The 46,455-nt window shown below is 70.9% G+C and carries 28 protein-coding genes and 6 pseudogenes (1 of these 34 running past the window's edge); 21 read left to right on the plus strand and 13 right to left on the minus strand.

Annotated features, from left to right (window positions below; translation table 11 throughout):
• Positions 1-912, plus strand: the 3' portion of a protein-coding gene (locus ACWD1U_RS23380; protein WP_451110157.1) for an IS256 family transposase. 381 nt of this gene lie to the left of the window's left edge; 912 of the gene's 1,293 nt are visible here — the last part of the coding sequence; its start codon lies beyond the left edge, outside the window; its stop codon occupies positions 910-912.
• Between the two features lie 43 nt (positions 913-955).
• On the opposite strand, the pseudogene ACWD1U_RS23385 reads toward ACWD1U_RS23380, so the two are convergent.
• Positions 956-1,825, minus strand: a pseudogene (locus ACWD1U_RS23385) (IS5 family transposase).
• A 6,284-nt stretch (positions 1,826-8,109) separates the two neighbouring features.
• Here ACWD1U_RS23385 and ACWD1U_RS23390 point away from each other — a divergent pair.
• Together ACWD1U_RS23390 and ACWD1U_RS23395 are read left to right on the plus strand one after the other, a co-directional pair.
• Positions 8,110-8,862 carry a hypothetical protein gene (locus tag ACWD1U_RS23390; RefSeq protein ID WP_451110159.1) on the plus strand — a complete coding sequence of 251 codons (753 nt, stop codon included), beginning with the start codon at positions 8,110-8,112 and terminating at the stop codon, positions 8,860-8,862.
• 1,625 nt (positions 8,863-10,487) lie between these two features.
• Positions 10,488-11,054 (plus strand): hypothetical protein, encoded by a 567-nt coding sequence (locus ACWD1U_RS23395; RefSeq protein ID WP_451110160.1) that lies wholly within the window; start codon positions 10,488-10,490, stop codon positions 11,052-11,054.
• 2,304 nt (positions 11,055-13,358) lie between these two features.
• Here the strand turns inward: ACWD1U_RS23395 and ACWD1U_RS23400 are convergent.
• Positions 13,359-13,529 (minus strand): annotated as a pseudogene (locus ACWD1U_RS23400) (pirin family protein); the annotation flags it as partial.
• A 238-nt stretch (positions 13,530-13,767) separates the two neighbouring features.
• Between ACWD1U_RS23400 and ACWD1U_RS23405 the strand changes: the two are divergent.
• The 4 genes from ACWD1U_RS23405 to ACWD1U_RS23420 all read left to right on the plus strand — a co-directional run bounded on the left by ACWD1U_RS23405 (position 13,768) and on the right by ACWD1U_RS23420 (position 21,051).
• Positions 13,768-14,540 (plus strand): IS5 family transposase gene (locus ACWD1U_RS23405; RefSeq protein WP_451110162.1). Its coding sequence is split into 2 segments (ribosomal slippage): positions 13,768-14,089 and positions 14,089-14,540, totalling 774 coding nucleotides; the frame shifts between segments, so codons are not numbered across the junction.
• A gap of 220 nt (positions 14,541-14,760) precedes the next feature.
• Positions 14,761-15,951: a hypothetical protein gene (locus ACWD1U_RS23410; protein WP_451110164.1), complete on the plus strand. Its 1,191-nt coding sequence runs from the start codon at positions 14,761-14,763 to the stop codon at positions 15,949-15,951.
• Between the two features lie 136 nt (positions 15,952-16,087).
• A complete protein-coding gene (locus ACWD1U_RS23415; protein WP_451110165.1) occupies positions 16,088-17,125 on the plus strand; it encodes a caspase family protein in 1,038 nt (345 codons plus the stop codon).
• Between the two features lie 1,976 nt (positions 17,126-19,101).
• The gene (locus ACWD1U_RS23420; protein ID WP_451110227.1) at positions 19,102-21,051 is read left to right on the plus strand and encodes a glycosyltransferase family 2 protein; all 1,950 of its coding nucleotides are present in this window, start codon (positions 19,102-19,104) and stop codon (positions 21,049-21,051) included.
• 864 nt (positions 21,052-21,915) lie between these two features.
• Here the strand turns inward: ACWD1U_RS23420 and ACWD1U_RS23425 are convergent.
• Positions 21,916-22,521, minus strand: a complete 606-nt coding sequence (locus tag ACWD1U_RS23425) for a dihydrofolate reductase family protein (RefSeq protein ID WP_451110167.1) — start codon at positions 22,519-22,521, stop codon at positions 21,916-21,918.
• 176 nt (positions 22,522-22,697) lie between these two features.
• Here ACWD1U_RS23425 and ACWD1U_RS23430 point away from each other — a divergent pair, with 176 nt between their 5' ends.
• From ACWD1U_RS23430 to ACWD1U_RS23445, 4 genes are all read left to right on the plus strand, one after another.
• Positions 22,698-22,991 (plus strand): hypothetical protein, encoded by a 294-nt coding sequence (locus ACWD1U_RS23430; protein WP_451110168.1) that lies wholly within the window; start codon positions 22,698-22,700, stop codon positions 22,989-22,991.
• A gap of 1,077 nt (positions 22,992-24,068) precedes the next feature.
• Positions 24,069-25,061 carry a dihydroxyacetone kinase subunit DhaK gene (dhaK, locus tag ACWD1U_RS23435; protein ID WP_451110170.1) on the plus strand — a complete coding sequence of 331 codons (993 nt, stop codon included), beginning with the start codon at positions 24,069-24,071 and terminating at the stop codon, positions 25,059-25,061.
• Positions 25,062-25,110: 49 nt separating this feature from the next.
• A complete protein-coding gene (gene dhaL / locus ACWD1U_RS23440; protein ID WP_451110172.1) occupies positions 25,111-25,710 on the plus strand; it encodes a dihydroxyacetone kinase subunit DhaL in 600 nt (199 codons plus the stop codon).
• Complete coding sequence (locus tag ACWD1U_RS23445) at positions 25,703-26,113, plus strand: PTS sugar transporter subunit IIA domain-containing protein (protein WP_451110174.1); 411 nt, start codon at positions 25,703-25,705, stop codon at positions 26,111-26,113. The genes dhaL and ACWD1U_RS23445 overlap by 8 nt, the downstream gene beginning before the upstream one ends.
• Before the next feature lie 76 nt (positions 26,114-26,189).
• Here ACWD1U_RS23445 and ACWD1U_RS23450 read toward each other — a convergent pair whose 3' ends face one another.
• On the minus strand, positions 26,190-27,065 hold the full coding sequence (locus ACWD1U_RS23450) for a glycoside hydrolase family 75 protein (RefSeq protein WP_451110176.1): 876 nt from the start codon (positions 27,063-27,065) through the stop codon (positions 26,190-26,192).
• Positions 27,066-27,869: 804 nt separating this feature from the next.
• Between ACWD1U_RS23450 and ACWD1U_RS23455 the strand changes: the two genes are divergently transcribed.
• Positions 27,870-28,406 carry a hypothetical protein gene (locus ACWD1U_RS23455; RefSeq protein WP_451110178.1) on the plus strand — a complete coding sequence of 179 codons (537 nt, stop codon included), beginning with the start codon at positions 27,870-27,872 and terminating at the stop codon, positions 28,404-28,406.
• A gap of 55 nt (positions 28,407-28,461) precedes the next feature.
• Here ACWD1U_RS23455 and ACWD1U_RS23460 read toward each other — a convergent pair whose 3' ends face one another.
• Together ACWD1U_RS23460 and ACWD1U_RS23465 are read right to left on the minus strand one after the other, a co-directional pair.
• On the minus strand, positions 28,462-29,031 hold the full coding sequence (locus tag ACWD1U_RS23460) for a PadR family transcriptional regulator (RefSeq protein WP_451110180.1): 570 nt from the start codon (positions 29,029-29,031) through the stop codon (positions 28,462-28,464).
• A 28-nt stretch (positions 29,032-29,059) separates the two neighbouring features.
• The gene (locus ACWD1U_RS23465) at positions 29,060-31,075 is read right to left on the minus strand and encodes an FAD-dependent oxidoreductase (RefSeq protein WP_451110182.1); all 2,016 of its coding nucleotides are present in this window, start codon (positions 31,073-31,075) and stop codon (positions 29,060-29,062) included.
• A 186-nt stretch (positions 31,076-31,261) separates the two neighbouring features.
• Here ACWD1U_RS23465 and ACWD1U_RS23470 point away from each other — a divergent pair, with 186 nt between their 5' ends.
• Complete coding sequence (locus ACWD1U_RS23470; protein WP_451110183.1) at positions 31,262-31,576, plus strand: peptidase dimerization domain-containing protein; 315 nt, start codon at positions 31,262-31,264, stop codon at positions 31,574-31,576.
• Positions 31,577-31,583: 7 nt separating this feature from the next.
• Here the strand turns inward: ACWD1U_RS23470 and ACWD1U_RS23475 are convergent, their stop codons facing one another.
• Positions 31,584-31,952 (minus strand): hypothetical protein, encoded by a 369-nt coding sequence (locus ACWD1U_RS23475; RefSeq protein WP_451110185.1) that lies wholly within the window; start codon positions 31,950-31,952, stop codon positions 31,584-31,586.
• 242 nt (positions 31,953-32,194) lie between these two features.
• Between ACWD1U_RS23475 and ACWD1U_RS23480 the strand changes: the two genes are divergently transcribed.
• Positions 32,195-34,273 (plus strand): SpoIIE family protein phosphatase, encoded by a 2,079-nt coding sequence (locus ACWD1U_RS23480; RefSeq protein WP_451110187.1) that lies wholly within the window; start codon positions 32,195-32,197, stop codon positions 34,271-34,273.
• A 42-nt stretch (positions 34,274-34,315) separates the two neighbouring features.
• On the opposite strand, the gene ACWD1U_RS23485 is transcribed toward ACWD1U_RS23480, so the two are convergent.
• Positions 34,316-35,119 (minus strand): putative protein N(5)-glutamine methyltransferase, encoded by an 804-nt coding sequence (locus ACWD1U_RS23485; protein WP_451110189.1) that lies wholly within the window; start codon positions 35,117-35,119, stop codon positions 34,316-34,318.
• 487 nt (positions 35,120-35,606) lie between these two features.
• Between ACWD1U_RS23485 and ACWD1U_RS23490 the strand changes: the two genes are divergently transcribed.
• From ACWD1U_RS23490 to ACWD1U_RS23505, 4 genes are all read left to right on the plus strand, one after another.
• Entirely contained in the window at positions 35,607-36,212 is a 606-nt protein-coding gene (locus tag ACWD1U_RS23490) for a sulfite oxidase-like oxidoreductase (RefSeq protein ID WP_451110191.1), read from the plus strand.
• Positions 36,205-36,960 (plus strand): ferredoxin reductase, encoded by a 756-nt coding sequence (locus ACWD1U_RS23495; RefSeq protein WP_451110192.1) that lies wholly within the window; start codon positions 36,205-36,207, stop codon positions 36,958-36,960. The genes ACWD1U_RS23490 and ACWD1U_RS23495 overlap by 8 nt, the downstream gene beginning before the upstream one ends.
• Before the next feature lie 342 nt (positions 36,961-37,302).
• Positions 37,303-37,884 carry an Rv1733c family protein gene (locus ACWD1U_RS23500; protein WP_451110194.1) on the plus strand — a complete coding sequence of 194 codons (582 nt, stop codon included), beginning with the start codon at positions 37,303-37,305 and terminating at the stop codon, positions 37,882-37,884.
• A 235-nt stretch (positions 37,885-38,119) separates the two neighbouring features.
• Positions 38,120-39,088 carry an acetylxylan esterase gene (locus tag ACWD1U_RS23505; RefSeq protein ID WP_451110196.1) on the plus strand — a complete coding sequence of 323 codons (969 nt, stop codon included), beginning with the start codon at positions 38,120-38,122 and terminating at the stop codon, positions 39,086-39,088.
• A 197-nt stretch (positions 39,089-39,285) separates the two neighbouring features.
• On the opposite strand, the gene ACWD1U_RS23510 is transcribed toward ACWD1U_RS23505, so the two are convergent.
• Entirely contained in the window at positions 39,286-40,011 is a 726-nt protein-coding gene (locus tag ACWD1U_RS23510) for a class I SAM-dependent methyltransferase (RefSeq protein WP_451110198.1), read from the minus strand.
• 298 nt (positions 40,012-40,309) lie between these two features.
• Between ACWD1U_RS23510 and ACWD1U_RS23515 the strand changes: the two are divergent.
• From ACWD1U_RS23515 to ACWD1U_RS23525, 3 pseudogenes are all read left to right on the plus strand, one after another.
• A pseudogene (locus ACWD1U_RS23515) lies at positions 40,310-40,705 on the plus strand (class I SAM-dependent methyltransferase); the annotation flags it as partial.
• Positions 40,702-41,349, plus strand: a pseudogene (locus ACWD1U_RS23520) (transcription termination factor Rho); the annotation flags it as partial. The pseudogenes ACWD1U_RS23515 and ACWD1U_RS23520, both read left to right, overlap by 4 nt.
• Positions 41,350-41,518: 169 nt before the next feature.
• A pseudogene (locus ACWD1U_RS23525) lies at positions 41,519-42,283 on the plus strand (D-alanyl-D-alanine carboxypeptidase family protein); the annotation flags it as partial.
• A 59-nt stretch (positions 42,284-42,342) separates the two neighbouring features.
• On the opposite strand, the gene ACWD1U_RS23530 reads toward ACWD1U_RS23525, so the two are convergent.
• The 4 genes and pseudogenes from ACWD1U_RS23530 to ACWD1U_RS23545 all read right to left on the minus strand — a co-directional run.
• Positions 42,343-43,728 (minus strand): glycosyltransferase 87 family protein, encoded by a 1,386-nt coding sequence (locus ACWD1U_RS23530; RefSeq protein ID WP_451110200.1) that lies wholly within the window; start codon positions 43,726-43,728, stop codon positions 42,343-42,345.
• Positions 43,725-45,119: a polyprenol phosphomannose-dependent alpha 1,6 mannosyltransferase MptB gene (mptB, locus tag ACWD1U_RS23535; protein ID WP_451110202.1), complete on the minus strand. Its 1,395-nt coding sequence runs from the start codon at positions 45,117-45,119 to the stop codon at positions 43,725-43,727. Before mptB ends, ACWD1U_RS23530 begins: the two co-directional genes overlap by 4 nt.
• 248 nt (positions 45,120-45,367) lie before the next feature.
• Positions 45,368-46,291: a glutaminase gene (locus tag ACWD1U_RS23540; RefSeq protein ID WP_451110204.1), complete on the minus strand. Its 924-nt coding sequence runs from the start codon at positions 46,289-46,291 to the stop codon at positions 45,368-45,370.
• A gap of 42 nt (positions 46,292-46,333) precedes the next feature.
• A pseudogene (locus tag ACWD1U_RS23545) lies at positions 46,334-46,455 on the minus strand (aspartate ammonia-lyase); the annotation flags it as partial.

Genomic DNA, 46,455 nt, shown 5'->3' on the forward strand with positions numbered 1-46,455 from the left:
GACGAGATGGTCATCTCACTCGCCGCGAAGGGCCTGACCACCGGCGAGGTTCAGGCCCACCTGGCCGAGGTCTATGGAGCCGAGGTCTCCCGCCAGACCATCTCCACCATCACCGACAAGGTGCTCGAGGGCATGGCCGAATGGCAGGGCCGCCCGCTCGACGCCGTCTATCCGGTGGTCTTCATCGACGCCATCCACGTGAAGATCCGCGACGGTGCGGTCGCCAACCGGCCCATCTATGTCGCCCTGGCCGTCACCGCCGAGGGCCGACGGGAGGTCCTGGGGTTGTGGGCCGGCGACGGCGGCGAGGGCGCCAAGCACTGGCTGCACATCCTCACGGAGATCAAGAACCGCGGCGTCAGCGACGTGCTCATGCTGGTCTGCGACGGGCTCAAGGGCCTGCCCGAGGCGGTGGAGACCGTCTGGCCCCGGACGATCGTGCAGACCTGTGTCGTGCATCTGCTGCGGAACTCCTTCCGCTATGCCGCCCGCCAGGACTGGGACAAGATCGCCAAGCTTCTCAAGCCCGTCTACACCGCTCCCACCGAAGAGGCCGCCCTGGACCGGTTCGCCGAGTTCGCCGATGCCTGGGGCCGAAAGTATCCGGCGATCGTGAAACTGTGGGAGAACGCCTGGGAGGAGTTCACCCCATTCCTGCGGTTCGACACCGAGATCCGCCGCATCGTCTGCACGACGAACGCGATCGAGTCGGTGAATGCCCGTATCCGCCGGGCGGTCAAGGCCCGCGGACACTTCCCCAACGAGCAGGCCGCCCTGAAATGCGTCTACATGGCGATCATGTCCCTCGACCCCACCGGCAAGGGACAGGCCCGCTGGACCATGCGCTGGAAGACCGCACTCAACGCCTTCGACATCACCTTCGACGGCCGCCTCTCCGCAGCCCGTCAGTAACTCCAACAACCCCAGTTACACCGCTCGTTTGACAGACCCTGGATCAGCGGGCGGACCAGAGGAAGATGCCCGCGATGTGAAGTCCGGCGAGGGAGATGGTCGCGGTCTTCTCGTAGCGGGTGGGCGATGCCGCGCCACTGCTTCAGGCGGTTGGTGCACCGCTCGACGGTGTTGCGCTGCTTGTATGCCTCACGGTCGAAGGCCGGCGGTCTGCCGCCCGCCTGTCCGCGCTGCCGCCGGTTGGCCTGCTGGTCGGCGCGTTCCGGAATCACCGCGCGGATGTCACGTCTGCGCAGGTGGTCGCGGATCGCGCGGGAGTACGCCTTGTCGCCCAGGACCAGGTCCGGCCTGGTGCGGGGCCGTCCAAAGGGGCGGGGAACGGGCAGGCGGGACATGACGTCCGTGAAAGCGGGTGCGTCGCCGGCCTGGCCGGCGGTGAGGACGAACGCCAGTGGTCGGCACCGGCCGTCGGCCGCGAGGTGGATCTTCGTGGTCAGTCCGCCGCGGGACCGGCCGATGGCGTGATCGTCCGGCTCGCCGGCCGGGGCCCCTTTTTGCGGGCTCCGGCCGCGCGCTGGTGTGCGCGCACGATGGTCGAGTCGACCGAGACGGCCCAGTCGAGGTCTTCGTCGGCGTCTGCCTGAGCGACCAGCGCGGTGAACACCCGCTCCCAGGTGCCGTCGACGGCCCACATTCGCAGCCGGTTGTAGACGCCCCGCCAGTTGCCGTACTTCTCCGGCAGGTGCACCCACTGAGTACCGGTCTGGAACTTGAAGGCGATCGCGTCGATCACCTCACGATGATCCCGCCAGCGGCCACCCCGCTTCGGCGTCCGGTCCGGGAGTAACGGCTCGATCCGCGCCCACTGCGCATCAGTCAACGGCACACCCGGACCAACGACCGTCTGATCCAAACGAAATGGCCTAGTGTGCAAACGCTCCTGCTAGCCGAACACATCCTGCGCAACCGGGTTACGCCGCAAGACGAGACGCCCGGCTACAAGCAGCCGATGCCGACTCCGCGCGAGCGGAGGTGACCCCGCCCTCGCTGCTGCGCTGGACGGCACGCGTCGCCTCGACCGTGTCGACGTATGAGGGCCTGGGCGTGCAGCAGGGCCCCAACAGCACGCTCGTGTCCTCCTTCAACACGCTGGCCAGGGGGCCCGCCCCGCCAATACTTGCCCTCCCCGCCGACACAGGGGTGCTCCGTCTGGCAAGCCTGGAAGCATCAACCCCGGCCCCCGCATCCGGCCGACCACCACTTCAACCGCCTCTTGCATCGGATGCGGCCGCTCCTCCCGAGGAAACAACGCCCGAAACCCCGCCTCTCGTGGCGGCCGCCACGCCAACCGCTAAATCTTGTGCAGCTCATCCCGGCGCGCCTGCCGACCCTCTCAGCCTCCCACGGACAACAACTGGCCCTCCGGCCATAGCCCAAGACGGCGCAGCCCACCGATAAAGTCACAACCAGCGAGCCCGCATCGCACGCACCTTGACACCACAACATGAAAAGCGCGCCGCCCTGCTCCCTCCCAGCCGCCGTAGAAGCGCTCCGGTCAGACGAGAGCTATGGATCTGGTTCGTTGGGCCCTTCCCACTGACGCGGTGCTCCGTCATCGAGCCAGTGGATGACGTAGACGCCGTCGTCTTCCCTGCCTACGTGGGGGGTGCTCCGACGCTAGAGATGTCCATGGGCGCCATGGAGCTGTCCTCTCCGCCGACGCGGGGGTGATCCGACGATCCCGTCGTGCAGGTACGTGCTCATGAGGTCCTCCCCGTCGACACGGGGGTGCTCCGTGGTCCGCCATGGTCGTTCGCTCCGTCTGCCAGTCCTCCCCCCGCCGACGCGGGGGTGCTCCGCCGGCCGCGCCATCCTGGTCGATTGTGGCGACGTCCTCCCCGCCGACGTGGGGCCCTCCGCGGACCGCCCGCCGACATAAGGAGCGGCTCGCGTTCTCCCCGCCGACGCGGGGGTGCTCCGTTCCGCCCGGCCGACGTTCCCCAGGGAGAGGGGTCCTCCCCGCCGACGCGGGGTGCTCCCCGACCACCGACCGCGAAGCGGCTCGGCCTGGCGGCCCCCTTGTCCCCGTCGACGCGGAGGTGTTCCGTCGGTCAGCAGCTTCCTGTGGAGTGAGTTCTGGTCCTCCCTGCCGACGCGGGGGTGTTCCGGTCACCGACCCCAAGGGCCTGGACCAGGTCCAGGCCTCCCCCCCCCGTCGCGGGGGCGTTCCGGCGACGGCGGAGGCGGCGAGGTCTCAGGTCGCGTCCTCCCTGCCGAAGCGGGGATGATCCGCTCGCCCCGAACAAGTCCGACACGGACGACGAGTCATGCCGCCGACGCGAGGGTGATCCGGTGCTCGGTAAGGCCGTGGGCCTGGTGGGCCGGTCCTCCCCGCCGGTGCGGGGGTGCTCCGTAGTCGCGGTCCGGCATGGCCGCGGTCAGCGGGTCTTCCCCACCGCCGCGGGGGTATTCCGGCCAGGGTGATTCAGGCACACGTGCTGCACGCGTCCTCCCCGCCGATGCGGGCGTGCTCCGCGACCGCCAAGCGGCTCGTCCTGGCGGCCCGCGTTCTCCACGCCGACGCGGGGGTGCTCCGTTCGGCCACGGCTTCCAGTAGCCCGTGAAGGGGTCCTCCTCCCCACCGACGCGGGGTGCTCCGGTGGACCTCGCCCTTCTGGACCTGGCGCCCCACTCCTCCCCGCCAACGCGGGGGTACTCCGTACGAGGGGGTGGCCTGCGCCTTGTTCGCCTCATCCTCCCCGTCGACTCGGGGGTGCTCCGCCCCTACCCCGGCCGAGCCCGTGGAGGCGTCTGTCCTCCCCGCCGACACGGGCTTATTCCGCAGCTCAAAGGCATTCGCGCCGTGGCCGAGGCGTTCTCCCTGCCGACGCGGGGGTGTTCCGAGGCACTCGTTGGCGAGGGTCTGGCCCGAAACGTCCTCCCCGCCGACGCGGGGGTGTTCCGACGGGCATGGAGTGGCTGGAGCGGTACAACGCGTCCTCCCCGCCGACGCGGGGGGTGTTCCAAGCCCCGGCGAGTGGCCGCTGCACCGGCAGCAGTCCTCCCCGCCGACGCGGGGGTGTTCCGCCCCGCCGGCCTTCCGCTGGCGGGGCTTCTTCGTCCTCCCCGCCGACGCGGGGGATGTTCCGGCCCCGCTGCAGGGGCGGGGCCTTGGTGTCTGGTCCTCCCCACCGACGCGGGGGTGTTCCGCTTGGCCTGCGCGGCGAGACACCGGACGACCTGTCCTCCCCGCCGACGCGGAGGTGTTTCGACGTCCGCGCAGATCCAGTGCGCCTCGGGCACGTCCTCCCCGCCGACGCGGGAGTGTTCCGCTGTCCAGTGTGTAGAGGTGGAGCTCCTCGGCGTCCTCCCCGCCGACGTGGGGGCGTTCCGGTTTGCCCACGCCACCAGTCGCCAGCCTTGTCATCCTCCCCGCCGACGCGGGGGTGTTCCGATCTACTGGTGGGTGACCACCGCTGGGGCAACGTCCTCCCCGCCGAAGCGGGGGTGTTCCGGGGCGGCCCGACAGCATGGCGCGGCACGTCCAGTCCGACGCGGGGGTGTTCCGGTGGCAGTGATGACGAGCGGCGCGAAAGTGACGTCCTCCTCTCCCCCCGCCGACGCGCGGGTGCTCCGCCCGTCGGCAGGCCCAGGCCGACCTGCGGCGCGTCCTCCCCGCCGACGCGGGGGTGCTCCGAAGTACGGCTTCACCGTTGTCGCGTGACCTCCGTCCTCCCGGCCAACGCGGGGGTGCTTCGGTTCCCGGGCGCTGGCTCGTCGATCTGTCTGGGTCCTCCCCCCGACGCGGGGGTGTTCCGATCGAGCAGGGTGACACGCAGCCCTCGCCGCAGTCCTCCCCGCTGACGCGGGGGTGTTCCGGTGTCCACCGGCTGGGGGCCTACCCGCTCGGCGTCCTCCCCGCCGACGCGGGGGTGATCCGCCGTCAGAGGTCACTTTGGACAACTTCCTTCGGTCCTCCCCGCCGACGCGGGGGTCTTCCGGTCGGCGCGGCCAACGGCGTGGCTGGCCTGGGGGCATGCCCGCCGACGCGGGGGTGTTCCGATCTCCTCATGCCGGATCTCGTCCGCCTCGGGGTCCTCCCCGCCGACGCGGGGGTGTTCCGGTCAGGCGCTTGATGTTGGGGATCTGGTCGGGGTCCTCCCCGCCGACGCGGGGGTGCTCCGCGCCAGGGCGTGGCGTACCGGGCGGCGTAGGAGTCCTCTCCGCCGACGCGGAGGTGTTCCGAACCGCAGCGCCCGGTCCACACCGTCGTCCTTGTCCTCCCCGCCGACGCGGAGGTGTTCCGAACCGCAGCGCCCGGTCCACACCGTCGTCCTTGTCCTCCCCGGCGACGCGGGGGTGTTCCGCTCTACGACGACCTCGAGCGGCACTTCGAGTCGTCCTCCCCGCCGACGCGAGGGTGTTCCGACGACCAGCCCGACGCAGCACGCGGTCATCATGTCCTCCCCGCCGACGCGGGGGTGTTCCGGTGCGCAGGAACGCGGACCCGATCGCGCAGACGTCCTCCCCGCCGACGCGGGGGTGTTCCGAACGGCTGGAACTATCGCACCGGCCCTTCCACGTTCTCCCCGCCGACGCGGGGGTATTCCGAACGCCGGCCCCGCGCTGAAGGCGGGCCTCGAGTCCTACGCCGATGCGGGACGTTCCGTAGCCGGTCCAGGAGCGGGCGTCGCGGACGGTGACCTCCCCGCCGACGCCGGGGGTGTTCCGTAGACGGCGCGCGGGGTGCCGGTGCGGATGAGGTCCTCCCCGCCGACGTGGGGGTCTGCCGGCCCCGGTCATCGACTCGGGGCGTGGGGTCCTACCCGCCGACGCGGGGTGTTCCGAACGCGGCGCCGAGGGCCACGAGCGCCAGGACGTCCTCCTTGCCGACGCGAGGGTGTTCCCAAGGCCGCGAATCGCCTCTGTCTTGTGACAGTGTCCTCCCGGCTGACGCGGGGGTGATCCGTTCCAGGACCACTTTTTCAACGGTGACACGGCGTCCTCCCCGTCGACGCGGGATTGTTCCGGTGCTGCCGTTCGACGCCTTCGAGCTGGTGCGGTCTTCCCCGCCGACGCGGGGGTGTTCCGTACGGTTGTTGGGGGCAGCGCCGTACATAGAGGTCCCCCCGCCGACGGGGGGTGTTCCGCTTGAGCCGGCCCGTGACCGGCGGACGGTCCTGTCCTCCCCGCCGACGCGGGGGTGTTCCGATCGGCGCCCTGAACGCGGTGGTGCTCGCCGGGTCCTCCCCGCCCGCGCGGGGGTGTTCCGTGGCCGGGCCCGAAGTCGCGATGCGACCTGCGCGTCCTCCCCGCCGACGCGGGGTGTTCCGTCATCACGGGCGCCACCATGCGGACATCGAGCGTCCTCCCCGCAGACGCGGGGGTGTTCCGCGGGCATCCTGCACCGGGCGCGTAGGGGCGTCATTCTCCCCGCCGTCGTGGGGGTGTTCCGACGATCGCCTCGCTACTGGCGTTTGTGATCGCCGTCCTCCCCGCCGCCGGGGGGTCCGGCAGACCGGTGCGCGCCGTCGTCGCGGGGGTGTTCCGTTCCTGGTCATGAGGCGGAACGAGCTGGGCGCGTCCTCCCCGCCGACACGGGGGCGTTCCGAAGTCGGTGACGCTGAATCGGAATGGGCGCTGTCCTCCCCGCCCACGCGGGGGTGCTCCGCACTGCACCCGGCTGCGCCGTCGGCCGCTCTCGTCCTCCCCGCCGATGCGGGGGTGCTCCAATGGTCGGCTGGGGCAAGCCCTACGCGAAGATGTCCTCCCGCCGACTCGGGGGTGTTCCGGACTGGACGCGGTTGTAGGTCGCGCCGCCGGAGTCCTCCCCGCCTATGCGGGGGTGTTCCGCCGTCCCACTGGCGTGTGAAGGTCACCATCCCGTCCTCCCCGCCGACGCGGGGGTGTTCCGTTGTCGCCGTCGAGGACGACGAACCAGAAGGCGTCCTCCCTGCCGACGCGGGGGTGATCCGGTCGAGGGCATTCTGCCCTTCCGTGCCTACGGGTCCTCCTCGCCGACACGGGGTGCTCCGTCAGGCTGTGGCGGCGTAGGTTCGTTCATGGTGTTCACCCGCCGACGCGGGGCTGTTCCGTTCACGGTGCACAAGACCACGAAGGGCGCGACGTCCTCCCCGCCGACGCGGGGGTGTTCCGTGCCAGCACCCGACGCACCGGTACGGGCTGGGGCCCTCCCCGCCATCACGGGGGTGTTCCGGTCATTCGGCCCGAACAGCTCATCGTGGCGCAGTCCTCCCCGCCGACGCGGGGGTGTTCCGTAGTCCTCGCCCTGTCCGTGTCGCTTCACCTCGTCTTCCCCGCCGACGCGGGGGTGATCCGGCGGCGGCCTGGTGGAGTTCGCGGGTTCCATCGGCCTCCCCGCCGAAGCGGGGGTGTTCCGTGGATGTTGTCGACGCGGCAGGCGACCGCACTGTCCTTCCCGCCGCGCGGGGTGTTCCGGGCTCCAGGTCGCCGCCGCCCTCCCCGCCGATGCGGGGGTGTTCCGTTGCGTCCGGTGGCGTCGGGGTCGAGCACCCAGTCCTCCCCGATGCGGGGTGTTCCGCGGTCCTACTACGCCGGGTCCTCGCTGATCTGGTCCTCCCCGCCGATGCGGGGGTGCTCCGTGGGAGGACGCGGGAGTGTTCCGATGGAGCTGCAGCCGGAGTCGGCGCACAGGCGTACTCCCCGCCGACGCGGGAGTGCTCCGCCGCGGACGGTGTTGACGCGGCCGACCTCGACGTCCTCCCCGCCGACGCGGGGGTGGTCCGATCCCCTGCCCGGACCCGGTGGAGGTGCGCTGGTCCTCCCCGCCGAAGTGGGGGTGTTCCGACGTTGACGTTGTGGTTGCTGCGGCCGGGTGGGTCCTCCCCGCCGTCGCGGGGATGTTCCGGCCATCGAGACCGCCGGCGCCGTGGCGACGGCGTCCTCCCCGCTGACGTGGGCGTGCTCCGATCGGATGCGGAAAGCTGAACATCTGCGGGTCGTCCTCCCCGCTGATGTGGGGGTATCCCGTCGACGTCGAAGCCACAGCCACGGCCGGCCTCGCCCTCCCCGTCGACGCGGGGTGTTCTGGCCCGGCTCTTGGGGCGTGACGGGAGTGGACGTCCTCCCCGCCGCCACTCGGTGCTGGAGCACACGCTATGCCCGAGCGCGTGGGACGTTGCCCCGCTGTCCGGGTGGTGTGGCAGGGTGCTCGACATGTCGAGCACCCTGCCAGAGCTCTCCGAGGAAGACCTGGCCCGCCTGCGTGAAGCCATCAGCCGGGCGGCGAACCCGCACATCCCCCGTCTTCAGGAAGCCATGGCCCGTATACAGGCCGATCAGCAAGCGCAACTGCGCCTGGCGGCTGCCCCCGTGACACGCATGCAGGAGCAGATACAGCGGCTCATGCGGGAGGTCATGGCGCCAGCCGAGGAGGCGCGGCGGGAAATGGTCCGTCAGGCGATGGCCCAGTGGAGCCACGGCTGGCGTCGTGCCTGGGAGGCGCATCTTCAGCAGAACCTCGCCACAGCGCGGCTCGCCGCCCAGGCAGCTGTTCTGGACACAAGCCCGCTGAGTCGGGTGCTTCGGGACATGGAGGCGTGGCGGCGGCTAACCGAGCAGCAGCGGGCCGAAGCCGTCGCCGCGGTCGAGGAAGCCTACGAGGGCACGTCGGCCGACGAGGTCCCCGCCGGGATGGTTCAGGAGCTTGAGGACGCGGTCCGTGACTATGCGGCGTCCGAAGCTGTGTACCTGCCGATCGAGGTCCGCCGTGAGTCCTTCGCCCTGTTCATCGCCACCATCGTGCTGAGTACGCTGATGACGCTGGCGTTTACCAGTGACACCGCGGATGGTGTGCTGACCAAGGCCGTGGAGCTCAGTGTCCTGGCCGGGGTGTCGATGGTCGCGGCCGGGAAGGCGTGGGACCGCTACAGCGGTATTGAGCAGGCCGACGGGGACGAGGGGAGCTAGGCGCCACACATAACAGACCTCCGCGGCTACCCCGGGCAATACCAGGCTATGAGGGGAACCGCCGTCGCGCACATGCAAGGGCCCGCAGCCGCACTCCGCTGGGCGTCTGGCTCGCCACCGACGCTTCTTCGCGCGCTGGCGCCGCAGTCGTCCCCGCCAGCGCGGGGGTGCTCCGGAGTCCGACAGGATCGCCTCGACCGCGGCGATGCCCTCCTCGCCGACGCGGGGGTGTTCCGTCCTCGAACCAGGCGGAGCCCATCCTCACGTTGGGGGTGTTCCGCTGGGCGAGCACATCGTCCGCCTGGAGCGGGAGTCCTCCCTGCCGACGCGGGAGTGCTCCGTTCGCGGTTGATCTGACGACCGGAGACACGACGTCCTCCCCACCGATGTGGGGGTGTTCCGTCGGGTTTGCTCTGGCCCCGCCGCAGCGTGATGTCCTCCCCGCCGACGTGGGGTGTTCCGCAGTACGCGGACAACCTACGGGCCGGCATCGCGTCCTCCCCGCCGACGCGGGGGTGCCCCGTTGATGATGTCCGTCTCGGAGGTCACCGCGCCGTCCTCCCCGCCGACGCGGGGATGTTCCGTTCCCCATCAATCACCGCCTGAAGGCCGCCGCGTCCTCCCCGCTGACGCGGGGTTGCTCCGATAGGCGCCAGGATGTAGGCGACCTGCCACGGGTCCTCTCCGCGGACGCGGGGTTCCGGCTCTTGGTGGTGTTCTGCCTGGCTACACGCCGTCCTCCCCACCGACGTGGGGGTGTTCCGTCGGGTTTGCTGCACCCCGTCCGAGCGTGGAAGTCCTCCCCGCCGACGCGGGGGCGTTCCGGAGGAGGGCGTCCGGCCGATGGAGTGGTACCGGTCCTCCCCGCCGACGCGGGGGTGATCCGAAGCCCGGGTTGGGGCCGATCGACGTGGCGCGGTCCTTCCCGCCGACGCGGGGGTGTTCCGTAGCACCCCTCGACCAGGATGTTTCGGCTCGGGTCCTCCCCGCCGACGCGGAGGTGTTCCGACGTTCAGCTCCAGGTCGAAGCCCTGGAACGTGTCCTCCCCGCCGACGCGGGGGTGTTCCGGCCCATCAGCAGATGCGCGAGGAGATCCGGCGGTCCTCCCCGCCGACGCGGGGGTGGTTCGATGCGCCGGATGCCCGAGGCCAGCTTGCGTTCACCCTTCCCGCCGACGCGGGGGTGTTCCGTAGCTGTGCGGCATGCGGTACTCCCGGCACAGGTCCTCCCCGCCGACGCGGGGGTACTCCGATGGAGTCGACGTCGCTGGCGTACTTGTTTTGATCCTCCCCGCCTAGGCGGGGGTGTTCCGTTGATGTTGTCGACGCGGCAGGCGACCGCACCGTCCTCCCCGCCGATGCGGGGGGGGGATCCGTGGGCGAAACGCATCCGGTGGGACCAGGTGGGGTCCTCCCCGCCGACGCGGGGTTGATCCGGTACGGGCGGACCTCGTCGGGTATGGGTTGCGGTCCTCCCGGCCGACGCGGGGGTGTTCCGGAGGATCAGGGCAGCATCGACCTCGAGGCTGCGGCGGGGCTGGGCTGGACTTGCCGGGAACGCAAGGGGCACTCCTATGAGCGGGGGCTATCCTCGGTCGACGGACGCAGCAGGGAGAATGTCTGCCATGACAGAGGGATGGGGGGCGGTTGCTGCTGCCCTGATTGCGGGCGTCGTCGCAGTCGCAGGTAGCTTCATCGGTATCTACGTCGGGCGACGCCAAGTCCAGGACGAAGCACACATTGAGCATGAGCAGTGGCTTCGAGACCAACGGCAAGAGGCGTATGCCGCGTTCCTGGCTAGGTGGGATGCGGCCTACACCGGCATGAAGCAGGAAGCTGCACGCCTCAATGAGCAATGGGAGGCGATGGAAGAGCACGGGCTGGACATCAGTGTTGACGAGGACGACTTGGAGCGTGCTCAAGAGACCGCAGAACATCTCATGCAGCCGATAAGAGCAGTTCAGGAACGCGTACTGCTTCTTGGCCCGGACGTCGTCGACCATGCTGTCGAACGTATGGCGCGGGCGTTGGAAACGCTTCGAGCTGCCTTTGTTGACCACCTCGCCCCGATCGTCCGTCCGCGGCCAGCAGTGCGCTGGAACAGAGCCGTACAGGCCATGGAAGAGGCTCGGGCGGAGATGACTACCGTGATGAGGGCAGAGGTGCGGTCGGCTCCCACTGTCGGCCGCTGAACGGGTCCTCCTCGCCGACGCGGGGGTGTTTCGCCGTCTAGGCCGTACCAGACGGCGTACAGGTCGTCCTCCCCGCCGACGCGGGGGTGTTTCGGAGCAAGTATGCGTCTGACCCCCGCAGAAGACGTCCTCCCCGCCGACGCGGGGGTGTCCCGGACGGCACCATCTACCTCGTCGGGTACGGTCGGTCCTCCCAGCCGACGCGGGGGTGATCCGAAATTCGTCCAGTCCGAGATGGACCGCCTCGGGTCCTCCTCGCCGACGCGGGGGTGTTCCGAGGATCAAGGACAGCGCCACGGACTTGCCGGTGTCCTCCCCGCCGGCGCGGGGGTAGTCCGCAGCTCGGACTCTGCCGACGCCTCGGCATCCGTTCCTCCTCGCCGACGCGGGGGAGTTCCGCCCGCGCCGGCGTCCCACGTCTGGGCAATGCTGTCCTCCCCGCCGTTCAGCGGCTCACTGTGGGCCGACAGGCCAAGGGTGCGTCCTCCCCGCCGAGGCGGGGGTGCTCCGCCCTTGGCCTGCTCCTCGGTGGATACGCGAAGGTCCTCCCCGCCGACGCGGGGGCGCTCCGCCGGACGCCCGCGTGCCGTCGTCCTTGCGCAGGTCCTCCCCGCCGACGCGGGGGTGTTCCGAAGGTGTGGCGGCTCAACGTCGTCGAGACGACGTCCTCCCTGCCGACGCGGGGGTGTTCCGACGCTCGGCGTGCCACTGTGGCGCGGCTCGAAAGGGGTATTCCGATGTCGTCCCGGTTCGGTCCCGACGCTGCATAGTCCTCCCCGCCGACGCGGGGGTGTTCCGGCCAAGGGCATGGAGTCGGAGCGTGTCCGGATGTCCTTCCCGCCGAGGCGGGAGTGTTCCGTAGAAGTCGTATCAGGCGACCTTATGGGGGCGGGGCCTCCCTGCCGACGCGGGGGTGTTCCGATGCCGGAGAAGATGCCGCCGATGTCGCCCAGGTCCTCCCCGCCAACGCGAGGGTGTTCCGCGCGCGACGCCCAGATGTCCCTGACGGACGCCGTCCTCCCCGCTGACGCGGGGGTGTTCCGATGTCGTTGACCTGGTCCCACAGGTCGGTGTCGTCCTCCCCCGCCGACGCGGGGGTGTTCCGCAGCCCGCCACCCGCCCGAACGCCTGACCCGAGTTCTCCCCGCCGACGCGGGGGTGTTCCTGGGACGCCGTACTGCTTGACGTGCGAGCGGGCGTCCTCCCCTCCCCGGCGGGGGTGTTCCGTCGTTGCCGAAATAGTTGCGCCACTTCATGTCGTCCTCCCCGCCGACGCGGGGGTGCTCAGGCCACGCGCACCGTGGTGGCCGTCGCCGTCGTCTCCTCCCCGCCGACGCGGGAGTGTTCCGACGTGGGCGCGCACCGCGTTGCGGCCGTCCCAGTCCCCCCCGCCGACGCGGGGGTGTTCCGGCGTCCGGGCGCAGCCACATCAGCGCGGTCCGGTCCTCCCCGCTGACGCGGGGGTGTTCCGGGCTGGCACGTGCACGAGCTGCCGATGCCGGGATCCTCCCCGCCGATGCGGGGGTGTTCCGCGCGACGGCCTGACCGCCGACACCATCCGGACGTCCTCCCCGCCGACGCGGGGGTGTTCCGCCCAGCGAGTCAGCGATGCGCTTGAACGCCTGGTACACCATCTTCGTCGGAACATCCCCGCGTCGGCGGGGAGGACTCGCGCATCGAGTTCTACACCGGCCTGGCCGTCGCAGCACCCCCGCGTCGGCGGGAGGACAGCGCGGTGGTGCCCACTGCGCCGAGGGCGATCGGAACACCCTCGCGTCTGCGGGGAGGATCTGAAGGAGGCGACCCTCGGTCGCCGGTACGGCGGAACGCCCCCGCGTCGGCGTGGAGGACGAGGCACACCACCCCGCACGTGCCGCCAACCCCCAGCTCAGTCGGCTGCGCCGTGACACCGCAGGTAGGTGACCAGTTGGCGGTGACACCGGAAGCATGTGGAATCTCCACAAGGCGGCAGCGTGAGCGGCGGTGCCGTTCCGCAACGCCTGACTCAACCGCCAGCCAGGTCAGCATTGGTCCGGTCACCACCGAACCTGCAAACGCCTACGCCAGCGCTGAAGCCGGGAAGAGGGCCTCTCATCACCCTGACGAGGCGTCAGCAAAGTCAGCATCAGGTCAGCAAGGGTCCTGCCACAGCCGCCCAAAGACAGCCACACCGTGGAATCGCCAACCGCACCGACCTGAGCCAGCCGGCTGTACGGATTCCTTCTGGCAGGCGGGCAGAAGCCAGTACGAATTACCCGGCAGCCCGCCAATTAGCAGCCACCGACGCTCACGTGTTTCCGCAGGTCAGCACACCCTTCCCCGCGGTTTCAGCGGCACCGGCGGCAGTTCCGGTGCGGGCAGGGGGGCACCGTCGTACCCCTTCACCTCCCCGAACCGGGAGCCTTCCATCCAGTCCTGACGGGCCTGTACGATCTCCTCTTGAGATCGCCCGATCCAGTTCCAGAACAAGTGGAGCAGGCCTACATCGGCGAGCTGTCCATCAAAACGAGCTGCTTGTCGACCCTCCAGCTTGGTTTGGTCCGGCACCTGCTGCGGCCGACTGCCCATGTCTGGGGCCGTTCCTTGACCGGTGCATCGGCTACTCGCGAGGATCGGCGCTAACAACGGCTAACACAATGAGGTGGATCGACCCTGACGGCCGTTGCCGACATGGGAGTTGAGCGTTCGGCCTGGTGTGGAGAGTTCGCCGTGGATGGTGTCGGATGAGCTGTGGGACCGCCTGAAACCGCTGCTGCCGCAGCGCGAGCGGCGCTTCAGGTACCCGGGCCGCAAGCCGCTGCCGGACCGGGATGTGCTGTGCGGGATCCTCTACGTACTGCACACCGGGATCCAGTGGGAGTACCTGCCGAAGCAACTCGGTTTCGGCTCGGGCATGACGTGCTGGCGACGGCTGCGGGACTGGAACGAGGCCGGCATGTGGCAACGGCTTCACGAGGTACTGCTCGCCGAGCTGAACGCGGCGGCGAAGCTCGACTGGTCCCGCTGCGTGGTCGACTCCTCGCACGTCAGGGCGTTAAAAGGGGGACCCACACGGGCCCCTCGCCGGTCGACCGGGGCCGAGCCGGCTCGAAACATCACCTGATCACCGACGGACACGGCACCCCGCTCGCGGTCCTGCTGACGGGCGGCAACCGCAACGACGTCACCCAGCTGCTGCCGTTGCTTGACGCGATCCCGCCCGTCCGTGGCCGGGCCGGCCGTCCCCGTCGAAAGCCGGATTCACTCTTCGCCGACCGCGGCTACGACCACGACCTTTACCGCAACCAGGTCCGCGACCGAGGCATCGTGCCAGTCATCGCCCGCCGCGGCACCCGGCACGGCACAGGACTGGGCACCTACCGGTGGGTGATCGAGCGGAACTTCGCCTGGCTCCACGGCTTCCGACGCCTACGCATCCGCTGGGAACGGCGGGCCGACATCCACGAAGCGTTCCTCAAGCTCGCCTGCTGTCTCATCACCCATTGACAGCTCGGCTCATTGTGTTAGCCGTTGTAAGAGACCCCGGCACGAGGACGGTCGTACGCCGGCCAACGTGAGCCAGTGGCGGGTTGCTGCCGGAGCGGCCGTCATGCGGGCGCTTCAGCGACTACCATCTCGTTGAGCGCGACCGGCCGTGGGGGGCACCGCGGGGCAGCGTGTCCGCTCGGGGGTTGGGGGGACTGTGCCGATCGTCTTCGTACACGGAGTGGGCACGCGCGAGTCGGTCGCATATCGCCGGGCGGTGGCGCAACGCGATGCGCTGATGCGCGCAGTACTGGGGCCCGTCCTTTGTTCGGCAGCCGCTGAGTTGAGCGTGCTGAATCCCTACTGGGGGGATCTCGGAGCCAAGTTCGCCTGGAACAACGCCTCATATCCTCCTGGCGGAGTGGAGGCCTTCGGCGGTGACGCCTCACCAGACCTGTCTGCTCTTCTGAGCGAGTTACTCGATGACGCCGTCCCTGAACCCAACCAACTGGTCACGGCACTAGCTCGGAAATCGCCCTGCGAAGCAGTCGACCTGTTGTGGATGCTCGCGACGGAACACGCGAGCGTCCAGGATGCAGACGTTCTGGCCGGGATGGGCGCCGAGGCTGCTGTCCTGGCTGAACGCGCTGCGGTGGGACGGGCAACGACGTGGCCCACTGACGCTGCCAATGACGACGAGTTCTTGCTGCGACTGATCGGTGAACTGACCGGCGGGCTCGCTGCATCCGTACCCGCACAGGAGGCTTTCGGTGGTCGGGCCAGCGGCAGAAGGGTCGCTGTCCTCCGCCTTCGCGAGGCTCTCGGTCGAGTGGCGAGGGCCGCTCCGCGCGGCGGCGCGTCCGCACTTCGGCTGGTCGCACGTCGACCCGCACATTCCACAGGTACCCAGTTCATCGGCGACGTACTGGCCTACTTTCGACAGCGAGAGGACCTCGATGGCCGGGCACCCATAGCCATGCGAGTCGCCGAGGCGATCGACGAGGGTGCACGGCTGCGTACGTCTGCCGATCCGTGGCTTGTCGTCGTCGCGCACAGTATGGGCGGCAACATCGCCTACGATCTGCTGTCCCATCTGCGCCCGGACCTGGAGTGCGATGTCTTGGTCACCGTGGGCTCGCAGGTCGGCCTGTTCGCCGAGCTGGGGCAGTTCCCGGCCGTTGCACCGCCAGAGGATCCCGCAAGTGACCGAGCCCCCGTACCAGTGGGTGTCAGGAACTGGATCAATGTGTTCGATCCACTCGACCTCCTGTCCTTCGTCATCGGTCCGGTCTTCGCCACTGGCGAGGACTACCGGTATTCGACCGGTCGCGGTCTTCTGGCTGCCCATTCTTCCTATTTCCGGCTGCTGAGCTTCTATCGCCGCCTCGCTGAACGTATGGCGGTAGTCCTGCCTGCGGAGCGCCATGCCTGAGCCCGTCAGAGACCTTTTTCATGGGCCCAGTGCCGCAAGTCCCGCCTTGCATGCCCTCGTCATCGGCGCGGGGGAATACCCCTTCCTGCCCGGGGGCATTCGGTACCGGGTCGGGGACGGACCGCTGTGGGAGGGGATGACGCAACTCACGTCGCCTCCCAGGTCCGCACTCGCGTTTGCCCAGTGGCTGGTGAACGGCGAACGTGGCCAGTGGACCGTGCCCGTGGGCAGTGTGGATCTGCTGCTCTCCTGCCCGGCCGGCGACAGTTTCACCGAGTCAATACCCGCCGCCTCACTCGACCCGACGATCGAAAACATTCGTGACGCTTTTCAGGCGTGGGCGGCTCGCTGTGCCGCCCACCCGGACAACATTGCTCTTCTCTACTTCTGCGGCCACGGGCTACAGGGAGACGGTCAGTACCTTCTCGCAAGCGACTTCAATCGCTACAGCGCCGCCCCATTCACTCAGGCGTTCGACTTCGATGAGACACGCCTCGCCCTCCAGCAAACCGGGCCCCGCACCCAGTTGTATGTCGTTGACGCTTGCCGCGACAGCTGTCTGGAGCGACCGTACGGAGGCGTTCCCGGACTCGCCGTGCGGGATTTCTTCAAAGTGAACGTGTGCGAGAACGAATTGACCATCAGGCTCCCGGCTTTCGACCAGGCGCAGACCGAGCGTCATGAAGTGTCCCGTCTCACTCACGCTCTGATCCGATCCCTGGAAGGACAAGCTGCGACCCCTGACGAATCGCAGGACGGTTGGGAAGTCCGCACCGACGGCATCAGGCGAAGCATCAGCCAACTGTTGGCAGTGGAGTTGGGTGAGGGGTGGTCCTACCGCGCCGTCGAGGCGACTGGGTTCGGTGATGTTCCGCTGTACCGTCTCGACGGACCGCCTCCCGCCCAGCTGACTGTTCGTTGCCTGCCACCCGAGGTCGCAGGTCGTACCAAGCTGGCTTGCGTGCCGCAGCATCCACCGGATCTGCCCACCGTGGACTGTGGCACGGCACGGGATCTCGGTACGGATGAGCGAGGCCAGTCGATTCAGGAATGGCACGTGGAACTCACCGCCGGCTTCTACACCGTCAGTGCGCACTGTGACAGCACGACCGTCAGCCGCCCACACGGTGTCTGGCCGCCACATTCCAGGCTTCATATGCAGGTGGCTACGTGAGCGAACGAATCGAGATCACTCTCGTCTCCCGTGACAATGTGCTTGACGGCACGCCGATCCATCTCCAGATCGTCGACAGCGGGCACCAATGCATCCGCAACGGGATCGTGCGGGTGGGCGCTCCGCATGTCCTAGACCTGCCGCATGGGACATACGCGGTACGTGCGCCGCTGCCGTCCGGGGATGTCACGGAAAGTGGATTCCACGTTTCCACAGGGGGCAGGTCACATCCCGTCCCGATGGGCCTGGTACCTCACCTTCCGCATGCCTGGCTTGAGCCGGCGGCCGTCCTCACCCCACCCGCTCACATCCATTCGGACGTTCTGACGCACACGGCGTTCTCCACGGCATGGATCCGGCTGTGGGCCTGCCACGGCAGCGCCTGGCAGGTCGTTCCATGGCCTCATCCATCAGTGCTCCGCTCCGCCCACGGCGTGCGATTCGCCTTCCGCGGTCTGGATGTTGTGCCGCATGCCATTCAGGTAGGTACTGCCTTCACTCCGTGGCACATCACACGGCTGCCCCTCACTGCCGCTCCCCTCGTCACCGTACGCCCGGCCGTTCGACCCACACACCTGCGTGTGTCCGTTCTCTCCGGCGAAACTGCCGCAGACGCGCTTCTCGGGTATCTCGCCAGCGGCGACACCCGGGCAGCCGAGCTGATCGGACGCTCGTTGACCAGGGACCCGAAGGCCAGTCACACACAGTTCCAAAGCGCGGGTCTGAACTATCACCTGCTGCACTCCGGAGCGGGCGCCGACCTACGACCGGAGCTGCTGCTCGCCACCGCCGGCACGGCTGACGGGGCTCTGCTGTCCGCATGGGCCTTGCTCGAGCGCATGCGCGCCGGCTTGACCGAACAGTCAGCCGAGCAAGTCTGCCTGGCTTTTTTACGCGCCGCTTCCGCCGGACTCCCCAGCTGCGCACAGGGTCTGGTGAAGCTGATCGACGGCCTGCGACTCGCGGCGTCGAGCCACACCGCCTCCCACGAGGACGCTCGAGCCGTACTCGATGAGTATTCGCGGTACCTCGCGCACACCGATATGACATCACCGCTACTGGCCTTCCATGGCAGCCGCCCCGACACGCCTGGCTTGTGGAAACCTGGGACGGCAGAAATCCCCTATGGAGCGGTGCTACTCACCAGCCCGCCCTTGGACTACGACTCGTCGGCAGCAGAACCTCAATGCGCCACACTGCCCGGTGACCTGGTGATGCAAGCCATCCGTACTCTCGATGTGGGCTTGGAATGGCGCATGCCAGTGACGCGGTGGACCGAGGCCGCCGACTGCGTCAGCCTGCTGCAACGCTCCCTGACCGATGCGGATTGGGAAGCATTCGGGCAAGCGACGCATGGTCTGCGCGAGCTGTTCGCCCACCGTGGCGAGTCTGTGGGAGCAGTGCACGCTCCGGACTGGATCCGGTCCTCCATGCGGGAGCTGCTGGCACGCTGTTCTGCGGTGTGCGGGCGGTCGGTCGAACCGCCTCAGTCCGCCCCCGCCTTCGAAGCGGCCCTGCTCCAACCGCATCACGCATCATCCGACACGCCGCACAACGGCAGGCCAGACAACGACAGCACCGTCAGCCTTTACGCGACTGCGTTCGACACCGACGACGCCGCCCTGCTGGAAACCAGCATCGGCCAGTTCCGGCAACTCCTCGACACCATGGAGGGCACCGACCCTCTCCGCCCCACCGTGCTGGTCAACTACGCAATCGCCTTGTGGACTCTGAACGAATGGACCGATGAGATCTCGCCCCAGGGCGACCCCGTGCGCTGCTTGTCCGAGGCAATCTCCCTGACCGGCCCAAGAAGTGAAAAATTCCACCACCGGGTGTCCTGCCTGCACGTGGTACGCACGATGCGCATGGAGGGGCGCGAGAGTGCCCCCAACGACACCACGCGCCCGGGTCGGGCCAAAGTGCTCGTGCCCAAGACCCAGGACCAACTGAGCCAGCCCCTGGAGCTGAGGCTGATGCCGGCTGCTCCGACGGAAGCCGCACGGCCCGTGCAGATACCAGAACAAACGCGGGTACGTCGGCCCGCAGACCCCCCGCGCCCACGCAAACGAGCCCGGGTCCTGCCCCGCTACGACTACGAGCACTACAGCCGTCTGGCAGGTCCACTGACACAGCCTCCGGCTCATGGCACGTACCGGGTCCAGTTCCGCTCGCTGCTGGCCCAGGAGCCGCACCGCTTCCGGGTCGCACTCATGCTCGCTGCCGCCCCCTTGCTCGGCTTCGTCCTCCTGGCATGGCTCTTGCAGCCCGACCACTGGAGCTCGGCGCTGTCCGACGACGGCTGGCCGAGAGTCCTGCACGTCACCATGATTGCTCTTATCGGACTGATCGAGCTGAGTCGACAGGTGCCCCTGATCTCCAGCACCCTGTCCACGCTGATGGCCAGAGACCCTGTACCCGTGGTTCCCGAGACCGGGACCAGGGTCGCCTTCCTCACCACATTCGTGCCAGGCAAGGAGCCGCTCGACTTGCTCCGAGCCACCCTGGAGGCCGCCGTACGCCTGCGCCACCGCGGCCTCCTCCACGTCTGGTTGCTCGACGAGGGCAATGATCCCGAAGCCCGACTCCTGTGCGAACGGCTCGGGGTGCACCACTTCTCCCGCAAGGGCATTGCACGGTGGAACCAGGCACGCGGCCCCCACCGGGCTCGGACCAAGCACGGCAACTACAACGCCTGGCTCGACGCCCATGGCGACGACTACGACTACTTCGCCTCGGTTGACACCGACCACATCCCGCTCCCCAACTACCTTGAGCGGATCCTCGGCTACTTCCGTGATCCGGACGTGGCGTTTGTCGTGAGCCCGCAGGTGTACGGCAACAACGACAGCTCAGTGGCCAGAGCGGCGGAAAGCCAGCAGTTCTTCTTCCACGCGCTGACGCAGCGCGCCGGCAACCGTTACGGCTCTCCCATGCTGGTCGGTACCAACAACGCCTTCCGGGTCAAAGCTCTGAAGAGCGTCGGCGGACTGCAGGACTCCATCACCGAGGACCTGGCGACCGGACTCGACATCCACCGGACCCGCAACCCTGCGACAGGGAAGCGCTGGCGGTCCGTCTACACCCCAGACGTCCTGGCAGTCGGGGAAGGCCCCAGCAACTGGACGGATTACTTCTCCCAGCAGCGACGGTGGAGCCGCGGGACCTACGAGGCAATCCTCAAGCAGTTCCCGCGGGCCATACTGCGGCTGTCGCCGGGACGTCTCCTCCACTACGGGCTGATGATCGCTCATTTCCCGGTCATGGCACTCAACTGGTGCCTCAGTGCGTTGAGTTGCTGCCTTCTCGTGATCGTCGGCGTTGGAAGCGTCGACATCGACGCTGGTACGTGGATCATGCTGTACGGCAATGCCCTCGCAGTGCAGTTGGGCGTCTATGTCTGGAACCGACGTCACAACGTCAGCCCTCACGAGCCAGAGGGGTCCTCCGGAGTGACCGGCATGATCATGTCTGCGATGGCCGCCCCCATCTATGCCCAGGCACTCGCAGGCGCGCTGCTACGCCGTCGCAGCAGGTTCGTTGTCACACCCAAAGGGGAAGCTGCCAGCCCTGACCGCCTCAGGACGTTCGTCCCACATCTGTTGTGGAGTCTGGTGTTCTTCGCCATCATCGTGTACGGCGTCGTCCACCTGCGAACGGTCAGCCCTGTCGGCATGGTGTGGTCCGGCGTCGGGCTGGCACTCGCCCTCGCGCCCGCGACCTGGTGGCAGGTGAGCCGCCTGCGAGCCGCTCGCGAAGTCCTTGCCCATGCCTTGGGCCAGGCCTTCCTCGGGGGGCTGTCGCAGACAGACTCCTCCACCGAAGGCGGCGACGCTGCCCGCCCGCCATGGGCCCAAGCGCCCCTGCAAGACGAAGAACGGAACGCGTCTGTTCGACAGCAGAGCCATAGCAGAGACCGCTCTTGATCAGATGGCCGGCTGCCCCCAACTTCACTCTTCGATCATCCGCTGAAGCAATCGAAGAGCTGCCGTCCTACTGGGGACGCTCGTCCACAGGGATTGGGGCCTGGGGCCCTTGCACATCTGGTGGGCGAACTCGGTGTGCGCGTCGTTCTGCCTCAGCACGCCGCGCCGGTGTGCCTCGTCGAGGAAGCGCATCAGGCGCATCGGAGGCGGTCGCCGCGCAGCGCAAGCGAGCAGCGGACGACGGTGTACTGCCCATACGCCGCACGCAAGAACCCGAAGGCAAGACCCACCGCCACGGCGTTCGCGATTCCGACCCTCAGCCTGAACAGGACGTCACTTCCGGGCCTTGGCGGGAATCGTGGCCCGAGTCCGGCGCTCACCCCGACCGCCAGGCCACCAGCCAGCGCAGGGGCCCGGAAGATCCCGTCGATCCTCGCCAGGGAGAGTGCCGGTCCGGTGAGCGTCGCAGTGTCCACCCGCGCTGCCTTCAGGCATCCCGCGACACTGTCCAGGATGATGAGGATCTCTGAAATCGGCCGAGGACGCTCTCCCCTCCACTTCGTTGCGTCTTGAAGCGTGTGGGGAATGGGGGGAGCGAAGAGCGCGTGTGAGGGCCCAGCGACCGAAGGTCGCCGGCCCTGTTGATCGGTGACGGTCAGGCGAAGTCGTTGCCCGCGGTGCTCACGGAGTCCGCCGCGAGGAGGTGATCTCGCGAACTCTGCCGGCGATGGTGGGACGGGCCGCTTCTGAGGTGGCCAGCAGGGCGACGATGGTGACGGGCTGATCGCAGTGCGGGCAGTTCCGGACGGCTCCGCGGCCCGCCGACGCCGACCTGGCAGCCGTCCAGACCGGCGGACGGCGACGTCACGCAGGGACGCCGAGCGGCGGGTGCTCCAGCACGCGGGGCTTGTACTCGACCAGCTGGATGCGGCCGTCGAAGGTGCGGTGCTCGATCATCTCGAGGGCAACGTCCGGATAGCCGTCGTAGATGCGTTCTTCGCCCGTGGCCCCGGTGATCACCGGGAACATCACGACCCGGAAGCGGTCGACGAGTCCGGCTCGCAGCAGGGACCGGCACAGGCTGAGGCTGCCGATCGTACTGAGGAGCCCCGAGCCACTCGACTTCATGGCGCGGACCGCCGCGACGGCGTCGTCGCGGACGAGCGTGGAGTTGGCCCACGTCAGTGGCTCCTTCAGCGAGGAGGAGAACACCACCTTGGACGCTTGCGTGAGCTCGTCGACGGACGCCTCTTCCTCGGGCCTGAACTCGTCTTGGCCCTCCGGGACCTCGCCTGCGGCGAAGCCCGACATCAGGCGGTAGGTGTTCGCTCCCATCAGGTAGGTGGCCTCGGACTGCTCGCCGAGCCATGCGAGGTACTCCGGACCCTCGAGGCCCCAGAACCCGGGCCATCCCTCTCCCGATGCGTGGCCGTCGAGGGAGGTGATGAAGTCGACGAGAAGCTCCGACATGACGGTGTCCTTTCCTGGGGTGTCACGAGCTTGGACCGGCCGGGAGCCACAAACTCATCGGCCGTGCTGTGGAGTAACGAGAAAACTCATGACGCTGCAGCCGATCAGATCGGCGGAGCGGCACCGCTTCGGAGGGCCGGAGACTTATATGATTGCACTATGCACACAGTCGAGTAATGATCTCCACTCGATTGAGAACGGCCAATTGCGTTCTGTCAAAGCTCGAGCTCAGCCCCACCCGCGAACGGCCCACCACGCTCTACTGGGTGATCGGTGGGGCTTCGTCGCCCGACGTCGACAGCGGGTACTTCATTCACTCACCTGCGACGGCGGCGGAGCACTTCCGCGAGTACGGCCCCGTTCCGATCGACGGCGAACCGATCGCGCTGGTCTCCGCCAGTGACGGCGGCGGCCATCTGTTCGCGATCGGAGCCAGCGGACAAGTCTGGAAGTCCACCACGGCCTCCTAGTTTGACGACTTCGAGGTCACCGCGTCCGGCTTGCAGGAGTTCCTCGAACAGCTCGGCCGCCGGATCGCGAACCAGACCTAATCATCGGCCGAGGACAAACGGGCCCCTGCCCCAGGAGGTCATTCCATAGCTGGGAATCGCGAGCAGGTGTGGGGACCCCCTGAGCAGGGGGCGGCCATTTTCAAAGAGCGCCATCAAGGACGGCGGTGACGACGCCGAAAGGCAGGCCCCGGCCAAACTGCAGGCGGCTCCCGGCCGGGGCTGTTGATGAGCGGGTCGATCGCGATGACCTCCGGCCGCCCGGTGAGGACGGCGGCGAATCCGCCCGCGAATCCTCCGAGCAGGCCGGCCCGGAATCCACCCGCCGACCCGACGGTGATGCAGGCTGCTAGCCCCGGTCAGCGAGAGCCCTACCCCCTCTATTGCGCCGAACTGCAGCATGGCGAGGAGGGTGCCGGTCAGGCCGCCCATCAGACCCCCACCGAGTGCGCGGGTCATGCCCGAGCCGGAGCCGAACAGCCGCCGTCCGAGGATCCCGCCGCCGACAGCGGCTATCAGCCCGACCCCCGCCGAGGCGGGCATCTGTAGTCCGTAGACGCCCAGAAGGGCCGCGGGGCAGCCGAAGAGAGCCCGGGAAGCAATCGTAGCCCGGCCTCGCCGAGGCGCCACCAATGCCCTGAACGGACTCGCCGCGAGGTCAGGGCATCACCACCCCCACGGGCCTGCGCATGCGTGACTCCTTGCAGCGCACCCGGCCGCGGACCACTGACAAGCAAGGTCACGCTGGTGATCTTTCACCAAGATCAACCTATACCCAGCACGCCCGAGTACGGCCCCGCGTGACCTTCGCAAGCGCAAGGTCGATACTGCAGACATGAGGCTCTCGCTGACACGCATCCGCCCCGCAGCCAGCCACCTGACGCACCGTCATCAAGGTCAGCATTAAGTCAGCAGCAGTACCGCCAGAACCCGCTTCCGACCGCCATGGACCGCCAAGATCGACAACTGAAGAAAAGCCTTCTGACCAGCAAAAACGCAGGTCATGAGCTGACCTGCTAAGCTCGCTAGGAGATACCCATGAAGATGCTGATCAACGTCCCGGAGACCGTGGTCGCGGACGCGCTGCGCGGCCTGGCGGCTGCCCACCCGGAGCTGACCGTGGACGTGGAGAATCGGGTGATCGTGCGGCGGGACGCTCCCGTGGCCGGGAAGGTGGGGCTGGTCTCGGGCGGGGGCTCGGGACACGAGCCGCTGCACGGTGGATTCGTGGGCCCCGGCATGCTGTCGGCGGCCTGTCCGGGCGAGGTGTTCACCTCCCCGGTGCCGGACCAGATGCTGCGCGCGGCGGCCGCCGTGGACAGCGGTGCCGGTGTGCTGTTCATCGTGAAGAACTACACCGGTGACGTGCTGAACTTCGACATGGCCGCCGAGATGGCCGAGGACGAGGGCATCCAGGTCGCGAAAGTGCTGGTCAACGATGATGTGGCGGTGACCGACAGCCTGTACACGGCCGGGCGGCGCGGTACGGGCGCGACCCTGTTCGTGGAGAAGATCGCGGGTGCCGCCGCCGACGAGGGCATGCCGTTGGAGCGGGTCCAGGCGATCGCCCGGCAGGTGAACGAGAACTCCCGGAGTTTCGGTGTCGCGCTGAGCGCGTGCAGCACGCCGGCCAAGGGCAGCCCCACCTTCGATCTGCCGCCCGGGGAACTGGAGTTGGGCATCGGCATCCACGGCGAACCGGGCAGGGAGCGGCGCGCGATGATGACCTCCGGCGAGATCGCCGAGGCCGCCGTCGAAGCGGTGGTGGAGGACCTCAGGCCGAGCAATCCGGTGCTGGTCCTGGTCAACGGCATGGGTGCGACGCCGCTGCTCGAGCTGTACGGCTTCAACGCCGAGGTGCACCGGGTCCTCGCCCAGCGCGGCGTCGCGGTGGCCCGGGTCCTCGTGGGCAACTACGTCACCTCCCTGGACATGGCGGGCGCCTCGCTCACCCTGTGCCAGGTCGATGAGGAGCTGCTGCGGCTGTGGGACGCGCCGGTGAAGACACCGGGGCTGCGCTGGGGCGTGTGACAGGTAAGGGGTAGAGGATCACCACGTACCTACCACGCAAGGAGACCCAGTGCTCGACGCCGATTTCTTCCGCCGCTGGATGACGGCGACCGCCGCGTCCGTGGACCGCGAGGCGGAACGGCTCACCGCCCTCGACTCCCCCATCGGGGACGCCGACCACGGCAACAACCTCCAGCGCGGGTTCACGGCCGTGGCCGCCGCGCTGGAGGAGGAGTCCCCCGGCACGCCGGGCGGGGTCCTGACACTGGCCGGGCGCCGACTGATCTCGACCGTCGGCGGCGCCTCGGGGCCGCTGTACGGGACGCTGCTGCGCCGTACCGGCAAGGCGCTCGGGGATACCGCCGAGGTCAGTGCGGAACAGCTGGCCGAGGCGCTGCGGGCGGGCGTGGACGCGGTCATGACGCTCGGTGGCGCCGCACCGGGCGACAAGACCATGATCGACGCGCTGGTACCCGCGGTGGACGCGCTGGGTGACTCGTTCGCGGCGGCCCGCACCGCCGCCGAGGAGGGTGCCGTGGCGACGACGCCCCTGCAGGCGCGCAAGGGCCGGGCGAGCTACGTGGGCGAGCGCAGCATCGGGCACCAGGATCCGGGTGCCACCTCGGCCGCGCTGCTGATCGCGGGACTCGCGGAGGCCGCCGGTGAGTGACGAGCGGCTCGTGGGGATCGTGCTGGTGTCGCACAGCGCGGAGGTGGCCGCGTCGGTCGCCGCGCTGGCGAAGGGGCTCACGGGCGGTGGCCCGGCGGTCCCCGTCGCCCCGGCGGGCGGCACCGAGGGCGGCGGGCTCGGCACGAGTGCCGAGCTGATCGCCGCGGCGGCCGCATCCGTCGACCGCGGTGCCGGGGTCGCCGTGCTCGCAGACCTGGGCAGCGCGGTGCTCACGGTGAAGGCGATGCTCGCGGAAGGCGACGAACTCCCGGAGGGGACACGCCTGGTGGACGCGCCGTTCGTGGAGGGAGCCGTGGCCGCGGTCGTCACGGCGGCCACCGGGGCGGACCTGACGGCGGTGGAGTCGGCCGCCGCGGAGGCGTACACGTACCGGAAGGTGTGAGGCGTGGATGCGGCCGGGTGCGCCGGAGAGGCGGTGTTCCCGGCCGCATGCGCGCCCGTGACGCACCGTCAGCCGCTCAGCTCCCGTCGACGAACTGCCGCGCCGCCCGCTCCCCCGTCGTCACGGCCGCCGCGTGGTCCTCGATGGGGGACACCCGGGTGTTTTTGAAGACGATGTAGGTGACGCCGGAGGGCACGCCCCCGCCGTGCGGGTCCGGGCGGATGCCGAGCGCCTCGGCGGTGGCGTAGGACGCCTCGCCGATGATCTTCTTTGGGCCCGTGTCGCCGACGACCGCGTACTGCACCCGGTCGCGGTACACGACGGCCACGACCGAGCCGCCGCCCACGCCGTGGTCCCGGTAGTCCCAGATGCGGCTCGGCGCCGGTACGACGATGAAGGGGAGGCGTTCGGCGCTCAGCGGGCGGCCGTCGGACTGCGCGTAGGCCGTGCTCTCGGCGAAGTAGGGGTCGGTGCGCCGGTTGCAGCGGGCTCCGGGGCGGCCGTCGCAGTCGATGTCCATGTCGGCCTTCCAGTACACGGCGTCGCGGATGCCGCAGACCGGGATGTCGGCCGGTGCGCCGGCGTCGCTGCGGTACCGGCCACGGGAGACGGGGGCGCAGTCGCGCACCTTGGCGAGCAGGTCGGCGGCGCGGACGGTGCCTTCGCGCGACACCACCGGCGGGGTGCGCGGCGGGGCCGGAGCGGCGGGCGGTGCCGTCGCGGCGAGCAGGGCGGCGGCTCGGACGGTGCCTTCGCGCGACACCACCGGCGGAGTGCGCGGCGGGGCCGGAGCGGCGGGCGGTGCCGTCGCGGCGAGCAGGGCGGCGGCTCGGACGGTGCCTTCGCGCGACACCACCGGCGGGGTGCGCGGCGGGGCCGGAGCGGCGGGCGGTGCCGTCGCGGCGAGCAGGGCGGAGCTGGCCGCGGCCAGCGTGAGCGACTGAACACGCACGACGGGGGAGCCTCTCCTCGGGGACGTGACGGGCACTCAGCCCAATCTGTCCCCGGGCCGGTCACCGGGCCACCGCTGAGGGGCCGGACGGGGGCACACACCCCCAACCTTTGAGGGGGGCCGGGACTCTGAGTCCGCGTGAGAATCCGGGCCGCCCGGCCACCGGCCGACGCGGGATCCATGCCGGCGGCGGTCCGCGCGTCAGACGTGAACTCACTGACGTACGCCGGGAGTTCGACCGTGAGGAAGTTCAGCGTACGAACTCCTCCCGGGGGGCCACGAACAGCAGCGGCGACGCCCCCGTGAAGGGGGCGCGACCCGGTCCCTCCATCGCCCTCTCGATGTGACCGCGCCAGCCGCGTCATATTGGTCCGGACCATTCTCGAGTACCGCCGCGGGAGGCCGTGACCTGCGAGACCTTTCCGCTCTCCCCTCCCCCTCCGCCGCCTCGCGCTCCGCGCGGCTCTCGCCCTCGGTTCGGGCCGCGCAGCCGTGCGGTCCGGGCGGGGACACCGCTTCTCCATGGGGCGGGCCGCCGGTGCCACCCACCGGATGCGCGTGCGGGCGATGCTGCCGGACGGCACCTGGGGAGGCTACTGGCCGGAGCGGACGGTGACGACGGTTCGAGGCGCCGACGCCGTCCCGGCATCGTCCGGCGGTGGGAACCCGTCACCTGCACGGGGGCACCCGGGATGCGGCCCGGGCCCCGGGCGTCTTGGCTGACCCTGAGGCAGCACGGGCGTTCCCCGACCCTCGGCGGCGCAAGGGATGTACCGCCAACCGTGCCGCCGGAGGGCAGTCCACATGAGCAACTCATCGCCACTTCTCCACTCCGGCCTGACCGTGGCAGTCGCCGCCGCGCTGCCTCTCTTCCCGGCCGCGTCCCCCGCTGTCGCGGGGCCTGGTATCTCCGTGAGCACCACGGGGTCCACGGTGTCGGTCACGACCAGCTCGTGCACCCAGATCAGCGGCAGCTGGGGCACCGCCTCGCTGCTGACGAGCAGTCAGGGCAGCTTCGCCCAGGGCCGTCAGGTGCCCCTGTCGGGTATTCCCACCAGCCAGTCCGCCGCCTGGTCGAACGTGACGCCGGGCACGTACACCGTGATCGTCATCTGCTCGGACGGCACCACCGCGGGCACCCAGTCCGTCATGGTGTCCGCCGCCCCTTCCCCCACGCGGTCCCCCTCGGCCTCGCCGTCCCGCGGCGTCATGGGCGGGGTCGGCGGGTCCTCGACGGACTACGGCACCGTCACGCTGGTGGCGGGCGGCACGCTGGTCGGGTCGGGTGTGCTCGCGACGGCCTGGTACCTGCGCCGGCGCAACAAGCCGCACCGGCTCTGATCCGGTGCGTGACGGCGGCCCGCCCCTTCGAAGCGCTCCGGTCGGGCGGGCCGCCTCATGTGGGTCGGGACAGTCGAATCGGTTCGCCGTCCGGGAGTTCGGGGAAATCCGCGAGGGCGCGCCTGAGCCACCGGGTCCAGAAGGTCTCCAGGTCGATACCCGCCTGCAGCACCAGGTGCCGCAGCCGGTCCTCGGTGCCGTCCCGGCCGGGCGGGAAATCGCGCTTCTCGATCTCCTGGTACTCCGCCAGCTGCCGCTCGTGCAGCTCCAGATGGCGCCGCAGATCGGCCTCCAGGCCCGCCGTGCCGACGACGGCGGCCGCCCTGAGCCGCAGCAGCAGGGTGTCGCGGTGCGGCTTGGGGTCCTGGGAGGCGGCGGTCCAACGGGCCAGTTCGGCGCGGCCCGCGGGCAGGACCTCGTAGCTCTTCTTCTGCCCGCGGGCCGGCTGCTCGGCCGGCAAGGCCCTGATGAGGCCGTCGGACTCCAGCTTTCCCAGCTCGCGATAGATCTGCTGGTGCGTCGCCGACCAGAAGTAGCCGATCGACCGGTCGAACCGGCGGGTCAGCTCCAGCCCGGACGACGGCTTCTCGAGCAGAGCGGTGAGGATCGCGTGCGGGAGTGACATGGCCTCATCCTAGGGACGCGCATCCGCCCTACAGGGCGGCCGCCAGCTCGGTGCCCTGCTTGATCGCGCGCTTGGCGTCCAGCTCGGCTGCCACGTCGGCGCCGCCGATGAGGTGCGTGCTGCGCCCGGCGGCGAGCAGTTCCTCGTACAGGCCGCGGCGCGGCTCCTGGCCCGTGCACAGCACGACGGTGTCGACCTCCAGCACCGCGCTCTCGTCGCCGACGGTGATGTGCAGTCCGGCGTCGTCGATCCGGTCGTAGCGCACGCCCGCGACCATGGTGACGCCGCGGTGCTTGAGCTCGGTGCGGTGGATCCAGCCGGTGGTCTTGCCGAGGCCCGCGCCCACCTTGGACGTCTTGCGCTGGAGCAGGTGGACGGTGCGAGGCGGGGCGGGCCGCACGGGCGCGGCGAGGCCGCCGGGGGCGCGGTAGTCGAGGTCGACGCCCCACTGGCGGAAGTACGTCCGCGGGTCTTCGTGGGCCTTGTCGCCGCTGTCGGTGAGGTACTCGGCGACGTCGAAGCCGATGCCGCCCGCGCCGAGGATCGCGACGCGGTCGCCGACGGGGGCGCCGTCGCGCAGGACGTCGAGGTAGCCGAGGACGCTCGGGTGGTCCACGCCCGGGATGTCGGGGGTGCGCGGGGTGACGCCGGTGGCGACGACGACCTCGTCGAAGCCGTCGACGTCCGCGGCCGTGACGAGTGTGTTCAGCCGGACGTCGACGCCGTGCCAGTCGAGCTGGGTGCGGAAGTAGCGGAGCGTCTCGTCGAATTCCTGTTTGCCGGGGACCTTGCGGGCGACGTTGAGCTGGCCGCCGATCTCGCTCGCCGCGTCGAACAGCGTCACCTCGTGCCCGCGTTCGGCGGCGGAGACCGCGCATGCGAGGCCGGCCGGTCCGGCGCCGACGACCGCGACACGCTTGCGCAACCGGGTCGGGGAGAGCACGAGCTCCGTCTCGTGGCAGGCGCGCGGGTTGACCAGGCAGGAGGTGATCAGGCCGCTGAACGTGTGGTCGAGGCAGGCCTGGTTGCAGCCGATACAGGTGTTGATCGCCTCGGGCCGGCCGGCCTCGGCCTTGGTGACGAAGTCGGGGTCGGCGAGCATCGGGCGGGCCATCGACACCATGTCGGCCGCACCCTCGGCGAGCAACTCCTCGGCGAGTTCGGGGGTGTTGATGCGGTTGGTGGTGACCAGCGGGACGGACACCTCGCCCATGAGCCGCTTGGTCACCCAGGTGTACGCACCGCGCGGCACGGAGGTCGCGATGGTGGGGATGCGGGCCTCGTGCCAGCCGATGCCGGTGTTGATGATCGTCGCCCCGGCGGCCTCGACGGCCTTGGCGAGGGTGATGACCTCGTCCAGGGTCGAGCCGCCCGGGACGAGGTCGAGCATGGACAGCCGGTAGATGACGATGAAGTCCTCGCCGACCGCCTCGCGCACCCGGCGCACGATCTCCAGCGGGAAGCGCAGGCGGTTCTCGTACGAGCCGCCCCAGCGGTCGGTGCGCTGGTTGGTCTGCTGCGCGATGAACTCGTTGATGAGGTAGCCCTCGGAGCCCATGATCTCGACCCCGTCGTAGCCCGCCCGGCGGGCGAGTCGGGCGGCGCGGGCGTAGTCCTCGATCGTCTGCTCGACGTCGGCGTCGGTGAGCTCCCGGGGCGGGAAGGGACTGATGGGCGCCTGGACGGGGCTGGGGGCCACCAGGTCCCGGTGGTAGGCGTACCGGCCGAAGTGCAGGATCTGCATCGCGATCCGCCCGCCCGCGTGGTGCACGGCGTCGGTGATGACCCGGTGCTGCTCGGCCTCGGCCTCGGTGGTGAGCTTGGCGCCGCCCTCGTAGGGCCGCCCCTCGTCGTTGGGGGCGATGCCGCCGGTGACGATCAGGCCCACTCCCCCGCGGGCGCGGGCGGCGTAGAAGGCGGCCATGCGCGCGAACCCGCCCTCGGCCTCCTCCAGACCGACGTGCATGGAGCCCATCAGGACCCGGTTGGGCAGGGTGGTGAAGCCCAGGTCGAGGGGGCTCAGCAGGTGCGGGTAACGGCTCATCGGGGCCCTCCGTGCGCGGTGTCGTGCCTGTAGTTGTAGAGGACTACCGGCGGTTTATGCAACTAGTTGCACAAGGTGATGGAGGGCACAGCAGGGCCATGACGAGGACCTTTGACCGTCCGACGCTCTCCGCGGTGGTGGACCTCGCCGGCGAACTGATCCGCCCTCCGAGCCGGGCAGGCATCGTTGGGGCGCGGGCTGTGGCGGGGCGGGGTCGGCCTGCACGGGGCGTCGGGGCGCCCCGGAGGCGCCGACGCGGTGGCCGGCGCCGCGTCACGGGCGGCGCGTCTCGTGCGGCTGCCGGACGCGGCCCCGCCGCCCGGCGGGAGCGGTGACTTCCCGCGCCCGCCGACGCTGACGGTGACGTACCGCCACGGCGGGGAGGGCTTCTTGGCCGCCCCCGACCGGTGCGAGGTCGGCAAGGACGTCCGCACACGCCGGGCTTCGGCGCCGAAGCCGTCGAGGTGCCGGCGGGCCGTCCTCGGTCTGCTTCAGGCGTGAGCGGCGCTCACCGGCTCTGCAGGCGCACGTGCAGTTCCTTCTCCTGGTCGCCGGAGACCGTGCTCAGGTCGTGCACGTCGAACAGCGAGTCCAGGGTCGTACGGAACCGTTCGATCGCCCAGTAGCCGCCGTGCAGGTCTGCTTCGACGGAGGAGGTCAGCCGCACCGGGCTCGCTCCCTCGTGCTCGTCGGCCACGTCGAAGGTGCCGAGCCACACGGTCGGCCGGGTCTCGTGCAGTTCCTCGGGTACGTCGTCGGCGCCCCGGTCGGACTCGAAGCAGGAGCACAGCGCGTCGAACACGATCCGGGCGTCCTGCTTGCTGCACCCGCTGATCTCCACCGAGACGGAGTGGGGGTGCGGTCGCTCCTCGTCCATCGTGATCGCTCCTCTCAGGGCCACGCTGCCGTATCCGCCCCTACCCCAGCAAAGCACCACCTTCCGGCGAGCACTACCGGCGGTGCCTCTGGTCGTGGGGACGGTCTGCGGGGCGGCCGGGGCCGTGGTGGGAGATGGTGGAAGGTGACGGAAGGGGTCTCGAGGAAGCGGCTCTGCGCGGGGGAACATGGGGTGTCGGCACACGGCGGCGTGCCGCGAGGATCGGCGAAGGCGGGCGTGGGATGAGTGCAGCCGGGGCTCCCGAGACCGAGGGCGACGGGCCGGTACGCGGTTCGGCGCGGCCCAGCGGACTGCTCGACGTGCTGCGGGTGGCCTCGGTGGTCCTGGACGCCGAGGGCCGCATCGTGCTGTGGAGCCCGCAGGCCGAGGAGTTGTTCGGCTACGACGCGCAGGAAGCCCTCGGACAGTACGCCGCCCGGATCATGGTCCACGAGCAGCACGTCGACCTCGTGGTGAAACTGTTCGCCGACGTCATGGGCACCGGGCAGAGCTGGGCCGGGGCCTTCCCCGTCCGTCGCAAGGACGGCAGCACCCGGCTCGTGGAGTTCCGCAACATGCGGCTGCTGGACGACCAGGGCGACGTGTACGCGCTGGGGCTGTGCGCCGACCAGAGCACCGTGCACCGGCTGGAGCGCGACGTGGCGCTGTCGACGCGGATGATCGCGCAGTCCCCGATCGGGCTGGCGGTGCTGGACACGGATCTGCGGTACGTCTCGGTGAACGGGGCGCTCGAGGAGATCAACGGCGTGCCGGCCGAGGGGCACCTGGGCCGCAGACCCCGCGACGTGGTGCCGCGGATGGACGTCGACGCCCTGGAAGCGGCGGCGCGCCGGGTCCTGGAGACCGGCCGGCCGGTCGTCGACCGGTCCACGATCGGCCGCACCCCGGCAGACCCGCACCAGGACCACGCCTGGTCCGTCTCGCTGTACCGGCTGGAGAACGCCTTCGGGACCGTGCTGGGCGTGGCCGTCTCGATCGTCGACGTCACCGAGCAGTACCGTGCGGCCATCGAGGCCGAGGCCGCGCGGCGGCGGCTGGCCCTGATCGCCGACGCCTCGGGGCGGATCGGCACCACCCTGGACCTGGATCACACGGCCCATGAGCTCGCCGAGGTGGCCGTGCCCGAGCTCGCCGACATCGCGGCGGTCGACCTGCTGGACGCGGTGGTGCAGGGCCGGCGCACCAGCCTCGGGCCCGCGGAGTCGGCGGTGATCCGCGCCCTGGCGGTCCAGGGGTACGACTCCGCCGAGGCGATGGAGGCGGCGGATCCGCCCGGACAGGTGGCCCGGTACGCCCCCGACCGGCTGGTCACCGAGTGCGTGCGCACGGCGAGCCCCGTGATGCTGCCGGAGGTCGAGGACGAGGACCTGGCGCGCATCGCCCGTTCCCCCGAGGCGGCCCAACTGCTGGGCCGGGCGGGGGTGCACTCCTATCTGGCCGTGCCGCTGATCGCACGTGGCGAGGTGCTGGGCGCCCTGGACCTCAAGCGCACCCGCAATCCGCTGCCGTTCAGCGAGGACGACCTGCTGCTGGCGCGTGAGCTGGCCGCCCGGGCCGCCGTGCAGATCGACAACGCGCGCTGGTATCAGAGCGCCCGCGACACCGCCCTCACCCTGCAGCGGAGCCTGCTGCCCAGCCACCCGCCCGTCACCGGCGGGCTGGAGGTCGCCTCCCGCTACCAGCCGGCCGGGGCCACGAGCGAGGTCGGCGGTGACTGGTTCGACGTGATCCCGCTGGACGGCGGCAAGACCGCCCTCGTCGTCGGCGATGTGATGGGCAGCGGCATCCCCGCGGCGGCGGCCATGGGGCGGCTGCGCACGGCGACCAACACCCTGGCTTCCCTCGGCCTGGATCCCGACATGCTCCTGGAGCACCTCGACAAGATCACGGCGGGGCTCGAGCAGGCCATCGCCACCTGTGTCTACGCCGTGCACGACCCGCATCTGCGGCAGTGCCGGATCGCCAACGCCGGACATCTGCCGCCGGTGCGCGTCCGGGCCGGCCGGCCTCCGGAGCTGCTCGACCTGCCGACCGGCGTGCCACTGGGCGTGGGCGGGATCGCCTTCTCCACCACCACCGTCGACCTCGATCCGGGCGACCGGCTGGTGTTCTACACCGACGGTCTCGTCGAGACCCGCCGCGACCCGCTCGACGAACGGCTCGCCACGCTGCTGTCCCTCCTGGACGGTCCCGACCGGCCGCTGGAGGAGGTCTGCGACCTGCTGCTGCGCACGCTGCACGAGCCGGACAACTTCGACGACGTGGCGGTGCTGGTCGCCCGGGCGACGGCACCGGTCTGAGGGAGGCCGAGCGGCCCCGGTAACGGCGCCCGGGCGCCCGGACTACGGCCTCACGCCGGTCACCACATGGGCGTACAGCTCCTCCGAGACGGTCAGGCAGGCCGTCAGGCCATGGCTCTCGAAGGCCGCGACGGCGTTCGGTGCCTGGTGGCGGCTCGTCTCCACCAGGACGCAGCCGCCCGGGGCGAGCCAGCCGGGTGCCTCGGCCGCGACCCGGCGCAGCACGTCGAGGCCGTCCGTGCCGCCGTCGAGGGCGACCAGCGGCTCGTGGTCCCGGGCCTCCTGGGGCAGCAGCCCGATCTCGCCGCTCGGGACGTACGGCACGTTGGCCGCGAGGATGTCGACCCGGCCGCGCAGCTCGCCGGGCAGTGCCGCGAACAGGTCACCCTGATGGACATGGCCACCGGCCTCGGCGAGGTTGCCGCGGGCGCAGCGCACGGCGGCCGGGTCGACGTCGGCGGCGTGCAGTTCGACGGGGCCCAGTCCGGCGGCCAGCGCCGCGCCGACGGCGCCCGAGCCGCAGCACAGGTCCACGACGACGCCGGCGCCGGGCGCTCGCCGCAGGGCCTGCTCCACCAGGAACTCGGTGCGGCGGCGCGGTACGAAGACGCCCGGGGCGACGGCGATGCGCAGACCCCGGAACTCGGCCCAGCCGACGACGAGTTCGAGGGGGATTCCCACGACGCGGCGCTCGACCATGGCGGCGGCTTCGGCGGGAGTGCGCGCGGTGGCGAGGATCAATTCGGCCTCGTCCTCGGCGAAGACGCAGCCGGCGGTGCGCAGGGCGGCGACGACGGCGTCACGGGACGAGGGCGTGGACGGGGGAACGGAGAACACAGAAGGCATGGAAGCCAGGAGCCTTTCGAGAACCGAAGGGCGCTCCGCGGTCGTCTACGGCCGACGATCCGCGCGACGTCGAGAGGAGAGCACCCGAGCTGACACAGCGGTAATGGGTCTCACCTCCTCGTTTCCGATACGGCCGGGTCCGTCCCGCAGCCGGACGGCAACCCTACCCGACGGGCCGGTCGCCCGGCACGCCGCGGAGCCGGTCGCCCGGTACGGCGCGGGGGCCGTCGCCCGCCCGGGTCGTACAAGTCACCCGGCGGGGCGCGGTACCGCCGCCCGGGCCCGCGTTCGAGTGGTTGGCTCCTGCAACCGTGGAGGCCGACCGGCGCAGGACCTGCGGCGCTTCGCCGACGACCTCGTGCGCCACAACGCGTGACCCGCCCCCGGCTGCCACGACCAGGACGCACGGCACGTACGGTTGATGACGCAATCACCGAGTACGCCGGCCCGGCGGGGCACCGTCGGCCCGGCCCGGAGGCACCAGCACATGCACATCACCCGAGGCTTCACCGGGCGCCCCCGCGTCGACGACCCGGGCCTGCCGCCCGGACAGTACGACGCACGCGAGGACTGGCCGGTCCTGTCCGCCGAGGTCACTCCCGACCTGGCGCCCGCCGACTGGACCTTCCGCATCGACGGGCTGGTCGAGGAGCCCCGCACCTGGAACTGGGAGGAGGCGCACCGGATGCCCGCGTCGGTGTACGAGGGCGCCATCCACTGCGTGACCGGCTGGTCGAAGTTCGGGACGCGGTTCTCGGGCGTGTCCCTGGACGCCTTCCTGGATGTGGTCCGCCCCCATGGGTCGGCCACCCATGCCGTCGCCTACGCGCACACCGGCTACACCACGAATCTCCCGCTCGCCGACCTGACCGGTGGGCACGCCTGGATCGCCTGGGAGTACGACGGACGGCCGCTCGCGCCCGAGCACGGCGGCCCGGCGCGGCTGCTGGTGCCGCACCTGTACTTCTGGAAGAGCGCCAAATGGATCGCGGGTCTGCGCATCCTCGACCGCGACGAGCCGGGCTTCTGGGAGTCGAACGGCTACCACGAGCGGGGCAACCCCTGGGAGGAGCAGAGGTACTCCGGTGACTGAGACCTTCGTGCCGCCCACGCGGTTCGCCGTGCCCGGGCGCATCGCCGTGAGCGAACAGGCCGCCTCCGAGTGGCAGACCGCCACCCTGACCGAGATCCGCCGCGAGACCCCGCGCGCGGCCACGTTCCGGTTCGCCGTGCCCGGCTGGCCGGGTCATCTGCCCGGCCAGCACCTGATGGTGCGGCTGACCGCCGAGGACGGCTACGTGGCGCAGCGCCACTACTCGATCGCGTCCGCGCCGGACGACTGCGGTCATGTCGAGCTGACCTTGGACCACATCGAGGGCGGCGAGGTCTCGGGCTGGTTCCACACCGTCGCCCGGCCCGGTGACCGGGTCGAGATGCGAGGCCCCGTGAGCGGCTTCTTCGCCTGGCCGGGCGACCGGCCCGCGCTGCTGATCGGCGCCGGTTCGGGTGTCGTACCGCTGATGTCGATGGTCCGCCACCACCGGGCGCGGAACCTGGCCGTGCCGCTGCGCATGGTGGTGTCCGCGCGCAGCCCCGAGGAGCTGGTCTACGCCCGGGAGTTGGGTGCCGAGACCACGCCGGTGTTCACCCGGAGCGCGCCGGAGGGTGTGCCGGTGGGACGTATGGCGGCCGCACATGTGGCGCCACTCCTGGCCGAGCAGCCTCGTGATGGGTGGGAGGTCTATGTGTGCGGCTCCAACTCCTTCGCCGAGCACGCCTCTCGGCTGCTCGTGACGGCCGGTCAGCCCGTGGACCGCATCCGGATCGAGCGTTTCGGCTGACCCTGACCGCGCCCCAGCGCTGTCCACCCGTGTGGCAGCCGGAGTGCCGTGGCCCGCACTCCGGCTGCCTGTGACCGCGAGGCCCCCCGCCGGATGACGCCGACGCCTTCGCTCTGGGTACGGCAGCGGGCCCGGGTTTCGCCGCGGCCGTGCCGGGCACCCCAGCCGAAGTGCTTCGGTACGCCGCTCCCCTCGTATGCCTCCGGGAGCGGTCGAGGTGCGCCGGAGGGGACACCGGGCCCCGGGTGGGCACTCGCACGCGCGGCGTGACGCGGCAGCGACGGCGGCGCCGCACGGGCCAGGTGACGGCCCCGCGGCCGCGGTGACGGCGAGGAGGTCGACATGCGAACCCGGATGAGCGGCCGGCGTTGGCGGCGCAGTCCGCTGCGGCGCCGGTCGGATGTCGTCGAGGCGTGGACGGTGCTGGTGGTCGCCGTCCTCGTCCTCGTGGGCGCGCCGCTGGTGGGAACGGCGACCGCCTGGTGGGCCCATGGCGAGGCGAAGTCGGTGTCGGCGGAGCAGCGTGCCGAGCGTCATCGCGTCCGTGCCGAGGTCGTCGGCCGGAGCGACGCCCTGCCGTCGGTGCAGGCCGGCGGGCAGCACGCGTACCGGGCGACCGTGCGCTGGACGGAGCCGGGCGGGGGCACCCGCACCGCGGCGGCCCGGGTCGCCGCGGGCACGGAGCGGGGCGAGGTCGTGGACGTCTGGTTCGACTCCCGGGGGCGGACCGTCGCGCCGCCGGTGGACGGCACGGCGGTCTGGCAGCACACCCTCACCATGGGCACGTGCGCCGCGGGCGGTGCGGTGCTGTCGGTGCTGCTCGGCCACGTCGCCGTGCGCCGGGTGGCACTGCGCCGTCGGCTGGCCGAGTGGGACCGGGCGTGGGCCCGTACGGAACCGGAGTGGACGCGCCGCCACGCATGACGGACCGGGAAACGGTCGACGTTCCCCTACGGTGACCCGACCACCTCCGGCCGACCACCACCCCGGAAAGCCGCCCGTCCCTCTCCCTGCGCACGCTTGACCAGCGCATTGCCCGCTCCGGACCGGCACGCCCGGTGAAGAGAGCGCGGCAAACACCTGGCCAGTCATCCGACCACCCACGTAGTGTGATCATCCGCACCGTCCCGCAGCCGTTCCTCACCCAAGGTGGTCCTACATGGCCCTGTTCGACCTTCCTCTCGACGAACTCCGCGAGTACCGCAGCGCGTCCATCGAGCCCGCGGACTTCGACGCGTTCTGGTCCAAGACCCTCCAGGAGGCGCGCGAGCACGATCTGGACGCCCGCTTCGAACCGGTCGACACGGGCCTGTCAACCGTGCAGGTGTTCGACGTGACGTTCGCCGGTTTCGGCGGTCATCCGGTCAAGGGCTGGCTGACGCTGCCGACCGACGCGGACGGCCCGCTCCCACTGGTCGTGGAGTTCATCGGCTACGGCGGCGGGCGCGGGCTGCCGCACGAGCATCTGCTGTGGGCGTCCACGGGCCGGGCACACTTCGTGATGGACACCCGCGGGCAGGGCAGCGCCTGGGGTGGGGGCGGCGGCACGGCGGACCCGGTGGGGGGCGCGCCCGCCTACCCCGGCTTCATGACGCGGGGTATCGACGCACCGGAGAACTACTACTACCGCCGGGTGTTCACGGACGCGGTGCGTGCCGTGGAGGCGGCCCGTTCGCATCCCCTCACCGACCCGACGCGCACGATGGCCATCGGCTCGAGCCAGGGTGGCGGCATCACGATCGCGGTCGGCGGGCTGGTGCCGGACCTGGCGGGCATCGCGCCGGACGTGCCGTTCCTGTGCGACTACCCCCGCGCGGCGACGGTCACGGACCGTCATCCGTACCGGGAGATCGGTCTCTACCTCAAGACGCACCGCGGCCGCTCCGAGGACGCCCTGCGCACGCTGTCGTACTTCGACGGCGTCCACTTCGCCGCCCGCGGCCGGGCCCCGGCGCTCTTCTCGGCCGCCCTGGAGGACCAGACCTGCCCGCCCTCGACCGTCTTCGCGGCGTTCAACGCCTGGACCCACGAGGACAAGACCATCGAGGTCTACGACTTCAACGACCATGAGGGCGGCGGCCCCTTCCAGGAGCAGGCCAAGCTGCGCTGGATGCGCTCGTACATCTGATCCGGCCGCTCCCCGCCCGACGGCCTTCCCCCTCGGCCCGACCAGTCGGTACGTTCTTCGCGCCCGAGCGGTGACGCTGCGGCCGGGGCCGAGGGGCGGGGCCGCCCATGTCCGACCACGGGGCGAGCCCGCACCTCCTCGCCGACCGGGGAGTGCCGCACCAGCGACGACCATCCGGGCACTTCCTGCGCGGCTGACTAGCCTGCGGCCCGGGCCACGACCAGGCGCGCCCGCGGGCTGCGGTCCGGTCGCCGCCCGAACTCCGGCAGCGCGTGGAGTTCCACCCGGAAGCCCGCCCGGGCGAGCTCACGCCGTACGTCCCCGAGGCGGAACGTGCGGTAGTACATGACGAACGGGGGCCGCCAGAGCGCGTTGCGCACGCGCATCACCGTGTCGAAGCCGAGCAGCGTCCAGTAGCCGAGCGAACTCGCGCGGGGCGGGGCGGGAAGCGGGAACGCGAAGCAGCCGCCCGGCCGCAGGACGGAGCGGACCTGCCCGAACAGCCCGGGCAGTTCGCGCGGCAGGAAGTGCCCGAAGGCGCCGAAGCTGACGACCAAGTCGAAGGCGGGCGCGAAGGGCAGGGCGCGGGCGTCGGCGCGGACCCAGGAGACCTGCGGCCCCGCCGGCCGGACGCGCTCCCGTGCGACGTCGAGCATGCCCTGGCTGAAGTCGACCCCGGTGACCCGCTCCCGGCACACCCGGGTCAGCACACCGACGCCCGCTCCGGTGCCACAGCACAGGTCGAGCCCGGCGTCGAAGGGCCCCGTCCGCCGCAGTGCCGATTCGACGGCGTCGAGGATCGCGTCGGGTGTCCGGAAGGGGGTGTGGTCGAACTTCGGCGCGAGAAGGTCGTAGCCGCGTTCGACGGACGACAGGGCCTGGACGGCCAGTTCTCGCAGGCTGGGGCCTTCGGGGCTGAACATCGGCTCAGCCTAGGGGAGCCCGCTGTCTCAGGACGGTAAGTACGCGCACACCAGGGCCTGGGCGACCGGAGATTCCAGGGATGCGACTTCATCCACGTCGAAGAAGACCGGCTCATCGCCGAATTCACGGTGACGGTCGGCCCGTTGCCGGCGGCCCAGGCGCTCGCCACGGCCATGGGCGCGCGGTTCTACCGCATCGCCGAGGACGCACGGGTCCGCTCGGTGTGAACGCCACGCCCCGAGATCCGTTTCGCGGGTTCTCCGGCCGCCCACGGCGTGTTCGCGGTTGGATGTCCTCATGACGTCCGCCGAGCACGACCGGCTGATGCGGGCCAACCAGGCGAACTGGGACGCCCGCACGCCCGTCCATCTCGCCAGCCGCTTCTACGGTCTCGACCAGGACCTCGACCCCGAACGCTGGTTCGCCCCCTTCGAGTGGGAGGACCTCGGGGAACTGGCCGGGCGTGACGTGCTGCATCTGCAATGCCACCTCGGCACGGAGACGATCGCCTTCGCACGGCGCGGCGCCCGGGCCGTCGGCCTCGACTTCTCCGCGGTGTCCGTCGCGGCCGCGACACGTATCGCGGCGAAGGCCGGCGCGGACTTGAGGTACGTGCAGGCGAACGTGTACGACGCCGTCGAGGCCCTGGACGGGCGGCAGTTCGACGTCGTGTACACCGGCAAGGGCGCCCTGACGAGCGGCCCGAGGAGGTCACCGACATGCGGCGCGGTGTTCAGGGCGAGGTGTACGCCTCGACCTTCGACCGCGGCGCCGGGCAGCACATCGCACTCGCCGACCTCGTGATCGAGCGGGCCAAGCGGCTCGTCGAGGCCGGTGAGGACGTCGTCGTCCTCCTCGACTCGCTGACCCGGCTGTGCCGGGCGCACAACAACGCGGCCGCTTCCGGTGGCCGCATCCTCATCGGGGGCGTCGACGCGTCCGCGCTGACCGGCCCCAAGCGGTTCTTCGGCGCCGCGCGGGCGGCCGAGGAGGGCGGCTCCCTCACCATCCTCGCGACCGCCCTGGTGGAGACCGGCTCCCGGGCCGACGACTTCTACTTCGAGGAACTGAAGAGCACCGGCAACATGGAACTCCACCTGAGCCGAGACCCGGCGTCCCGCCGCGTCTTCCCCGCCGTCGACATCACCTGCTCGGGCACCCGGCGCGAGGAACTCCTTGTGCCCCCGGCCGAGTTGGCGGCCGTCCACGGTCTGCGGCGCGTATTGCGGAGCCGTGACGGGCAGGGCGGCCTGGAGACCCTCCTGGAACGGATGCGCGAGACGCCCGACAACGCCACGTTCCTGCGGCGCATCCGGCCCACGCTGCCCTCGGGCTGACGGGGCCGGGCGCCGCGATCATCCATCCGGGTGCCCGCGCGTGGTGTACGGCCCCGTCGTCGCCGTCAGGGAGCGCGTCCGTTTCTACGTTGAGCCTATGAGCATCGGATTCTCTTCCCGGGTGGCCGTCTCAGCCGGTGCGCTCTGTGCGGCAGGGCTCCTGGCCCTGATGCCCACCGCGGCGGCCGACCCCGGCAGGGCGGAGCCCACTCCGCCGGCCGGGCCGAGGGCGGCTGCCCCGCTCCCCTCGCTGCTGCACCGTCCCGGTGTCCAGGTGCGTCCGCGCGCCGGGGCGGCCCGTGTCCCGAAGGTCTCCGCTCTGTCCTGGCTGGTGGCCGACGCCCGCACCGGTGAGGTGCTCGCCGCCCACAACGCGCACCGCAGGCTGCCCCCGGCCAGCACCCTGAAGACGCTCTTCGCGCTCACCGTGCTGCCCTCTCTGCCGGCGGGCATCCGGCACACGGTCCGCGAGGAGGAGTTGCGGGGCATCGGTGCCGGCAGCAGCCTGGTCGGGGTCGCCGAGGGCCGTACGTACCGGATCGCCGACCTGTGGCGCGGTGTGTTCCTCAACTCCGGCAACGACGCCGTGCGCGTCCTGGCCGAACTCAACGGCGGCTGGCGGGTCACGGCGGCACGGATGCAGGCCAAGGCCCGGTCGCTCGGCGCCCTCGACACGCGCGTGGTGTCCCCGGACGGCTACGACGCTCCGGGCCAGGTGTCGTCGGCGTACGACCTGGCGCTGTTCGGCCGGGTGGGGCTGCGCAACCCCGACTTCGCCCGCTACTGCGCCACGGTCCAGGCCAGGTTCCCCGGCGGCGGTGGCTGGTCGTACCCGATCCTCAACACCAACCGGCTGCTCAGCGGGGCGCGGGGCGTGAAGCCGTACCCGGGCCTGATCGGCATCAAGAACGGCTACACCAGCAAGGCCGGCAGCACGCTCGTGGCGGCGGCGCGCCGGGGCGGCCGCACCCTCGTCGTGACGGTGCTGAACCCTCAGGAGGGCGGCGGCTCCGCCGTGTACGAGGAGGCACGCTCGCTGCTCGACTGGGGCTTCGGTTCGGCCGGGCGGGTCGACGCCGTCGGCTCGCTCGGCACCCCGCGGGCCCCCGCCCGGCCCGCGACGACGCCGCCGCCCGCGGTCGCGGCGGCCGTGCACGAAGAACCCGACTCCGGCTGGACGGAGGCGGGGCTGATCGCGGGGGCCGCCGGGACGGGCGCGGTGGTGGTGGTGCTGGTGCTGCGGCTTCCGGTCCGCAGGCCCGACCGGGGCTGACCGGCCGGCAGCCACAGCAGCAGGCCCAGGGTGATCCAGGCGTAGGCGTTGCTGCCCACGAACCCGTCGACGCCGGACGCGTCGTCGAACCACAGCCACACCACGCTGGTGCACAGCACCGCGTACAGGGCGCCCGCGATGCGGAAGTGCCGCGCGCGGACCAGCACGGCGAAGGAGGGCAGCAGCCACACGAGATGGTGCACCCAGGTGATCGGGCTCACCAGGCAGGCGGCGAGCCCGGTCAGGGCGAACGCGGCCGTCCAGTCCCCCGCGGCGACCGCCCGGCGCACCCGCACCGCCCACACGCCGAGGACCAGCAGGACCACCGCCGCCCACACCGCCCGGTCCGGTTCGCCCAGCCGGGCCAGGACGCCCTGCACGGACTGGTTCGACACATAGGCCGGACGGCCGATCCTGTGGGTGTCCCACAGCGCCTCGGTCCAGTAGAAGCGCGAGGCGTCCGGGTCCACCCCGGCCGCGAGAGCCGTGGCCCCGAGGGCCACGCCTGTGGCGATCGCCGCGGCGCGCCACCGTCTGGCCACCAGCAGCAGACCGATGAACAGCGCCGGCGTGAGTTTGACCGCGGCCGCGAGGCCGATGCCGGCACCGGCGAAGCGTCCGCGTCCGGTGGCGAGCAGCGTCGCGTCGGTGAGGACGAGGGCCAGCAGCAGCAGGTTCACCTGGCCGAAGCTGAACGTGTCGCGCAGCGGCTCGAACAGCGGGAGCAGGCAGGCGATCAGGGCCCAGCCGTACCAGCCGGGGCGCCGCCATGCGGACCCGGCGAGCAGCCGCAGGATCACGGCCAGGGCCGCCAGGTTGAGCAGCAGGGCGGCGGCGACGGCGGTGCGCAGGTCCAGCAGCGCCATCGGCAGCATGGCGACCGCGGCGAACGGCGGGTAGGTGAAGCCGTACGTCGTGCCGGGCACCCGGTAGTCGTAGATCCGGCCGCCGTGGTGGACCCAGGAGTCGATGCTGCCGTAGTAGACGCGCAGGTCGAACCAGTCGCGCAGCAGAGGCACGGTCGCGGTGAAGACCGTCACCAGCGTGGCGAGGGCGAGCACCAGCACCAGCCGGCCCCGGTCGGTGCGCCGCAGGGCGGGGGTCACGCCGTGCGTCCCAGTGCCGGGGCGAGTTCGGCCTGGTGGGCCTGCCACAGCACGACGACGGCCAGGGTGCCGCCGGAGACGGCCAGCAGGAGCTGCCCGGTGTCCGCCGGCCCGCCGCTGGGCAGGACGCTCAGCGCGAGCACACCGGTCACGGCGGCCATGCGGGGGCGTACTGAGGTGCCGGGCGCGGCGGCTGCGATGAGGAACAGGCCCCACAGGGCGTACCAGGGGCGGATCGCCGGGCCGAGCCCGGCCACCGCCGCCAGGCTCAGGCCGAGCGCGTACACCGGCCGGGGACGCAGCCGCAGCCAGATCAGTCCGATCGCGACCGCGGCCGCCACGATGCCCAGCGTGTGCCAGGCGGGGATCGCCAGCGGCGCCAAGGGGCTGTCGAGGTGCTCCAGCAGGGCCCGGGTGGCGCGGCCGAGGAGGGTGGTCAGGGCCCAGTTCTGGGGGGAGACGGGGGTGTTCAGGGCGCCGATCCAGCCGTATCCGGTGCCGGCCGCGGCCGTGGCCGCGACGGTTGTCGCGGCAGCCGCCGTGGTGGTGGTGACGAGGGCCTTCGCCGGACTGCGGCCCGCGCTCACCTGGAGGGCCACGACGGCGGCCAGCCCGAGCGCTGCGGGCGCCTTGACCAGGGCGGCGAGGGTGAGGAGGACGGCGCCGAGGACCGGCCACCGGCCGAGCGCGGCCACCAGGCCGACGCCGAGCAGGCCCAGCATGAGGGCGTCGTTGTGGGCGCCGGCGACCAGGTGCAGCAGGACGAGCGGGTTGAGGACGCCGAGCCACAGCGCGGCGGACGGGTCGGCGCCGCTGTGGCGGGCGAGGCGGGGCAGTGCGGCGGCCATCAGGGCCACGCCGGCCAGTGCGACGAGCCGCATCCCGAGGAGCCCGGCGGGCAGTTCGCCGCGTGTCAGGCCCGACAGGGCCGCCGCCACGGCGAGGAACACGGGGCCGTACGGGGCTCCGGTGTGCAGCCAGAGCGGGGCGACCTCGTCGGCGAGCGGGCCGCCGAGACGGGACGGCCCGTGCGCGTAGACGTCCATGTGCGCCTCGACCATCGCGCCCTGGGCGAGGTAGCTGTAGACGTCCCGGCTGAACAGCGGCGGGGCGAGCAGGAGCGGGGCGGCCCAGGCGGCGAGGACGAGCAGGAGGGCATGGGGGGCGGGTGGTCTCGGGCCCCTGACCAGGCGGCCCAGCAGGGCCCAGGCCGCGATCAGCAGGACGACGCCGAAGTACGCGCCCACCAGGCCGAGGGCGGCGCGAGCGGAGGCCGGGTGGAGGAGGTCCCGTACGGGGAGGGCTCCGGACGTCTCACCGCCCAGGGCGAGGCAGGCGGTACCGGCCAGACCGAGTATCTGACAGCGGCGGAGATCGACGGGAAGAGCCATGGCCAACACTCGGGCAGCGTGTCAACGCAGTGTGGCCGGAAGGGGACGCCTCCTTCTCCGGCGGGGGGCCTGCGTGTGACCGGCCGGTGATCGCGGGCCGAGTTTCCGCGGCGGCGAGCCGTCCAGCCGGTCTCTGTACACCGACGAGGTACGGGCCGAGGCGCACATGCCGCTGCCCCGGACGCGTACGACCTGCGCGGCCCGGCGGCCCCCACGCTGCTGGAAGACTGCTCGGCCGAGGGGGGCGGTCAGAACACCGACAGACCGGTCAGGGTCGTGAAGCGGTCGAGCGCCGCCACCCCGGCGACCGAGTTGCCCCGCTCGTCCAGGCCCGGGCTCCACACGCACAGCGTGCAGCGGCCCGGGACCACCGCGATGATCCCTCCGCCGACGCCGCTCTTGCCCGGCAGGCCCACGCGGTAGGCGAAGTCGCCCGCGGCGTCGTACGTGCCGCAGGTCAGCATGATCGCGTTGATCTGCTTGGCCTGGCTGCGGGTGAGCAGGCGGGTGCCGTCGGCGCGGATGCCGTGGCGGGCGAGGAAGGTCGTGGCGAGGGCGAGGTCGGCGCAGGACGCGGCGACGGAGCACTGGCGGAAGTACTGGTCCAGGAGCGTCGGCACGGGGTTGTCGATGTTGCCGTACGACGCCATGAAGTGCCCGAGCGCGGCGTTGCGGTCGCCGTGGGCGGACTCCGAGGCCTCGACCTCCTTGTCGAAGGTCAGGTCCGGGTTGCCGCTCTCGGCCCGCAGGAACGCGAGCAGTTCGCCCGAGGCGTCGCCGGTGCGGGTGTGCAGCCGGTCGGTGACGACGAGGGCGCCCGCGTTGATGAACGGGTTGCGCGGGATGCCGTTCTCGTACTCCAGCTGGACGAGGGAGTTGAAGGGGTTGCCTGAGGGTTCACGGCCCACGTGCTCCCACAGGGTGTCGCCCTCGCGGGCCAGGTCCAGGGCGAGGGTGAAGACCTTGGTGATCGACTGGGCGGAGAACGGCTGCCGCCAGTCCCCCACGCCGTACACCGTGCCGTCCGGTTCGGCCACGGCCATGCCGAAGCGGCGCGGATCGCAGGCGGCGAGCGCGGGGATGTAGTCGGCGGGCCGGCCGCGGCCGGGTGTCCGCTCGATCTCCTCGGCGATGCGCTCGAGGACCGGCTGGAAGGTCGTCGACGACGTCATGATCGCTATTGTCCTCCGTGCCGGTCCCGGTGCGCGTGCAGGTCAGGCCCGCGCCGGGCCGCTGCCGGTCAGGACCTCGGGCCGCAGCAGGTCGGTAAGGGTCTCGGCGGGCAACAGGCCCTTCTCCAGGACGAGTTCGGCCACGCCACGGCCGCTGACGAGGG

It is taken from the genome of Streptomyces sp. NPDC002788 (genome assembly GCF_053592115.1).

What these genes read in the sequence shown, in the direction of transcription:
- ACWD1U_RS23390 (WP_451110159.1), top strand. Translation starts at nt 8,110, where the DNA reads ATGTCGAGCACCCTGCCAGAGCTCTCCGAGGAAGACCTGGCCCGCCTG.
- ACWD1U_RS23395 (WP_451110160.1), top strand. Translation starts at nt 10,488, where the DNA reads ATGACAGAGGGATGGGGGGCGGTTGCTGCTGCCCTGATTGCGGGCGTC.
- ACWD1U_RS23415 (WP_451110165.1), top strand. Translation starts at nt 16,088, where the DNA reads ATGACGCAACTCACGTCGCCTCCCAGGTCCGCACTCGCGTTTGCCCAG.
- ACWD1U_RS23420 (WP_451110227.1), top strand. Translation starts at nt 19,102, where the DNA reads ATGCCGGCTGCTCCGACGGAAGCCGCACGGCCCGTGCAGATACCAGAA.
- ACWD1U_RS23425 (WP_451110167.1), bottom strand. Translation starts at nt 22,521, where the DNA reads ATGTCGGAGCTTCTCGTCGACTTCATCACCTCCCTCGACGGCCACGCA.
- ACWD1U_RS23430 (WP_451110168.1), top strand. Translation starts at nt 22,698, where the DNA reads ATGATCTCCACTCGATTGAGAACGGCCAATTGCGTTCTGTCAAAGCTC.
- dhaK (WP_451110170.1), top strand. Translation starts at nt 24,069, where the DNA reads ATGAAGATGCTGATCAACGTCCCGGAGACCGTGGTCGCGGACGCGCTG.
- ACWD1U_RS23455 (WP_451110178.1), top strand. Translation starts at nt 27,870, where the DNA reads ATGAGCAACTCATCGCCACTTCTCCACTCCGGCCTGACCGTGGCAGTC.
- ACWD1U_RS23460 (WP_451110180.1), bottom strand. Translation starts at nt 29,031, where the DNA reads ATGTCACTCCCGCACGCGATCCTCACCGCTCTGCTCGAGAAGCCGTCG.
- ACWD1U_RS23465 (WP_451110182.1), bottom strand. Translation starts at nt 31,075, where the DNA reads ATGAGCCGTTACCCGCACCTGCTGAGCCCCCTCGACCTGGGCTTCACC.
- ACWD1U_RS23475 (WP_451110185.1), bottom strand. Translation starts at nt 31,952, where the DNA reads ATGGACGAGGAGCGACCGCACCCCCACTCCGTCTCGGTGGAGATCAGC.
- ACWD1U_RS23480 (WP_451110187.1), top strand. Translation starts at nt 32,195, where the DNA reads ATGAGTGCAGCCGGGGCTCCCGAGACCGAGGGCGACGGGCCGGTACGC.
- ACWD1U_RS23485 (WP_451110189.1), bottom strand. Translation starts at nt 35,119, where the DNA reads ATGCCTTCTGTGTTCTCCGTTCCCCCGTCCACGCCCTCGTCCCGTGAC.
- ACWD1U_RS23490 (WP_451110191.1), top strand. Translation starts at nt 35,607, where the DNA reads ATGCACATCACCCGAGGCTTCACCGGGCGCCCCCGCGTCGACGACCCG.
- ACWD1U_RS23500 (WP_451110194.1), top strand. Translation starts at nt 37,303, where the DNA reads ATGCGAACCCGGATGAGCGGCCGGCGTTGGCGGCGCAGTCCGCTGCGG.
- ACWD1U_RS23505 (WP_451110196.1), top strand. Translation starts at nt 38,120, where the DNA reads ATGGCCCTGTTCGACCTTCCTCTCGACGAACTCCGCGAGTACCGCAGC.
- ACWD1U_RS23510 (WP_451110198.1), bottom strand. Translation starts at nt 40,011, where the DNA reads ATGTTCAGCCCCGAAGGCCCCAGCCTGCGAGAACTGGCCGTCCAGGCC.
- mptB (WP_451110202.1), bottom strand. Translation starts at nt 45,119, where the DNA reads ATGGCTCTTCCCGTCGATCTCCGCCGCTGTCAGATACTCGGTCTGGCC.
- ACWD1U_RS23540 (WP_451110204.1), bottom strand. Translation starts at nt 46,291, where the DNA reads ATGACGTCGTCGACGACCTTCCAGCCGGTCCTCGAGCGCATCGCCGAG.